This is a genomic window from Aeromonas sp. 602396 (assembly GCF_049173735.1).
Taxonomy (GTDB): Bacteria; Pseudomonadota; Gammaproteobacteria; order Enterobacterales; family Aeromonadaceae; genus Aeromonas; species Aeromonas veronii_A.
In genome coordinates this window covers 115,344-173,014 of the sequence record NZ_JAAKSD010000006.1, presented here as the reverse complement: position 1 = coordinate 173,014, position 57,671 = coordinate 115,344, and the positions used below count along the sequence as shown (strand labels likewise).

52 protein-coding genes (2 of these 52 cut by a window edge) are annotated in these 57,671 nt (G+C 57.2%); 25 read left to right on the top strand and 27 right to left on the bottom strand.

Going from position 1 to position 57,671, the window contains the following annotated elements; translation table 11 throughout:
* On the bottom strand, positions 1 to 1,125 hold the 5' portion of the coding sequence (ccoN, locus tag G5229_RS10055; RefSeq protein WP_005336616.1) for a cytochrome-c oxidase, cbb3-type subunit I. Its footprint begins 300 nt before the window's first position; only the first 1,125 of its 1,425 coding nucleotides appear in the window; the start codon lies at positions 1,123 to 1,125; its stop codon lies off the left edge, out of view.
* A gap of 281 nt (positions 1,126 to 1,406) precedes the next feature.
* Between ccoN and G5229_RS10050 the strand changes: the two genes are divergently transcribed.
* From G5229_RS10050 to G5229_RS10010, 9 genes are all read left to right on the top strand, one after another.
* Positions 1,407 to 1,868, top strand: a complete 462-nt coding sequence (locus tag G5229_RS10050; RefSeq protein ID WP_040065751.1) for a hypothetical protein — start codon at positions 1,407 to 1,409, stop codon at positions 1,866 to 1,868.
* A 93-nt stretch (positions 1,869 to 1,961) separates the two neighbouring features.
* Positions 1,962 to 2,420: a GAF domain-containing protein gene (locus G5229_RS10045; RefSeq protein ID WP_216978778.1), complete on the top strand. Its 459-nt coding sequence runs from the start codon at positions 1,962 to 1,964 to the stop codon at positions 2,418 to 2,420.
* 102 nt (positions 2,421 to 2,522) lie between these two features.
* Entirely contained in the window at positions 2,523 to 3,161 is a 639-nt protein-coding gene (gene proQ, locus G5229_RS10040; protein ID WP_005351923.1) for an RNA chaperone ProQ, read from the top strand.
* An 8-nt stretch (positions 3,162 to 3,169) separates the two neighbouring features.
* Positions 3,170 to 5,185, top strand: coding sequence for a carboxy terminal-processing peptidase (gene prc, locus G5229_RS10035; protein ID WP_216978779.1), 2,016 nt, complete (start codon positions 3,170 to 3,172; stop codon positions 5,183 to 5,185).
* Positions 5,186 to 5,329: 144 nt separating this feature from the next.
* The gene (pepN, locus tag G5229_RS10030) at positions 5,330 to 7,954 is read left to right on the top strand and encodes an aminopeptidase N (RefSeq protein WP_421209048.1); all 2,625 of its coding nucleotides are present in this window, start codon (positions 5,330 to 5,332) and stop codon (positions 7,952 to 7,954) included.
* A gap of 67 nt (positions 7,955 to 8,021) precedes the next feature.
* On the top strand, positions 8,022 to 8,243 hold the full coding sequence (locus G5229_RS10025; protein ID WP_033136823.1) for a DUF2835 domain-containing protein: 222 nt from the start codon (positions 8,022 to 8,024) through the stop codon (positions 8,241 to 8,243).
* Between the two features lie 278 nt (positions 8,244 to 8,521).
* Positions 8,522 to 13,360, top strand: a complete 4,839-nt coding sequence (locus tag G5229_RS10020) for an NAD-glutamate dehydrogenase (protein ID WP_421209047.1) — start codon at positions 8,522 to 8,524, stop codon at positions 13,358 to 13,360.
* A 77-nt stretch (positions 13,361 to 13,437) separates the two neighbouring features.
* Positions 13,438 to 14,448 (top strand): quinone-dependent dihydroorotate dehydrogenase, encoded by a 1,011-nt coding sequence (gene pyrD, locus G5229_RS10015; RefSeq protein WP_005336601.1) that lies wholly within the window; start codon positions 13,438 to 13,440, stop codon positions 14,446 to 14,448.
* A gap of 90 nt (positions 14,449 to 14,538) precedes the next feature.
* The gene (locus tag G5229_RS10010; RefSeq protein WP_270656823.1) at positions 14,539 to 15,075 is read left to right on the top strand and encodes a cell division protein ZapC; all 537 of its coding nucleotides are present in this window, start codon (positions 14,539 to 14,541) and stop codon (positions 15,073 to 15,075) included.
* On the opposite strand, the gene G5229_RS10005 is transcribed toward G5229_RS10010, so the two are convergent.
* Complete coding sequence (locus G5229_RS10005) at positions 15,063 to 15,383, bottom strand: hypothetical protein (RefSeq protein WP_254204265.1); 321 nt, start codon at positions 15,381 to 15,383, stop codon at positions 15,063 to 15,065. The genes G5229_RS10010 and G5229_RS10005 overlap by 13 nt on opposite strands.
* Before the next feature lie 72 nt (positions 15,384 to 15,455).
* Between G5229_RS10005 and G5229_RS10000 the strand changes: the two genes are divergently transcribed.
* The 6 genes from G5229_RS10000 to rmf all read left to right on the top strand — a co-directional run bounded on the left by G5229_RS10000 (position 15,456) and on the right by rmf (position 20,727).
* Complete coding sequence (locus G5229_RS10000; RefSeq protein ID WP_042055007.1) at positions 15,456 to 15,719, top strand: type B 50S ribosomal protein L31; 264 nt, start codon at positions 15,456 to 15,458, stop codon at positions 15,717 to 15,719.
* Positions 15,720 to 15,845, top strand: coding sequence for a type B 50S ribosomal protein L36 (gene ykgO / locus G5229_RS09995; RefSeq protein ID WP_123173069.1), 126 nt, complete (start codon positions 15,720 to 15,722; stop codon positions 15,843 to 15,845).
* 140 nt (positions 15,846 to 15,985) lie between these two features.
* Positions 15,986 to 18,175, top strand: coding sequence for a bifunctional 23S rRNA (guanine(2069)-N(7))-methyltransferase RlmK/23S rRNA (guanine(2445)-N(2))-methyltransferase RlmL (rlmKL, locus tag G5229_RS09990; RefSeq protein WP_421209046.1), 2,190 nt, complete (start codon positions 15,986 to 15,988; stop codon positions 18,173 to 18,175).
* A complete protein-coding gene (locus G5229_RS09985; protein WP_201951089.1) occupies positions 18,175 to 18,405 on the top strand; it encodes a glutaredoxin family protein in 231 nt (76 codons plus the stop codon). Before rlmKL ends, G5229_RS09985 begins: the two co-directional genes overlap by 1 nt.
* Before the next feature lie 73 nt (positions 18,406 to 18,478).
* Positions 18,479 to 20,389, top strand: coding sequence for an ABC transporter ATP-binding protein (locus tag G5229_RS09980; RefSeq protein WP_421209045.1), 1,911 nt, complete (start codon positions 18,479 to 18,481; stop codon positions 20,387 to 20,389).
* 158 nt (positions 20,390 to 20,547) lie between these two features.
* Positions 20,548 to 20,727 carry a ribosome modulation factor gene (gene rmf, locus G5229_RS09975; RefSeq protein ID WP_005315693.1) on the top strand — a complete coding sequence of 60 codons (180 nt, stop codon included), beginning with the start codon at positions 20,548 to 20,550 and terminating at the stop codon, positions 20,725 to 20,727.
* An 87-nt stretch (positions 20,728 to 20,814) separates the two neighbouring features.
* On the opposite strand, the gene fabA is transcribed toward rmf, so the two are convergent.
* From fabA to G5229_RS09945, 6 genes are all read right to left on the bottom strand, one after another.
* Positions 20,815 to 21,375, bottom strand: coding sequence for a 3-hydroxyacyl-[acyl-carrier-protein] dehydratase FabA (fabA, locus tag G5229_RS09970; RefSeq protein ID WP_421209044.1), 561 nt, complete (start codon positions 21,373 to 21,375; stop codon positions 20,815 to 20,817).
* Between the two features lie 76 nt (positions 21,376 to 21,451).
* Positions 21,452 to 23,428 carry a Lon protease family protein gene (locus G5229_RS09965; RefSeq protein WP_421209043.1) on the bottom strand — a complete coding sequence of 659 codons (1,977 nt, stop codon included), beginning with the start codon at positions 23,426 to 23,428 and terminating at the stop codon, positions 21,452 to 21,454.
* Positions 23,429 to 23,939: 511 nt separating this feature from the next.
* Positions 23,940 to 24,089, bottom strand: a complete 150-nt coding sequence (locus tag G5229_RS09960; RefSeq protein WP_216953579.1) for a hypothetical protein — start codon at positions 24,087 to 24,089, stop codon at positions 23,940 to 23,942.
* A 725-nt stretch (positions 24,090 to 24,814) separates the two neighbouring features.
* On the bottom strand, positions 24,815 to 25,150 hold the full coding sequence (locus G5229_RS09955) for a hypothetical protein (protein ID WP_216953580.1): 336 nt from the start codon (positions 25,148 to 25,150) through the stop codon (positions 24,815 to 24,817).
* Positions 25,151 to 25,350: 200 nt separating this feature from the next.
* On the bottom strand, positions 25,351 to 26,631 hold the full coding sequence (locus tag G5229_RS09950; protein WP_421209066.1) for a tyrosine-type recombinase/integrase: 1,281 nt from the start codon (positions 26,629 to 26,631) through the stop codon (positions 25,351 to 25,353).
* A 380-nt stretch (positions 26,632 to 27,011) separates the two neighbouring features.
* Positions 27,012 to 27,314 (bottom strand): YebG family protein, encoded by a 303-nt coding sequence (locus tag G5229_RS09945; protein ID WP_421209042.1) that lies wholly within the window; start codon positions 27,312 to 27,314, stop codon positions 27,012 to 27,014.
* A 170-nt stretch (positions 27,315 to 27,484) separates the two neighbouring features.
* Here G5229_RS09945 and G5229_RS09940 point away from each other — a divergent pair, with 170 nt between their 5' ends.
* Complete coding sequence (locus G5229_RS09940; protein WP_201905388.1) at positions 27,485 to 28,360, top strand: esterase/lipase family protein; 876 nt, start codon at positions 27,485 to 27,487, stop codon at positions 28,358 to 28,360.
* Between the two features lie 90 nt (positions 28,361 to 28,450).
* On the opposite strand, the gene G5229_RS09935 is transcribed toward G5229_RS09940, so the two are convergent.
* Positions 28,451 to 30,424: an SDR family oxidoreductase gene (locus G5229_RS09935; RefSeq protein WP_421209041.1), complete on the bottom strand. Its 1,974-nt coding sequence runs from the start codon at positions 30,422 to 30,424 to the stop codon at positions 28,451 to 28,453.
* Between the two features lie 248 nt (positions 30,425 to 30,672).
* Between G5229_RS09935 and G5229_RS09930 the strand changes: the two genes are divergently transcribed.
* The 4 genes from G5229_RS09930 (at position 30,673) to G5229_RS09915 (ending at position 33,984) form a co-directional block, all read left to right on the top strand.
* Positions 30,673 to 31,245: a phasin family protein gene (locus G5229_RS09930; protein WP_005333118.1), complete on the top strand. Its 573-nt coding sequence runs from the start codon at positions 30,673 to 30,675 to the stop codon at positions 31,243 to 31,245.
* Positions 31,246 to 31,339: 94 nt separating this feature from the next.
* Positions 31,340 to 32,527, top strand: coding sequence for a patatin-like phospholipase family protein (locus G5229_RS09925; protein WP_421209040.1), 1,188 nt, complete (start codon positions 31,340 to 31,342; stop codon positions 32,525 to 32,527).
* 1 nt (position 32,528) lies between these two features.
* Positions 32,529 to 33,170, top strand: a complete 642-nt coding sequence (locus G5229_RS09920; protein ID WP_111901102.1) for a TetR/AcrR family transcriptional regulator — start codon at positions 32,529 to 32,531, stop codon at positions 33,168 to 33,170.
* Positions 33,171 to 33,195: 25 nt separating this feature from the next.
* On the top strand, positions 33,196 to 33,984 hold the full coding sequence (locus tag G5229_RS09915) for a hypothetical protein (RefSeq protein ID WP_058057033.1): 789 nt from the start codon (positions 33,196 to 33,198) through the stop codon (positions 33,982 to 33,984).
* Between the two features lie 115 nt (positions 33,985 to 34,099).
* Here the strand turns inward: G5229_RS09915 and G5229_RS09910 are convergent, their stop codons facing one another.
* Positions 34,100 to 35,530, bottom strand: a complete 1,431-nt coding sequence (locus tag G5229_RS09910) for a wax ester/triacylglycerol synthase family O-acyltransferase (protein WP_421209039.1) — start codon at positions 35,528 to 35,530, stop codon at positions 34,100 to 34,102.
* A 255-nt stretch (positions 35,531 to 35,785) separates the two neighbouring features.
* The gene (locus tag G5229_RS09905; RefSeq protein WP_100645872.1) at positions 35,786 to 36,118 is read right to left on the bottom strand and encodes a polyhydroxyalkanoic acid system family protein; all 333 of its coding nucleotides are present in this window, start codon (positions 36,116 to 36,118) and stop codon (positions 35,786 to 35,788) included.
* A gap of 259 nt (positions 36,119 to 36,377) precedes the next feature.
* Between G5229_RS09905 and G5229_RS09900 the strand changes: the two genes are divergently transcribed.
* Positions 36,378 to 37,106 (top strand): FFLEELY motif protein, encoded by a 729-nt coding sequence (locus G5229_RS09900; RefSeq protein WP_421209038.1) that lies wholly within the window; start codon positions 36,378 to 36,380, stop codon positions 37,104 to 37,106.
* A gap of 99 nt (positions 37,107 to 37,205) precedes the next feature.
* On the opposite strand, the gene G5229_RS09895 is transcribed toward G5229_RS09900, so the two are convergent.
* From G5229_RS09895 to prpB, 3 genes are read right to left on the bottom strand one after another with little or no spacing between them, the layout of a single operon-like run.
* Positions 37,206 to 38,651, bottom strand: a complete 1,446-nt coding sequence (locus G5229_RS09895; protein ID WP_421209037.1) for a bifunctional 2-methylcitrate dehydratase/aconitate hydratase — start codon at positions 38,649 to 38,651, stop codon at positions 37,206 to 37,208.
* A 10-nt stretch (positions 38,652 to 38,661) separates the two neighbouring features.
* Entirely contained in the window at positions 38,662 to 39,789 is a 1,128-nt protein-coding gene (prpC, locus tag G5229_RS09890) for a bifunctional 2-methylcitrate synthase/citrate synthase (protein ID WP_337072238.1), read from the bottom strand.
* 10 nt (positions 39,790 to 39,799) lie between these two features.
* Positions 39,800 to 40,687, bottom strand: a complete 888-nt coding sequence (gene prpB / locus G5229_RS09885) for a methylisocitrate lyase (protein WP_337072239.1) — start codon at positions 40,685 to 40,687, stop codon at positions 39,800 to 39,802.
* Positions 40,688 to 40,834: 147 nt separating this feature from the next.
* On the opposite strand from prpB, the gene G5229_RS09880 reads away from it, so the two are divergent.
* The 4 genes from G5229_RS09880 (at position 40,835) to rsmF (ending at position 46,230) form a co-directional block, all read left to right on the top strand.
* Positions 40,835 to 41,461 carry a paraquat-inducible protein A gene (locus G5229_RS09880; protein ID WP_005345516.1) on the top strand — a complete coding sequence of 209 codons (627 nt, stop codon included), beginning with the start codon at positions 40,835 to 40,837 and terminating at the stop codon, positions 41,459 to 41,461.
* Positions 41,445 to 42,047 carry a paraquat-inducible protein A gene (locus G5229_RS09875; protein ID WP_005333132.1) on the top strand — a complete coding sequence of 201 codons (603 nt, stop codon included), beginning with the start codon at positions 41,445 to 41,447 and terminating at the stop codon, positions 42,045 to 42,047. Before G5229_RS09880 ends, G5229_RS09875 begins: the two co-directional genes overlap by 17 nt.
* Positions 42,048 to 42,102: 55 nt before the next feature.
* Complete coding sequence (locus G5229_RS09870; protein ID WP_421209036.1) at positions 42,103 to 44,655, top strand: MlaD family protein; 2,553 nt, start codon at positions 42,103 to 42,105, stop codon at positions 44,653 to 44,655.
* 144 nt (positions 44,656 to 44,799) lie between these two features.
* Positions 44,800 to 46,230 (top strand): 16S rRNA (cytosine(1407)-C(5))-methyltransferase RsmF, encoded by a 1,431-nt coding sequence (rsmF, locus tag G5229_RS09865; RefSeq protein ID WP_337072242.1) that lies wholly within the window; start codon positions 44,800 to 44,802, stop codon positions 46,228 to 46,230.
* A 226-nt stretch (positions 46,231 to 46,456) separates the two neighbouring features.
* On the opposite strand, the gene G5229_RS09860 is transcribed toward rsmF, so the two are convergent.
* The 13 genes from G5229_RS09860 to plsX all read right to left on the bottom strand — a co-directional run.
* Positions 46,457 to 46,729, bottom strand: coding sequence for a RepB family protein (locus G5229_RS09860; protein ID WP_421209065.1), 273 nt, complete (start codon positions 46,727 to 46,729; stop codon positions 46,457 to 46,459).
* Between the two features lie 172 nt (positions 46,730 to 46,901).
* On the bottom strand, positions 46,902 to 47,930 hold the full coding sequence (locus G5229_RS09855) for a tyrosine-type recombinase/integrase (RefSeq protein ID WP_337072244.1): 1,029 nt from the start codon (positions 47,928 to 47,930) through the stop codon (positions 46,902 to 46,904).
* Positions 47,931 to 48,216: 286 nt separating this feature from the next.
* Positions 48,217 to 48,996: a TatD family hydrolase gene (locus tag G5229_RS09850; RefSeq protein WP_421209035.1), complete on the bottom strand. Its 780-nt coding sequence runs from the start codon at positions 48,994 to 48,996 to the stop codon at positions 48,217 to 48,219.
* A 25-nt stretch (positions 48,997 to 49,021) separates the two neighbouring features.
* On the bottom strand, positions 49,022 to 49,969 hold the full coding sequence (gene holB, locus G5229_RS09845) for a DNA polymerase III subunit delta' (RefSeq protein WP_421209034.1): 948 nt from the start codon (positions 49,967 to 49,969) through the stop codon (positions 49,022 to 49,024).
* The gene (gene tmk / locus G5229_RS09840) at positions 49,954 to 50,595 is read right to left on the bottom strand and encodes a dTMP kinase (RefSeq protein WP_219594256.1); all 642 of its coding nucleotides are present in this window, start codon (positions 50,593 to 50,595) and stop codon (positions 49,954 to 49,956) included. The genes holB and tmk overlap by 16 nt, the downstream gene beginning before the upstream one ends.
* Positions 50,595 to 51,596, bottom strand: a complete 1,002-nt coding sequence (gene mltG, locus G5229_RS09835; protein ID WP_279487180.1) for an endolytic transglycosylase MltG — start codon at positions 51,594 to 51,596, stop codon at positions 50,595 to 50,597. Before mltG ends, tmk begins: the two co-directional genes overlap by 1 nt.
* Positions 51,586 to 52,392 carry an aminodeoxychorismate lyase gene (gene pabC / locus G5229_RS09830; RefSeq protein ID WP_421209033.1) on the bottom strand — a complete coding sequence of 269 codons (807 nt, stop codon included), beginning with the start codon at positions 52,390 to 52,392 and terminating at the stop codon, positions 51,586 to 51,588. Before pabC ends, mltG begins: the two co-directional genes overlap by 11 nt.
* A gap of 68 nt (positions 52,393 to 52,460) precedes the next feature.
* On the bottom strand, positions 52,461 to 53,702 hold the full coding sequence (fabF, locus tag G5229_RS09825; RefSeq protein WP_421209032.1) for a beta-ketoacyl-ACP synthase II: 1,242 nt from the start codon (positions 53,700 to 53,702) through the stop codon (positions 52,461 to 52,463).
* Positions 53,703 to 53,784: 82 nt separating this feature from the next.
* Positions 53,785 to 54,021, bottom strand: a complete 237-nt coding sequence (gene acpP / locus G5229_RS09820; protein WP_005300909.1) for an acyl carrier protein — start codon at positions 54,019 to 54,021, stop codon at positions 53,785 to 53,787.
* 158 nt (positions 54,022 to 54,179) lie between these two features.
* The gene (gene fabG / locus G5229_RS09815; RefSeq protein WP_005333159.1) at positions 54,180 to 54,914 is read right to left on the bottom strand and encodes a 3-oxoacyl-ACP reductase FabG; all 735 of its coding nucleotides are present in this window, start codon (positions 54,912 to 54,914) and stop codon (positions 54,180 to 54,182) included.
* Positions 54,915 to 54,927: 13 nt separating this feature from the next.
* Positions 54,928 to 55,863: an ACP S-malonyltransferase gene (gene fabD, locus G5229_RS09810; RefSeq protein WP_421209064.1), complete on the bottom strand. Its 936-nt coding sequence runs from the start codon at positions 55,861 to 55,863 to the stop codon at positions 54,928 to 54,930.
* 71 nt (positions 55,864 to 55,934) lie between these two features.
* The gene (locus G5229_RS09805; protein WP_040065495.1) at positions 55,935 to 56,894 is read right to left on the bottom strand and encodes a beta-ketoacyl-ACP synthase III; all 960 of its coding nucleotides are present in this window, start codon (positions 56,892 to 56,894) and stop codon (positions 55,935 to 55,937) included.
* Between the two features lie 7 nt (positions 56,895 to 56,901).
* A protein-coding gene (gene plsX, locus G5229_RS09800) for a phosphate acyltransferase PlsX (RefSeq protein ID WP_224970102.1) crosses the window boundary here: on the bottom strand, positions 56,902 to 57,671 show its 3' portion. The gene runs 250 nt beyond the window's last position; 770 of the gene's 1,020 nt are visible here — the last part of the coding sequence; its start codon lies beyond the right edge, outside the window — the gene reads right to left on this strand; it ends in the stop codon at positions 56,902 to 56,904.

The window sequence follows — 57,671 nt, the reverse complement described above, 5'->3', positions numbered from 1 at the left end:
CCTGCCCTGGCCGAACAAGTTCGGGATCAGGTGATAGACAGCACCGATGGAGACCATGGCAACCCAGCCCAGCGCACCGGAGTGAACGTGACCAACGGTCCAGTCGGTGTAGTGGGAGAGGGCGTTGACGGTTTTGATCGCCATCATCGGGCCTTCGAAGGTCGACATGCCGTAGAAAGAGAGGGAGACGATCAGGAAGCGCAGGATGGGGTCATAACGCAGTTTGTGCCAGGCACCGGAGAGGGTCATGATGCCGTTGATCATGCCGCCCCAGGAGGGTACGAACAGGATCAGGGACATCACCATGCCCAGCGACTGAGCCCAGTCAGGCAGTGCGGTGTAGTGCAGGTGGTGCGGACCGGCCCAGATATAGAGGGAGATCAGCGCCCAGAAGTGGACGATGGAGAGGCGATAGGAGTAAACCGGACGACCCGCCTGCTTGGGCACGAAGTAGTACATCATCCCCAGGAAGCCGGCGGTCAGCAGGAAGCCTACCGCGTTGTGGCCATACCACCACTGCACCATGGCGTCCATGGCGCCGGAGTACATGGAGTAGGACTTCATGCCGGAGAGGGGCACTTCCATGTTGTTGACAATGTGCAGCACCGCAACGGTGATGATGAAGGCGCCGAAGAACCAGTTCGCCACATAGATGTGGGAGGTGGTGCGCTTCATCAGTGTGCCGAAGAAGACGATGGCATAGGCGACCCATACCACAGTGATGGCGATATCAATCGGCCACTCCAGCTCGGCATACTCTTTGGCGGAGGTGTAACCCAGCGGCAGAGAGATGGCGGCAGAGAGGATGATTGCTTGCCAGCCCCAGAAGACGAAGGTTGCCAGCGGGCCACCAAACAGTCTGGTTTGACAGGTGCGCTGCACCACGTAAAACGAGGTGGCCATGAGTGCACTGACGCCGAAGGCGAAGATCACTGCGTTGGTATGGAGGGGCCGCAGACGACTGTAAGTCAGCCACGGGGTCTCGAAGTTGAGGGCAGGCCAGATCAACTGGGCTGCGATCAGTACGCCAACCGACATGCCGACAATTCCCCAGACAATCGTCATGACGGTAAACTGGCGAACAACGGTGTAGTTGTACTCAGGATGGTTAGTTGTATGGCTCATCGTTATATTCCGCTTCCGATGCTGCTGTTGTTTGGTTTTGTATCCGGAGAACCGGACTGGCTTCATCAGCCACCGCCGACCAGTTGTTAACATCTGTTAACGAAAGGAAAAGCAAAAGATGGCTAAATGAAAACTGCATGGGAATGATACTGAAGTGACAGGTAAAATAACAGTATAAACAGTGATATATTTGGCTCCGTCCGGTCTCGATATGGCAGTTTTTTACCTTGTTCGAGATCACAAAAAACTATTTTAATTGCATCTTAATCGGGCTGTTTTTGATGAAAGAGAGACTTACCGCACGTAAAGTTTTGCACCTCGTACTGGTATTGGCGCTGTTATTGGCGCTGATGGCCTATCGCACCTGGTTTTCGGTCGATAACAGCGTCTCTGCTGACCAGACAAAAGATCAGATTTGTGATCTTTCCCACACCCCTTGCAGCGCGCTGATTGGTGACAAGTCGCTGACGGTCGCCATCAAGGAATTACCGCTGCGCGCTGAACATGACTTTGTCATCGCTATTAGCGGCGGCGATCCGGCCATCAAACCGGTGAAAGCGACACTCGAAGGCAAAGATATGTTTATGGGCACCATTCCGGTGAACTTTGAACAAATAGACGGACAGTGGCAGGGGGTAACCCAGGTGGGGAGTTGTACATCACCCGTCATGATCTGGTTGTTAAATATCGAGTGGAGTAATGGTCAACGCCAGCAATTGGCGCTTTCCGTTGCCCGGGAATAACGGCGCAAGGAGCGGGGAGTGGAAAAAATATTTGAAATTTCCCGGCCAGGCGTTACCTTCCCCAAACCATCAGGGAGTGAAGTTCATTTAATCATGATTGAAAAACAACCATTTTATCGCACCCTCAACCAGCAGGCCAAGGCGCTGCTGGAGGGGGAAACCGATCTGATTGCCAATCTGGCCAACCTCTCCGCACTGCTGAATCAGGAGCTGGCGGAGATCAACTGGGTCGGTTTTTATCTGTTGCAGGGCGAGACCCTGGTATTGGGGCCATTTCAGGGCAAACCGGCCTGCGTGCGGATCCCGGTCGGCCGCGGGGTGTGTGGTACGGCAGTGGCAGAGGGGAGAACCCAGCTCATTGACGATGTCCACCAGTTCGATGGTCACATCGCTTGCGATGGCGCGAGCAACTCGGAAATCGTGATCCCGGTGCGCCGTGGTGGCGAGATCATCGGGGTACTCGATATCGATAGTCCGATTTTTAACCGTTTCAACCAGGAAGACCGGATTGGCCTCGAAGAAACGGTGCAAATTTTGGAAAGCATGCTCTAAGTCATTGCTAGATGGTTCGCAAAAGGCCCCAAGCTCTCTATAATGGGGCCTTTGTTGTGCTCGGGACGTGCCCGTGCGTTTATATGAAAGCCAAGGTTATACATGGAAAACACTGAGAAGCTGAAGAACAGTAAAGAGATCGTTGCCTACCTGGTCGAGAAATTCCCGGCCTGCTTCGTTGCTGAAGGAGAGGCCAAGCCGCTCAAGATTGGCATCTTCCAGGATTTGGCCGAGCGTCTTGCTGACGATGCCAGAGTCTCCAAGACCATGCTGCGTTCCGCACTGCGTCAATACACCTCCAGCTGGCGCTACCTGCACGGTCTCAAAGCTGGCCAGGCTCGCGTTGATCTGGATGGCAACCCGGGCGAGCTGCTGACCGAAGAGCACATCGAACACGCCAAGCAAGCTCTGAAAGAGAGCAAAGAGCGCGTATTCGCCAGCCGTCGTACCAATACCAAAGAGAAGGATGAGAAGGCCAAGAAGCCCCGTCGTCCTGCTGTGCGCAAAACCGAGAAAGCTGATGTAGCTGCCAAGCCGAAAGCTGCCGCCAAGGCACCGGTCGCTGACGCTCCGCTGGTTAAAGTGGATGCCGCTACGCTGAAAGTGGGCCAGGATGTGCGCGTCGTTATGGGTAAATTCCCGGTTCCGGCAACCATCAAGGAAGTAACCAAGGACGATGTACAGGTCCAACTGCAGACCGGCATGATGGTGCGGGTCAAATCAGAGCACTTGGTTCTCTAAGGAGACAAATGTTGAAGCATGGCGTAATTCGTTTTTCCCTCGTTGCCTGTAGCCTGGCGCTTGCCGGGCTTGCACAGGCCATCGAGCCGGTGCTCAAGGAGAGTGATTTGCCTGTGTTGGCTCAAGAGAGCCAACATGCTACGGCCAGCAAGCGAATTACCAATCTGTTTACCCGCTCGCACTACAAACAGTTCAAGCTGGACGATGCCTTTTCCTCCGTGATTTTCGATAAATATCTGGAGAATCTGGACTACAGCCGCAACCTGTTTTTGGCCTCTGATATCAGCCGTTTTGAAAAGTACCGTAACGGTTTTGACACCGACCTCGAAAGAGGCCGTCTGGCTCCCGCCTACGAGATGTTCAACCTGAGTCAGCAGCGGCGTTATGAGCGGTTCGAATACGCCCTCAAACTGCTTGATACTCCTTTCGATTTTACCCAGACCGACAACTATGTGTTTGATCGGGAAGGGGCGGCTTGGCCCAAAGATGAAGCAGAGCTCAACGAGCTGTGGCGTCAGCGGGTCAAGTTCGATGCCCTGAGCCTAAAGCTCAGCGGCAAGGAGTGGCCCGAGATCAAGGAGCTGCTTGGCAAGCGTTACAACAACGCCATCAAGCGGATGTCCCAGACCGAGAGCGAAGATGTCTTCCAGCTCTTCATGAACTCCTTCGCTCGCGCCATCGAACCACACACTAGTTACCTCTCCCCGCGCAGTGCCGATCGTTTCAACACCGAGATGAACCTCTCGCTGGAAGGGATCGGGGCCGTGTTACAGGCGGAAGATGACTTTACCGTCATCCGTTCTTTGGTGCCCGGTGGCCCGGCTGCCAAATCTAACCACCTCAAGCCCGATGACAAGATCACCGGGGTAGGGCAGGAAGATGGCAAGATTGTTGATGTGATCGGCTGGCGTCTCGATGACGTGGTCGAGCTCATCAAGGGGCCCAAGGGGAGCAAGGTCAAGCTTGAAATTCAGCGCGGCAAGGGCGCAACCGCCAAGACCGAGCAGATCGAGCTGACCCGCGACAAGGTGCGCCTTGAAGACAGAGCCGCCAAGTCCAAGGTGATTAACGCCGAAGGCAAGAAGATTGGTGTCATCGAGATCCCGAGTTTCTACGTCAATCTGCATGACGACGTGATCAAGGAGCTCTCCAGCCTCAACAAGCAGAAGATCGATGGTCTGATCATCGATCTGCGCGGTAACGGCGGCGGCGCCCTGACTGAAGCCTCTGCCCTGAGTGGTCTCTTCTTTGGCAGCGGTCCTGTTGTTCAGATCCGTGATCATATGGGTCGTATCACGGTCAACGGTGACGACGATGGCAACGTCTATTACGGCGGTCCCATGTCGGTGCTGATCGACAGATACAGTGCCTCGGCCTCCGAGATCTTCGCTGCCGCCATGCAGGATTATGGTCGAGCCCTGATCCTGGGTGAAAACTCGTTCGGCAAGGGGACGGTGCAGCAGCATCGCAGCCTCGCCAAGGTCTATGACTTCTACGAGCAGCCGCTGGGTCACGTGCAGTACACCATCGCCAAGTTCTACCGGATCAATGGTGGGAGTACCCAGAACAAGGGCGTTGCGCCGGATATCAGCTTCCCGACACCGGTTGCGCCGGAAGAGACGGGTGAAAGCCGTGAGTTCAATGCGCTGCCGTGGGACAAGATAGCCTCTGCCAACTATCAGACTCTGGGCAATTTCACTACTCTGCTGCCCAAGCTGCAGGCCGCCCACGATGCCCGCATCGCCAAGGATCCCGAGTTTGCCTACGTGATGCAGGATATTGCAGACTACAAGGTGGAGAAGGAGAAGAAGTCGGTCTCCCTCAACGAGGCGGAGCGTGTTGCAGAGCAGGCGAAACAGGATGAGAAAGCGCTCAAACGTACCAACGAGCGTCTGGCACGTCTTGGCAAGCCGGCGGTGAAGAGTCTGGATGAACTGCCCGCTGATTTTGAAGCGCCCGATGAGTATCTCATCGAAGCGGCCAATATCACGGCGGATCTGGCCAAGGTCAGCAAACGCAGCTGACAAGGCGACCTCCAATGTACAAGGGCGACTGCGGTCGCCCTTTCTTTTTGTCTGGCGTATCTGACGTAATGCAAATTGTTTGACCCCGCCAGTTGGTTGTGACAGCCTCTTTCTCGCCTTTAACAAGCGTGGAAGCAGACAATAATGACCGATCACCCCCAGGCCATGACGGCCAAATATCGCCAGGATTATCAGGCGCCGCTCTACTGGATCGACACCATCGACCTCGATTTCCAACTGCAGGAGCCGCTGACCCAGGTCACCGCCATCACCCGCATTCGTCGTAACGGCGAGCACAATGCGCCGCTCGTCCTCGATGGTGAACAGCTGACTCTCAAGAGCGTTGCCATTGATGGCATTCCCTGTGACCACTACGAGCAAGGCGAGAGCAGTCTGACCCTGTTCAACCTGTCTGCCGAATGTGTACTGACCATCGTCACCCTGCTGGATCCGGCCGCCAACACCGCGCTGGAAGGGCTTTACAAATCGGGTGATGCCTACTGTACCCAGTGCGAAGCCGAAGGGTTTCGCCGCATTACCTATTATCTGGACCGCCCCGACATTCTGGCGCGCTACAGCACCCGCATTACTGCCGACAAAGCCCAGTTCCCCTTCCTGCTCTCCAATGGCAACAAGGTCGACAGCGGTGATCTGGATGGCGGCCGTCACTTCGTGCAGTGGCAGGATCCTTTCCCCAAACCCAGCTACCTGTTTGCGCTGGTGGCCGGTGATTTCGATGTGGAGCGCAGCCACTACACCACCAAGAGCGGCCGCAAGGTGGCCCTCGAGATCTTCGTCGACAAGGGCAACCTCGATCGCGCCGGTTTTGCCATGGAGAGCCTCATCAACTCCATGCGCTGGGACGAGCAGCGTTTCGGCCTCGAGTATGATCTCGACATCTACATGATCGTTGCGGTGGACTTCTTCAACATGGGCGCCATGGAGAACAAGGGGCTCAACATCTTCAACTCCAAGTTCGTGCTGGCCAATCCGGCCACCGCTACCGATGGCGACTACCACGGTATCGAACGGGTGATCGGTCACGAATATTTTCACAACTGGACCGGCAACCGCGTCACCTGTCGAGACTGGTTCCAGCTCAGCCTGAAAGAGGGGCTGACGGTATTCCGGGATCAGGAGTTCTCCTCCGATCTGGGCTCCCGTGGCGTCAACCGCATCAACAACGTGCGTACCGTGCGCGGCCCGCAGTTTGCGGAAGATGCCGGCCCCATGGCACACCCGATCCGCCCGGATGTGGTGATCGAGATGAACAACTTCTACACCCTGACCGTCTATGAGAAGGGGTCGGAAGTGATCCGCATGATGCACACCCTGCTGGGGGAAGATGCCTTCCAGGCCGGTATGCGTCTCTACTTCGAGCGTCACGACGGCTCGGCCGCTACTTGCGATGATTTCGTGCAGGCGATGGAGGATGCTTCCGGTGTCGATCTTGGCCGTTTCCGCCGCTGGTACAGCCAGTCAGGCACCCCCGAACTGACCGTGACCGACGAGTACGATGCCGCCAGCGGCATCTATCGCCTTCATGTGAGCCAGCACACCCCGCCGACTCAGGATCAGCCGCAGAAGCTGCCGCTGCATATCCCCCTCGACATCGAGCTTTATGACGAGCAGGGTGCCGTCATCCCGTTGCAGTATCAGGGAAAGGCTATCGGCAACGTGCTCGATGTGCTGGAAGCGGAGCAGACCTTCGAATTTGATCGGGTGCCGGTCAAGCCGGTTCCCTCCCTGCTGCGGGACTTCTCTGCGCCGGTCAAGCTGCACTATGACTACAGCGACGAAGCGCTCGCCTTTCTGATGCGCTTTGCCCGCAACGAGTTTGCCCGCTGGGATGCGGCCCAGATGCTGATCAACAAAGCGGTCTTCGACGGGGTGGCACGGGTGCAGCACGGGCAGGGGGTTGAGCTCTCCCAAACCCTGCTGGCCGCCTTCGTCGCTATTCTGGACGACAGCGATCTCGATTTGGCCCTCAAGGCGGAGATCCTGGCGCTGCCCAGTGAGGCGACCCTGGCCGAGCTGTTCGAGGTGGCCGATATCGATGCCATCCATCAGGTGCGCGACGCGATCCACACCCGTCTTGCCGAGGCCTTTGGCACGCGCTTGGCGGCGACCTATCAGAGCCTGCGTCTGAACGGTTATCAGGTGGTGCACGCCGACATGGCCAAGCGGGCTCTTAAAGGGGTGGTGCTGGGCTATCTGGCTGCGCTGGATGCGGAGCATGCCGATGCGCTGGTGCGCGAGCAGTACGCAACCGCCGACAACATGACCGACACCCTGGCGGCGCTGCAGGTGGCCAACGGCTATCTGTTGCCATGCCGCGCCGCGCTGCTGGCCGATTTCGAGGGCAAGTGGGCCAAGGATGGACTGGTGCTGGACAACTGGCTGCGGCTGATTGGCAGCAAACCGGCTGCCGATGTACTGAGCGAAGTGAAACAGGCGATGAGTCACCCCACTTTCAGCATTCGCAACCCGAACCGGCTGCGGGCGCTGATCGGCAGTTTTGCCATGAGCAATCAGGTGCAGTTCCATGCGGTGGATGGCAGCGGTTACCGCTTCCTGACCGATCTGCTGATCGAGCTCAACGAGGTCAATCCGCAGGTGGCCTCCCGCCTTATCACTCCGCTTATCCAGTTCAAGCGACTGGATGAGGCGCGCAAGGCCCTGATCCGCGCCGAGCTGACCCGTCTTGCCAACCTTGAGGGGCTGGCAAGGGATCTGTTCGAGAAGGTCAGCAAGGCGCTGCAGCAGTAAGTGTCGACGGGGCAGGGGCGATAACGCTCTTGCCCCACATTGATGTGCCGTGTGATCAGGAGCAAGCGTGAAGCAGTTTACTTTTCGGCTCTCATTGAGCAGTGACGAGGTGATGCTGATGTATCAGGGCCATGCCAGACGGCTGGTGGTGCGCAGCGAACAGGGGTTGACCCTGGAGCTTGGCATAGAAAAAATACGCCCCTTTGTCGCCATCAATGGTGTGCATGGCTACTTTCGGCTGAAAACCCAGGACGATTACCGCTTTATCAGTCTCGAACGCATAAATTAACAAAAATCGAACAGATTACCGACTGTTTATCTGCTTTGCGTCACTATCTATCCGGTAAACTGGCACAAAGGTAGTGGGAATTTCTGTATTTTTGGTTATTTGCAAAATTTCTCACAGTTTAAGCCGTGATCTGCACCTTGTTTTTAACATCTCGTTAGCACCTTTCCTCGCCTTCCCTTATCCAAGCCATTACACTTCGCAACAACTCTGCACCAGCGGGTAACCAGGGTGGTTGCCTCTGCGTCGGTGGTTAATGTCGTCCGATAAGGAATATAAAAATGGCATTGAAAGACGCCCCTACCTCAGTTCTGCTCGAAAACGTTCTCAGCCTGATCCATCAAAAGTTGCCCAAAAACAGCGCCTCTCTGGTCGAGCGCTTCGTTGCCAAGTTCTACGGCAACATGGCGAGTTCCGACCTGCACGATCGTAATGACAGCGATCTCTACGGTGCGGCCCTGAGCCTGTGGAATGCCCTCAATCAGCGCAGCGGTACTGATCCCTACATCCGGGTCTACAATCCCGAGCTGACCCGTCACGGCTGGCAATCGCCCCATACCATCGTCGAGGTGATCCTGCAGGACTCCCCCTTCCTGGTCGACTCCATCCGGATGGCGCTCAAGCGACTCAATATCACCGCCCACATGATGCTGCACCAACCGCTGCACCTCATTCGTGGAGCGGATGGCAAGATTGACGCCATTCTGGAGCTCGGCAACACCGACGGGCAGACCTCGGTTGAAACGGCCTTCCTTATCGAGATCGATCACCTCACCAGCGAGGAGCAGATGGCCGCGCTGGCTACCGAGCTCAACTCGGTGGCAGGTGAAGTGGCACTGGCAGTCGGCGACTGGCAGCCCATGCTGGCCAAGCTCAATGAGATCATTGACGAACTGCCCAAGCGCAAGCACCCGGTCAGCAAGGAGGAGGTGGCCTCCTGCGTTGCTTTCCTCAAATGGGTGGCTGCCCACAACTTCACCCTGATGGGTTATCGCCGTTACGACGTCAAGGCGGTGGAGGGGGATCACGAGATCCTGCCGCAGGCGAGCTCCAGCCTGGGGCTGATGAAAAACTCCATCAAGGAGGTGGGTCAGCGCCTTGGCAACATGCCAGCCAGCGCCCGTCACGCCGCTCTGAGTTCTGATCTGCTGATCCTCACCAAATCCAACAGCAAGTCCCGGGTGCACCGTCCGGCTTATGTGGATTACATTGGCATCAAGCGCTTTGACGAGCATGGCAAGGTGATCGGGGAAGATCGCTTCATCGGTCTCTACGCCTCTTCCATCTACAACACCAGCGCGACCCAGATCCCGCTCATCAGCCATCGACTCGAGCGCATCATGGCCGCCTCCGGTCACGAGAAGGGCTCCCACGCCTACAAGGCGCTGCTCAACGTGCTGGAAACCTATCCCCGTGACGAGCTGATCCAGGCCCGTGAAGAGGAACTACTGGCTACCGGCCTTGGCGTACTGGAGATGCAGGAGCGGGACATGCTTCGGCTATTCGTGCGCCGGGATGTCTATGGTCGTTTCTTCTCTTGCATGGTCTATGTCACCAAGGAGCGCTACAACACGGCGCTGCGGATCAAGACCCAGCAAATTTTGCAGAAATATTTTGGCAGCAATGAAGAGGTGGAGTTCAACGTCTACTTCACCGAAGGCGTGCTGGCGCGGACCCACTACATAGTGCGGGTCAACAACAATAACGTGGATGTGGATGTGAACGAAGTACAGAACAACCTGATTGAAGCGGCCCGCAGCTGGGACGACAGACTCGACTCCGTGCTGCTTTCCCACTATGGCGAAGCCCGTGGCAATGAGTTGCGCCGCCGTTTCAGCACTGCCTTCCCTCGCGCTTACAAGGAAGATGTGCTGCCGGGCTCGGCCGTGGCCGACATCATGGCGCTCGATAACCTGAGCGAAGCCGAGCCACTCGGCATGCTGTTCTACCGCGCGCAGGAGGAGGAGAACGATCGTCGGGTACGGCTCAAGTTGTTCCATCGCACCGAGCCCATTCACCTCTCCGATGTACTGCCGATGCTGGAAAACATGGGACTGCGGGTGATCGGTGAGACCCCGTATCAGGTACGCACTCCGGGTGGCGATCTGTTCTGGATCCTCGACTTCTCCATGTTGCTGCACGGCGAGCAGCCCTTTGATCTGGCCCAGAGTCAGCAACGCTTCCAGCAAGCCTTTGCCGCCATCTGGAACAAGCAGCTGGAAGATGACGGCTTCAACCGGCTGGTGCTGGGGGCGGGTCTCACCGGCCGTCAGGTGTCGGTGCTGCGCGCCTATGCCAAATACATGCGCCAGACCGGCGTCTCCTTCAGCCAGTCCTATATCGAAGAGACTCTGACCCGCTACCCGGATATTGCCCAATTGCTGTTCACCCTGTTCGAACAGCGCCTCGATCCGGCCGGCAAGCAGGACGCCAAGGTACAGGCCAAGTTGCACGAGGAGCTGGCCGCCAAGCTGGATCAGGTGGCCAACCTGGATGACGATCGCATCATCCGCCGCTATGTGGAGATGATTGACGCTACCCTGCGCACCAACTACTACCAGCTGGACAAGGCGGGCAACATCAAGCCCTACATCTCCTTCAAACTGGCGCCGTCCAGCATCACCGACATGCCACTGCCGCTGCCGAAATTCGAGATCTTCGTCTACTCGCCGCGGGTGGAAGGGGTACATTTGCGCTGGGGTAAAGTGGCTCGTGGCGGTCTGCGCTGGTCCGATCGCAAAGAGGACTTCCGCACCGAAGTGCTGGGTCTGGTGAAAGCCCAGCAGGTGAAGAACACCGTCATTGTGCCGGTGGGGGCCAAGGGCGGTTTCTACTGCAAACAGATGCCGGTGGGGGCGCCTCGCGCCGTTATCCAGGAGGAGGGCAAGGCCTGTTATCGCCTGTTTATCCGCGGTCTGCTCGATGTGACTGACAACATCATCGGCGGCGAGGTGATCCCGCCCAAATCCGTGGTGCGTCACGATGAGGATGACTACTACCTGGTGGTCGCTGCCGACAAGGGCACAGCCACATTCTCCGACATCGCCAACGAAATAAGCCTCGAATATGGCCACTGGCTCGGCGATGCATTCGCCTCCGGCGGCTCGGTCGGTTACGACCACAAGAAGATGGGTATCACCGCCCGCGGCGCCTGGGAGTCGGTCAAGCGTCACTTCCGTGAAATTGGCGTCAACTGCCAGACCACCGACTTCACTTGCGTGGGGATTGGGGACATGGCGGGCGACGTGTTCGGCAACGGCATGCTGCTCTCCGAGCACACCCGGCTGGTGGGCGCGTTCAACCACATGCACATCTTCGTTGACCCCACTCCGGATGCGGCCAAGAGTTTTGTCGAGCGCCAGCGCCTGTTCGATCTGCCGGGCTCCAGCTGGGATGACTACAACCGCGAGCTGATATCACAAGGGGGCGGTATCTTCCTGCGCTCGGCCAAGTCCATCAAGCTGAGCCCCGAGATGCAGACCCTGCTCGGCACCGACAAGACCAGCATGGCGCCGAACGAGCTGATCAAGGCGCTGATTTGCCTCAATGTAGACCTGCTGTGGAATGGCGGCATCGGCACCTATGTGAAGAGCGCCCGCGAGAGCGATGCCGAGGTGGGCGATCGCAGTAACGATGCTCTGCGGGTCAATGGTCGCGATCTGCGGGCCCGCATCGTGGGTGAGGGGGGCAACCTCGGCTTTACCCAGCTCGGTCGGGTGGAGTACGCCAGTCAGGGCGGTCGCATCAATACCGATTTTACCGACAACGTGGGCGGGGTGGACTGCTCTGACAACGAGGTGAACATCAAGATCCTGCTCAACCAATTGGTGGCGGCAGGGGATCTGACGCTCAAGCAGCGTAACCAGATGCTGTATGAGATGACCGACGACGTGGCGCAGATCGTGATCACCAACGCCTATCGCCAGTCCCAGTCCATCTCGGTCACCAGCTTCCGCGGCTCTGAACAACTGAAAGAGCAGCAGCGCTTTATTCAGGGGCTGGAGCGGGAAGGCAAGCTCGATCGTGCGCTGGAGTTCCTGCCATCCGATGAGGAGCTTTCCGAGCGGATGGCGGCAGGGCAGGGACTGACCCGCCCCGAACTGGCAGTGCTGGTGGCCTACGGCAAGATGGTGCTGAAAGAGCAGCTCAACTGCCCGGAAGTGACCGACGAGCCCTTCCTCGCTAACATGCTGGTCACCAGCTTCCCGGCCAAGGTGCAGCAGCAGTTTGGTGCACAGCTGGCCGATCACCCGCTACGCGGCGAGATCATCGCTACCCGGGTGGCCAACATGTTGGTCAATGACATGGGGCTCAACTTCGCCAGCCGGATGAAGGACGAGACCGGAGCCTCGGTGGCGGAAGTGGCCTGCTGCTTTGCCATGGCCCGCGAAGTGTTTGGCATGAACCAGCTGTGGCGCGATATCGAAGGGTGCGACAACCTGGTGGATGCCCAGACTCAGCTCGAACTGATGTTCTACAGCCGCCGCATTGTGCGCCGAGCCACCCGCTGGTTCCTGCGTGCTCGCAATCGCAGCTGGAGTATCAGCGAGAACATCGCCTTCTTCCGCCCGGCGTTCGAAACCTTAGGGAAGCACCTCTACGAGGTCATGGATGAGAGCGAAGTGGCCGAGCATCGTCAGGCTGTCGCCAAGTGGATGGAGAAACAGGTGCCGGAGGCCATTGCCCGTCAGGTCGCCCATATGAGCAGCCTCTTCTCCAGCCTGGATCTGGCGCAAATTGCCGCGGAGCACAAGACCGATATCCTGCGCGCCGCAAATGTTTACTATCGCCTCGGGGCCAAGCTTGATCTGCACTGGTTCCTCGACCAGATCAACCATCAGCCGGTCGGCAACCACTGGCAGGCGATGGCGCGTGCCTCCTTCCGCGAAGATCTTGACTGGCAGCAACGCAGTCTCACTTCTGTGGTACTGGAAGGGTGCAAAGATCAGGGAGAATGCGCTACCATACTGGCCGACTGGATTTCGGAGCATGAGCAACTCTTGTCCCGTTGGACCCACATGTTGGCCGACTTCAAGACCACCAGTACCCACGAGTTCGCCAAGTTCTCGGTGGCCTTGCGAGAGTTGAACCTGCTCCAGTTGAATTGTCGGGCACTTTAATTGCCAGATTAAGGCATGACACCGACATTACACCTAAAGCCCCGGCCAGTTGCCGGGGCTTTCTTTAAGGAGCAAAGATGTTGTACCCCATCGCCAGGCATTTCCTGTTCAAACTCAATCCGGAACAGGCTCACGATCTCTCCATGAAATATTTGCCCCGCCTTCTCGGTACGCCACTCGATTGTTTCTTCCGCCAGAATTTGCCGAAACGCCCCGTCACTGTCATGGGGCTTTCTTTTGCCAATCCGGTGGGATTGGCGGCCGGTCTGGATAAAGATGGTGAGTGCATTGACGCGCTGGGCGCCATGGGATTTGGTTTTATCGAAGTCGGTACCGTCACCCCCAGACCCCAAAGCGGTAATGACAAGCCGCGCCTGTTCCGGGTTATTCCGGCAGAGGGGATCATCAACCGGATGGGATTCAACAACAAGGGGGTGGATCATCTGGTGGCCAAGGTAAAAGAGGCCAAATATCAGGGAGTCATCGGCATTAATATCGGCAAAAACAAAGACACTCCCATCGAACAGGGCAAGGATGATTACCTGATCTGCATGGACAAGGTTTATGATCATGCCGGTTATATTGCCGTCAATATCTCTTCCCCCAACACCCCGGGTTTGCGTTCACTGCAATATGGCGAGGCGCTGGATGAATTGCTGGCCGCCCTCAAGGTGCGTCAGCAAGAGCTGGCCGCCCAATATAAAAAGTATGTGCCGCTGGCGGTTAAAATTGCCCCGGATTTAAGCCTTGAAGAAATAGATCAGGTGGCCGCGTCGCTGGTACGGAATGGTATTGATGGGGTTATCGCCACCAATACCACCCTCGAGCGCGAGATGATTTATGACATGCCCCACGCCGGTGAAGCGGGTGGCTTGAGCGGTCGTCCGCTGCAGCACAAGAGTACCGAGGTGATCCGTCATCTGGCCAAGGCGCTCAATGGTGCTCTGCCAATTATCGGTGTGGGTGGTATTGATAGTGCCATGGCCGCCCGTGAAAAATTGGCCGCCGGTGCCAGTCTGGTACAAATTTATAGCGGCTTTATTTATAAAGGGCCGGGGTTGGTCAAAGAGATTGTGACCAATATTTAAGAAATAGATGGCGGAGCCCTTTATTTGACGTTGCTGATTTCCTGCATATGGAATAAAGTCAACTGGTAATTATCAAGTAAGGGCTCCAACATGTTTATCCAACCGACCGATAGCTGGCAATGGCACTATGATGCCCAGAGTGACCGTCTGATGTTGGACCTGTCTGATAACATGTTATTTGCGACCGAGTATAAAGGGCGACAATTGGTGCCCAGTTCGTTTGCAGCCCAGCCTTTTTGTGTCGATGATGCCGCCCTCTATTATCAGTTGATGGATAAAGCAGCCGAACTTGAGTGGAGTATTCCCCATCAGGTTCAGTTGGTGCTTAATGCCATCGCGGTCAGTCGCTTTTATAAACCCCTGATGCCGCAAAGCTGGTTTTTTAGTGAACAACATCCGCAAGTGATCCCGCAAAACGGTGATCTGGTCCTGATGAATACACCCCATGGTAACGGCGAATTTATGGTCATTGAGGCAGGGGAGCAGGCCAGCGTCTGTTTGAACCTCACAGCCGATCTGGTATTGACCACCAGTAAAACTCTGCCGCGTTTCGGGGTGATCAAGGTGATGAATAACCGGATGAAGCCGCGTATTACCGTGACCGAGCAATATCGTCAGGTCAGTTGATATCTTTTCACCAATCTTTTTATCTCTGTGATTACACCGCTGCCTCTTTTTACTGTTGTCACCTCAATCGCGCCTCGTTTCTGATACTTCATTGATCCGCGTACATATTGCCCATTCTCATTGATCTTCATGGTTGTGATCCAGCCTCTCTTGAGGCTTGTTACATCCACTTGCACCTTGTGTTCTAACCCACGCAGTATCTTGGTCTTCCGTGCTGCAAGCATGGTGTCTTCCTCTTGTTTCGTTCTGCTTGCGTAGTGTCTCCCCCTAACTATCAACACATCACTCACTGCAGCGATGTTCTTCATACGACATTTTTTGCTTGAAACGAGAGCTATTCTCACTTACATTTTGTTATAACATAACAAAATGGAGTTGCCATGAAGTCTCATATTCACCCGGATTATCGTTTGGTGCTGTTCCATGACACGGCGGCAGATGCCTTTTTCCTGGTCGGTTCAACCATCAAGAGCGATCGCCGCTATACGTGGCAAGACGGGAAGGAGTATCCCTATGTATCGCTCGATGTTTCCAGCCAGTCGCACTCGTTTTATACCGGCAAGCAGAAGCAGGTTTCTAGTGAGGGAAGTGTTGCCCGTTTCAACAAGCGTTTTGGCGCATTTTCAAGCAAGAAGGAGTCCTGAATGCAGGTCGTCTGTTCACTCAAATCCGCACGGGCGCGTCATCCCGATTGTCAGTTGGTGCGCCGCCGCGGCAAATTGTTCGTGATTTGCAGAAGCAATCCCCGTTTCAAGGCTCGCATGAAGTGAGCCGCTAAATGATGTCTGGCCCCATGATCTCGCCATCGGGTAGTCATGGGGCCTTTTACCTTTATCGCCCCATATCAATCTGTTTCCATCCTGCTGTTTGCGCCGACTTTTGCATGCTCCAGTCCGCCTGATGAGGTATAATGCGGCACTATTTTTATGGGTTCCCCGTGAGCGTGATGAAAGAATTTTTTGCAACCTGCCCCAAGGGGCTGGAAAACCTGTTGGCCGATGAGCTGACCAATCTTGGCGCAGAGCAGGTCCGTGAGACCGTGGCTGGCGTCCATTTCAAAGGCGAATTGGCGATTGGCTACAAGGCCTGCCTGTGGAGCCGTTTTGCCTCCCGCATCGTGCTGGTGCTGTCTGAATTCCAGATGAACGATGATCTGGATCTCTATCTGGGCGCCCACACAATCCCCTGGGAAGAGCACTTCTCCGGTACCGCTACCATCGCGGTGGACTTTACCGGTACCAACCCTGCCATTCGCAATACCCAATATGGCGCGCTGAAAATCAAGGATGCCATCGTCGACCGCTTCACCAAGCGCGGTCACGTGCGTCCGGACGTGGACAAGAAGTCGCCGGATATTCGCATCATGGCGCACCTGGGCAAAGGCAAGGCCAATATCACGCTGGACTTGTCAGGCCCGGCGTTGCATCAGCGTTTCTATCGTCAGGGCACCGGTGAAGCTCCGCTCAAAGAAAACCTAGCCTGCGCCATGATTGCCCGTAGTGGCTGGGCCGGTGAGCCCATGATGGACCCGATGTGCGGTTCCGGTACGCTGCTGATCGAAGCGGCCTTTATCGCCGCCGACATGGCGCCGGCGCTGCGTCGCGAGCGCTTCGGTTTCGATCGCTGGCTGCAGCATGATAGCGAGCTGTGGCAGAGCCTGATGATGGAAGCACAAGTACGTGCCAAACGCGGCATGCAGCGTTGCGAAGTAAAACTGTTTGGTTGTGATGCCGACCAGCGCGTGCTCCTCAAAGCCCGTGATAACGCCAAAGCGGCAGGTGTGGCGCACCTCATCACCTTCAAGCAAGCCGATGTCACCAAGCTGGAAAACCCGCTGCCGATGCCTGCCCCTGTTGAAGGGGAAGAAGGTCAAGGGGAGGCCCGCAAGGTCGGTATGCTCATTTCCAACCCGCCTTATGGCGAGCGTCTTGGCGAATTTCCGGCGCTGCTGGAAGTGCACCAGGCGCTGGGCGATGCTCTGCGTCGTAGCTTCCAGGGTTGGAAAGTCTCCATTCTGTCCGCATCGCCCGAGCTGCTGAGCTGTCTGCGCCTGCGCGCCGACAAGCAGTATCGCCTGTTCAACGGTGCTCTCGAGTGTCAGCTGCGCAATTATCAAATCGCACTGGACTCCGTGGCCTCGCAAAAAGAGGTGGCACAGGACTTTGCCAACCGTCTGCGCAAGAATCTGAAGGCGCTCGAGAAGTGGGCCAAGAAAGAGAATCTCGACTGCTACCGTCTCTACGACGCCGACCTGCCTGAGTACAACGCCGCCATCGACCGTTATCAGGACTATCTGGTGGTGCAGGAGTACGCGGCGCCCAAGGATATTCCTGCCCAGAAGACCCGTCAGCGTCTGCTCGACATGGTGCAAGCCGCCATCAAGGTGACCGGGATGGACGGCGAGAAGGTGATCCTGAAAGTACGCGAGCGTCAGGAGGGCAAGCAGCAGTACCAGAAGCTATCCGAAGAGCAGCACCGGATGGAAGTGCAGGAGTATGGTGCCCGTCTGTGGGTCAACCTCTACGACTACCTCGATACCGGTCTGTTCCTCGACCATCGTCAGACCCGCCGCATGCTGGGTCAGATGGCCAAGGGCAAGCGCTTCCTGAACCTCTTTGCCTACACCGGCAGTGCCACCGTGCACGCGGGTCTTGGCGGTGCCAGCGAGACCACCACAGTGGATATGTCGCGCACTTACCTCAACTGGGCACAGGACAACATGCGCCTCAACTCGCTGGTGGGCCGTCAGCACAAGTTCGTGCAGGCTGACTGCCTGAAGTGGCTGTCTGAAGCGGACGAGCAGTACGACCTCATCTTCATCGATCCGCCCACCTTCTCCAACTCCAAGCGGATGGATGAGAGCTTCGATGTGCAGCGCGATCACCTGCTGCTCATGCAGCACCTGAAGCGGTTGCTGGCTGCTGGTGGCACCTTGGTGTTCTCCAACAACAAGCGCCACTTCAAGATGGATCTGGCCGGTCTCGAGGCCATCGGTCTCAAAGCGCAGAACATCACCGGCAAGACCCGGCCCAAGGATTTCGAGCGCAACCAGCACATCCACAACTGCTGGATCATCACCCATGCGGAGGCTGAGGCTTGATGCTGACCCTGTTTCACACCGACGGTTGCCACCTGTGTGAGCAAGCTTGGGCGCTGGTGGAGGAGGCGGGGGCAAGCGATGTGACCCGCCGCTGCGACATCATGGACGATGCCAGCTGGCTTGAGGCCTATCGGGTGCGTATTCCGGTGCTGCGGGACGAGGCTGGCCGCGAGCTGGGCTGGCCCTTCACGCTGGTGGAGCTCAAAGGCTGGCTCGCTCGTCAGGGTTGATTTGTGATTTGACGATGAAACGGGATCAGACCCAGTCTGTTGCCCGTTTTTTCATATGAGATAAGGAACGAACATGGCTCTTTTAACATTGCACGGCGCGTGTCTGTCGTTCAGTGATTTTCCGTTGCTCGACAAGGCCGAGCTGACCATAGAGCGAGGCGAGCGCCTCTGTCTGGTGGGCCGCAACGGGGCGGGCAAGTCCACCCTGATGAAGGTAATTGCCGGTGAATTGCCCCTCGATGATGGCCGTCTGGTGTTGCAGCAGGACTTGAAAGTGACTCGTCTTGAGCAGGATCCGCCCACCTCGAGCGAGCTCACCGTGTTTGATTACGCCGCCGAAGGGCTGGCCGGAGTCGGTGAGCTGCTCAAGCAGTATCACCACGTCTCCATGGCGCTGGCGAGTGACCCGTCCGATGCCAACATTCGCAAGATGAGCCAGCTGCAGGAGCAGCTCGATTATCAGAATGGCTGGCAGTACGAGACCCGCATCAATCAGGTGCTGACCCTGCTTGGTCTTGATCCTGACGTGACCCTCGACAGTCTCTCCGGTGGCTGGCTGCGCAAGGTAGCGCTGGCCCGTGCACTGGCATGCGATCCCGATCTGCTGCTGCTCGATGAGCCGACCAACCACCTGGATATCGAGGCCATCAACTGGCTGGAAGAGTTCCTCAAGGATTTCCGTGGCGCCATCGTTTTCATCTCCCACGACCGTGAGTTCATCCACAAGCTGGCGACCCGGATCATCGATCTCGATCGCGGCGTGATCACCTCCTGGCCCGGCAACTATGACGAGTACCAGCAGGGCAAAGAGGAGTGGCTGCGGGTCGAAGAGCTGAAAAATGCTGAGTTCGATCGCAAGCTGGCGCAGGAGGAGGTGTGGGTACGCCAGGGGATCAAGGCGCGCCGTACCCGTAACGAGGGGCGAGTGCGCGCCCTCAAGGCGATGCGCATGGAGCGTACCCAGCGTCGCGAACTGCAGGGCAAAGCCAAGCTGCAACTCGACGAGGCGAGCCGCTCCGGCAAGCTGGTATTTGAAGCTGAAGGGTTGGGACTCGACTTTGGTGATCGCACCCTGTTCGAGGGGCTGGATCTGCAGGTGCTGCGTGGGGACAAGATTGCGCTGGTCGGCCCCAACGGTTGCGGCAAGTCGACCCTGATCAAGCTGCTGCTGGGTCAGCTAGATGCCACTCGTGGTTCGGTGCGTCAGGGTACCAATCTGGAAGTGGCCTACTTCGATCAGTACCGCGAACAGCTCGATCCCGAGCAGACGGTGGTGGACAACGTCGGGGAGGGCAAGCAGGAAGTGATGGTGCGCGGTCGCTCCCGCCATATCCTCGGCTATCTGCAGGACTTCCTGTTTGAACCCAAGAGGGCCAGAACGCCGGTCAAGGCGCTTTCTGGCGGTGAGAAAAACCGTTTGCTGCTGGCCAAGCTGTTCCTTAAACCCAGCAACCTGCTGATCCTCGACGAACCGACCAACGACCTCGACGTCGAGACTCTGGAGCTGCTGGAAGAGCTGCTGGCGGACTATCCAGGCACTCTGCTGCTGGTCAGTCACGATCGTCGCTTCATCGACAATACGGTAACCGGTTGCTGGCTGTTTGAGGGGGATGGCCGCATCAGCGACTACGTGGGCGGCTATGCCGACATGATGGCGACCCGCGAGCAGCAGCGTGCTCAGCAACAGGCCAAGAGCACGCCTGTGAAGGCTCCCGAGCCGGTAGCCACAGTGAGCGAAGCGCCGAAGAAAGGCAAAAAACTCTCCTACAAGCTACAGCTTGAACTGGATGGTCTGCCGGCGCGTCTTGAGCAGCTGGAAGCCGAGCTGGATGCGCTGCAAAGCGAGATCAACCAGCACGGTTTCTTCTCCCTGCCAAGCGAGCAGACCCAGCCCAAACTGGCCGCATTGAGTGCCGCCGAGACGGCGCTGGAGGAGGCATTTGCTCGTTGGGAAGAGCTGGAAGGACTCAAAAATCAGGAGTGAGTTCCCTGTAATTAAAACTTAATCCAGTTCAGTGCCTTGTGTCACATAGCCCGGTTAGGGTGGAAGTTTTTGTTTGACCGAGTGCGCTCGCAGGAGTAAAGATGAAAGCGACCGATGAGAATTTGGTCGCTTTTTTTGTTCCACGAAGAGGGTCGTAGATGATGAAGAGACAGAAGCGGGACCGTCTGGAAAGAGCTCGTGCTCGTGGTTATCAGGCTGGCGTGGTCGGCAAACAGAAAGAAGCGTGTCCGTATCAATGCCTGGATGCCCGTGGGCATTGGCTTGGTGGTTGGCGTGACGCCATGGAAGGGCGGGGCTCAGGCCTCTTCATGAAGTAGCAGGTACTTCATCACTCATTACAAAAGGAAAGGGGCCGTTGTGGCCCCTTTGCGTTGTGGCTTTCGCCACATTCAGGTTCGCATCAATCAGAATGCGGTAGTGTCCTGGAACAGGCCCACTTTCAGGTCGGTTGCGCTATAGATGGGGCGGCCGTCAACTTCAACGACACCATCGGCAATGCCCATCACCAGTTTGCGATTGATGACTCGCTTGAAGGTGATCTTGTAGGTCACTTTCTTGGCGGTCGGCAGGATCTGGCCGGTAAATTTCACTTCACCGACACCCAGCGCACGGCCTTTGCCCGGGCCGCCTTTCCAGCCGAGGAAGAAGCCAACCAGCTGCCACATGGCATCCAGACCGAGACAGCCCGGCATCACGGGATCACCCGGGAAGTGGCAATCGAAGAACCAGAGATCGGGGGTAATGTCGAGCTCTGCCAGGATCTCGCCCTTACCGTGCTCGCCACCGTTGTCATTGATCTTGACGATGCGATCCATCATCAACATGTTAGGGGCGGGCAGCTGACTGTTACCCTCACCAAAGAGTTCGCCATGGCTGCAAGCCAGCAGCTCTTCACGGGTAAAAGAGTTCTTGCCCTGTTCACACAGAGAAAGGCGGGCTTCCAGGGTCGAATTGTCTACGGTCACGCTGAGTTTCCTTCAAATGAGTAAAGCTGCGCCAATTTAGCGTACAGATGTGCGCTAAACAACTCCGATCACTTCATTAGCGGCCAAACAGCCGATCAAGAAGGGCGCGCAGCAGCCCGACTTTCGCCGTGCTGCCGTTCAGCTCATCCAGTCGCTCCTGAATGCGGCCGAACAGGGTATCGGGCATGTCAGGCTCACCCGCCACACAGCCAGTCAAGAGCTCGATAGCCTCTTCCACATGATCTACAGGGTGGATATGGAACTGTCCCGCTTCAACTGCGGCGATCACCTCATCAGAGAGGTTGAGTTGCTGGGCGTTGGTGCCGGGCAGCAGGATGCCTTGTTTGCCAGTCAGACCGTGGATCTTGCACACCCGGAAGAAGCCTTCGATCTTCTCGTTGACGCCGCCAACGGCCTGCACATTGCCAAACTGGTCGACCGCACCCGTTACCGCAAAGTGCTGGTAAATAGGCTGGCGGGCGAGGGCAGAGAGCAGGGCACACAGGCCGGTCAGGGAGGCACTGTCACCATCGATTTCGTGGTAAGACTGCTCGAATACCAGATTGGCCGACAGAGGGGAGGGGTTCTCGGCACCGAACTTGTTGGAGAGGTAGCCGTGAATGATCATCATCGCCTTGGCATGAATATGGCCAGCCAGTTCAGCCTTGCGCTCGATATCCGCCACGTCGCCATCACCCAAGTGAACAGTGGCGGTCAGGCGTACCGGTTCGCCAAAGTCATATGGGTGACCGGAGACCTGAATGACGGAGAGACCATTAATTTGGCCAATCTCTTCACCATCAGTCTGCAGCAGGATCTGGCCGTCGATAACCCCCTGATCGGACTGCTCAACCAGATAGTTGAGGCGATAATCCTGCTCCTCCAGCGCACCACGAATGTGCTCGTCGGTGACCTCTTCCGCTTCCAGCTCCCGTGCCAGACTGTCAGCCATCCTCATGATGGCGGAGAGTTGTACCGCGGAGAGAGAGAGCCACTCCTGGTGATCACAGAGTCTGCTGGCATGGCGACAGAGTGCGACAAGGGCTGCCGGTGTGAAATCCAGCAAGTTCCAGCGTTCACGTAACCAGGCCAGATACTGCAGAAACTCCTGCAGGTCTTCCTCTATGTTTACTTCGGATACTAGGTCGGCGCGCAGGAATATACGCTCTGACATGTCACGATCCAGCATCTGGAACTCAGCCACGTCCAGTCGGTCACCCACCAAGATCAGCTTGAGCTTGATGGGGGTCGCTTCAGGTGCAAAGAAGGGGGTTAGTGTCTTGCCTTCCTGATAGGCGTTCCAGTCCAGCTCGCCTTTTTGCATAGCATTTTTGAGCTTAAACCAAAGATGAGGCTGGTCGAGCAGCTCATCCAGTTGAAGAATAAGGTAGCCACCATTGGCCTGACGTAGCAAACCTGGTTCCAGCAAGTGCTGATTCGCGTAGACAGAACCCTGTTCTGTCTGATAGTTGATGGAACCAAACAGGGTATCCCAGTTGAGATCACGACCGTAAATTACCGGTGCTTCCTGCTCTTCGTGATGAATAAGCAGGTTGATCAGCACCGGATGCTGAAACTCCAGTCCCAATGCCACATGGGCCGCCAGATCCGAGAGAAAGTCATCGATCTTTGGATCGTTGTTTTGCTTGCGCATGATGCGGGTTACGATTCGCTCGGCATCGAGATGGTGGCTAAGCAACTTGAGTAGCTCGCCAACCATTTCGCAAAACTCAACGCCAGTACCGGGTTGCAGTCGCAGCCAGATAGGTTTGAACGGGTTGTTGAGATTCTCGGTATAGCAGAGGTCGAACAGATCGCCATCCTTACCATTGGAGTCGGCAATCAGAGTGCGGCACACATCTTCATAATCGGCACCGGGGAAACCGTTGAGCAGCATAACCGGGCAATCACCATCAAAACTGGCCAGACGTTTGATACCGGAGATTGCTCTGGGTTGCAGAGCGGCAAAGGGGATGGGCTCAAGCTCACAAAGCCTGGGGAACTGTTCAATCGCAAAAGCGGGTTTTAATTGTTCTGATGTTAATTCAGCCACTTAAGACATCCGGTCGAAGATAGGATCAATTGTTGCCATTATACACAGTTCAATAAGCGGTGACAGGAAACAAGATACTATATTTAACATAATATGCATTATGCGCAGTGATGGGGTTCTACGTTTTGGAGTTATTTCCGATGAAACACAGCCGTCGCCCACAGGATCGACTCTTGCTGGATGCATTAACCGCCGGTGTCGATCTGTTGACACCACTGCGGCGCCATCGGTTTCGGCAGCTAGATATCAGTGTGCCCGATGACCACCAGTTGCTGTGGTTCGACGTGTTCCCGTTGGCCGGTGCGTTGGTGTTGATTCATAAGGACACCCCGTTGTGGATCTGCCGCTGGAGGCGATTTGTTGGCTATCCAGTCGTTACCAGGTTAAATGGGATTCGCCCAGTGGCAGGTACTTTTGGCAGCGCTGCCTGCGGGAGGCCCGCGCCCGTGGCCTGTCGGTGAACGCTAGTGCTATAGGCCAGCCCTAAACATTGCTCACCGGGTTGAATGGCTCAGGCATGATCGATTGGTGCGACCTCGCGGCGTGCAGCATGGAGCTCGTCGGACATTTCCCCTGGGCTGATGCGCCGCACCACATCCACAGGCCAGGCGCTGCCGGTTTGCAGGACGCTGATGATCTCGGTCATTTCTGGGTGAGACATGTTGAAGGTCAAAAATAACAGAGTCTTTACAAATTATGCCGATAACCCCATTTATCGGCATCTCTGTGAGAGATAACATTGAGTGAATTTAACCACTACGGCGACACAACTCCGGTCAATGCGATCCTTGATGAAGAACCATCTTGATACCTTGCAGCCAAATGCAGAAGAACCTCACCTAAAGCAGGCAATGCATCGTGCTTGGTGCCATAGCGTTGGCAATAGAATTGGCTAGTTCACCAACTGCTCATTTAGCTGTACCCGAACATGTCTTGGGACCATGTCCCCTCCCCTTAGTCGATATTCTGAAACCACAAATGTCCCATCTTGAGACAAGAGTCCACTATTAGAGGCTGTCTTGACCTAGTTAAAGTAGTCGCCTTAATGGGTGGACAGATCCCCTGCCCTTACTCAAAATGCTAAAAATGCAAATTTCCCGTATTGAATAGTTCACACTTACAACAGTGCCGGATCATCAATGCCCTTGATGCAATAAGCGCTCCCTTCCCTCTTGGTTTCCGTGACTTTTATAATGGTGAATTTAACGTAACCATTCATATATTTACGTTAGGTGGCGTCTGGCTCCTGAGAGTTTTCGGTAGCCCACGACGATGACCATTCGTATAAGTCATCAAATCACCTTTTTAGACCTCAATGCACTCCACAGAGAGAATGAAAAAGACCCGCCTTTTGCGAGACGGGTCTTGTTCTTTCATTCCGGCTGATCAGGCTATTAGCCAATGTTTGCGTTTGGGTATGGGCGTTCGCGGATGGGATATGTGGACATTGCTGCACATATCCATGATTAACCTCTTCAGTTCATTCATATCGACAGAGTGAAGTGTTAACGACCAGAATGCTCTCGCCTGGCTGTAGTGCATGCCGTTGGTATAGAGCAGGGTGTCATTTTCAAAACGAAGTTGGCTACAGGGTGCCTCCATCTGCAATCCTGTTTCGGGAAACCAGATATTCAACGTGCCTGAGGGGATAAGGGTAAATTGCGCCATCAGATCGCCTTGTCCGACAATCTTGTAGGTCTTCTTGATAATGTCTATCGGCATAGGGGGTTGTCTCGATGTTTGAGCAAGCGATTTGGTTATTTTTCTCTCTGATACGGAATAAATATTGATCCCGCGGATGGCTACCTGCTCGTTCTTAACAGCCCTGCTGTTCCCTGAACCGGTTGCTATCCAGAGAAGTACAAAATAACGGCACCAGCTTGAATGAGACCTTAATGAATCACTTTTTTAGGTCACGATGCTCACCCGCCCTTTGAACGATTATCTCTCGTTTGTTGGCTCAATCTGTCTAGCGGTTTTTGTTGCGCGCTCTCATGTCGTTCACTGTTGCTGGTGTGCAGGTACTTCGAAGTGGTGTCGATGCTGTCATGTCCTGCATCGGCCTGTACGTGGGAGAGCGGCCGCCCGTGCAGATTGATGTCATGGGTGATCCCGGTATGGCGGATCGCATGGGGAGATAGTTGCCGCATTTCGGCTGCATCCTGGGCAAATCCATCCTGCTCTGCCAATTCTGCCCCTTTACCGATGATCACCATGATCAAATCCCGTAACTGGCGAATGCCGAGGTTGGCGTTGATCTCCCCCTGCTCGCGGCCGTGGGCTGCCGCTTTATGACGAACGAACAGTGGCGTCTGTTCATCCGGTGTCGGCAAGGGAGAGAGACCGAGGAAACGGCGGTAGCGCTCGAGTGCCGCCAGCAGCGCTTGGGATACCGCTACGGTACGCCGTTTGCCCCCTTTGCTTTGCGGAATAAAGTAGCCCCAGACGCCGGTTTTGCGATCCCGCCTGAACTGCCCCATCACAGGGGTAAAGCCCGGCCGGGCCGCCACCTCAGAGATCCGCAGATAGCAGGCATACATCAGAATGATGAGAAAACGGCTGCGCTCGTGCTGCTCCGGATGGTCGTTGGCAAGGGTATCGGCGGCCTGCATCACGTATGACCACTGCAACTCGCTGAAGACCTGCACCTGATCATTGGCCTCCAACTGTTGCGGCCGTTTGACCCGCTGCAGTAGCAGAGCGGGATTCCTGTCCATGTACTCCTCCTGGATCAGGAACTGGAAGAAGGCCGACAAGATGGCGAGCTTGGTCTTCATCGCCTGCTCGCTCAGGCGATAGGGCAAGGTGCGGCCCAGCTCCCGCTTGCCGAGAAACGGTCGCCATTGCGGGTTGGGCAACCGCTCTCCCCACTCCTTGTCGAGGACAAACTGCGCCACGTTGCGATAGGCGATCAACTCGTCAGGGGGCGACTGACAGTAGTCGAGATAGCGGATCATGATGCGGCGAGTGAGATCTTTCGGGCTGATGGCCGCCTCGTGAAAGCACCAGTGCAAAAAAGTGGTCAGTTCGCTGCGATAGGTTTTGTAGTTGTTTTCGCTGTTGCGCTGTTCCAGCAGCCAATCGACCGCCAGTTCGTAAACCAGACCGGCATCGGGTACATCGTTGAGGCTGAGGTTGGCAAGGTACTGATTGACCTGTGGGTTACCGGCTTCCAGATAGATAAGGCTGTCAAACAGCGGCATGGCTGGCGGCAAGGATAATGGTTGTTGAGTCATGGTGTTGCTTGTTGATGCTGAGATGAGTCGATATGAGCCTGTGAGCCGAGTTGCTAGAAAAAGGCTCGTGATAGATGAATGCGGCTTCTATTGGGATTGGTACTGCCTCTTGTTGTTGCTGATTAATGTCTCCGGGAGCGATCTGGATAACGTTCTCTTCACTGTTTGCTCATTATTTTCTCATAGATCTGGCTGATGTCACTCAGTGGTGCACGCTATTTAGTTATGCATTGGATATGCGCCGTTGTTAAAAAATTCTCGGGGTAAATAGCCGTAAAAATGGTTTTAAATGCAAATAAAGTGAATGCCGCGAGCTGTTTATCCCGAGAAATAGCAGGTCTGTGCAATCAGGCCACCTGCTTTAGTGGCTTCTCCTTGCGCTTGGCTGCTGAAGCCTCTTCCTCTTTCGCGCCTGCCTGAACCTTGCCGCCGCGCAGCAGGGTTTGCAGCACATCGCGTTGCTCTGCCAGGTAGAATGCCAGACTCTCTTGCTGCTCTGGGGCCAGCTCGATCGGGGCGCCAGCCAACAGGGTCATCAACTCATCGGCTGTATCCAGCAGCTTGTCATAGGCATCGGCCTCTTTTTTGCTGGCAAAGGTCATTTTTTCCACTCCCCCACGAACAACCACATATTTGATCTCGACAGCCATGATGGCCTCCTCTTGGTGATGATGGATAGAGTATATGTATGGATATACAGTATTGCAAATAACCTCACCGGAAAAGAGTTCGCCGGGGTTTAGCGACAAAAGCCGCGCTGGATCAAGCTGTCTCAAAGCGCCATTTGACTTCCACGCCTGACTGGTCGGATCATGGCCTTATGACGATCGTACGACACCTGTTTATCCTGCTGATGGTAGAGGTGCTGCTCCTCGGGAGCATCGCCCATTTGGTCGTGGGACTCCCCTGGTTGCTGACCCTGCTGTTTGTCGTGTTTGCCCTGCTTGGGTTGCGTTGTCTGGTGGTGCTCGGCAGCTGGCTGTTTACCCGCTTCTACCCCTCCCCGGCTATCGGCCCCTGGCGCAGGGTGAAGATGATGGCGCAGGAGATGTTGGCCTACCTTTACACCTTCACCTTGTTGCTGCCGTTCGAACCTTTGCTGATGGCACCCGATCGGCTGCGGCCATGCCAGCGCCCCGTATTGTTGGTGCATGGTTACGGTTGCAGTCGCGGGATCTGGCACACCCAGCGCGCCCGACTGGAGGCTGCAGGCCATGTGGTCGCCACCATTACCCTGATGCCACCATTTGGTCATATCGATGAGATGGTGCCGCTACTGGCCAAGCGAATTGACGATGTGCTCGCGCAAACCGGGGCTGACAAGCTGGTGCTGGTCGGTCACAGCATGGGGGGGCTGGTCTGCCGCGACTATCTGGCTATCCATGGTGGTGACAAGGTCGTGCGCCTGATCACCCTGGCTACGCCTCATCAGGGCAGTCAGCTGGCCGCCCTAGGGCTTGGGGCCAATGCCCGCGAGATGGAGCCCGGTTCCGGCTGGTTGCAGCGTTTTGCCTCTGTGCCGCTTTGCGTGCCCGGCATCTCGGTGCGCACCAGTCACGACAATGTGGTGATGCCGCAAGAGCGGCAACGATTGGCGGGAATGGAAGATATCGAGTTGCCTGCCATTGGCCATCTCTCTCTGCTCTACTCCCGTCGCACGACTGATCTGCTGCTTGATCTGTTGTCCCGGGTCTGACCCTCCTTATTCGTCCTTCAACTGTTATTCCAAATAAAACAGGGGCCTGATTGCTCAGGCCCCTGTTGATCTCTTTATCCCATCATCCGGTTAGAAGTGTATCCCCTTGATCAGGGTCGAGACGGCAACCTGATCGGCGGTGGCTTTGGATTTGTCGCCATCCTTGGGATCGGCAAAGGTGCGGAAGCTGGTGTTCATGATCACCTGGGCGACACGTGGTGCCAGGGCATGCACCACCTGACCAAACACCCCGAGGCGAGTGGCCAGTCGCACATGCTTGTTGATGATGGTATCGCACACCAGATCGGCCGCCTCTTCCGGCGTCATCATAGGTACCTGCTCATAGACCTTGGTCGGCGCTACCATCGGCGTTTTCACCAGCGGCATATTGATGATGGAGAAGCTGACCCCTTTATCGGCAAACTCGGAGGCGGCGGTACGCACCCAGGCATCGAGGGCCGACTTGGAGGCAACATAGGCGGAGAAGCGCGGCGCATTGGTCAACACCCCGATGGAGGAGATGTTGATGATGTGCCCTTTTTTCTTCTCAATCATGGTGGGCAGCACCCCCATGATCACCTTGAGTGCGCCAAAGTAGTTGAGCTGCATGGTGCGCTCCAGATCGTGGAAGCGATCGAAGGAGTCCTCGATGGAGCGGCGGATGGAGCGGCCGGCATTGTTGACCAGAATATCGACGCCGCCGTGATCGGCCACGATGCGAGCGGTGATCTCCTCGGCCTGCGCCAGATTGGAGAGATCCCCCTGATAGATCTCGATGGTCAGCCCCAGCTCGGCAAACTCCGCTTTAGTCTCGGCAATCTTCTGCTCGTCGCGGGCGATGGTAACGACGTTGGCCCCCGCCCCCGCCAGCTTGCGCGCGGTTGCACGGCCGATACCGGAGGTGGCCCCGGTCACCAGCACCACCTTGCCCTCGACCCGACCACGCAGGGAGCGATCGATGAAGAGCTCCGGGTCGAGGTGGCGCTCCCAGTAATCCCACAGACGCCAGGCGTAGCTGTGCAGCGGCGGCACTTCGATACCGGTCCCTTTCAGTACTCGCTGGGTTTCGCGACTGTCGAAACGGGTGGGATAACTGATAAGGCGGAACACATCCTTGGGCAGACCCAGATCGGCGATGGCGGCATCGCGGATGCGGCGCACCGGCGCCATGGTCATCAGCATGGTGGTCAGGTGGCGGGGAATGAAATTAAAGAGAGAGGCATTGATGCGGATCGCAGGCTCCGGCGCATGGGCGGCGCGGGAGAAGGTGCTCAGCATGTCGCCGACCCGCATCGGGTTGGGGTCGGTCAGGTGGAAGGTCTTGTTCTCCTCGCCCTCTTGATGGGCGATATGCACCATGGCATCGACCACGAAGTTGACCGGCACGATATTGATGCGCCCGCCCTCAACCCCGATGGCTGGCATCCAGGGCGGCAGCAGACGGCGCAGCTTCTGAATGGTCTTGAAGAAGTAGTAAGGGCCGTCGATCTTGTCCATCTCGCCGGTATTGGAGTCACCGACAACGATCCCCGGTCGATAGACTCGCCACGGAACTGTGCACTCGTTTCGCACAATCCCTTCCGCTTCGTGCTTGGTCTGGAAGTAAGGCATGTCGAGGTGTTCGGCCTCATCGAACATGTCCTCGCGAAACAGACCGTCAAACAGGCCCGCTGCAGCGATGGAGCTGCAGTGGTGGAACTGCCCCGCCCCCAGCCGCTCGGCAAGTTGAACAGCCTGACGGGTCCCTTCGGTGTTGACCTGCTGCTGGATCCCCGCCTTGGCGTTGAGATCATAGATGGCAGCCAGATGGAAGAAGTGGTCGATCTTGCCGATCAACTGCTCCTGCATCTCGACCGATACCCCCAGCAGCGGTTGTGTCATGTCGCCAAAAACCGGGACTGCGCGCGATTCATCCACATTCCAGAATGAGAACAGCTCTGGCAATTTCTCCTGATGAGAGGCGCGCATCAGAAAATAGACGGTACAGTCGGGATGCTGTTGGAATAACTTTTTGATCAATCGACGCCCGATAAAACCACTACCGCCAGTAATGAAATAGTTCATAAAGAGAATCCTGCTACTGATTAGGGTGTTACTAGGTTGTTAGATATATCACGATTCATATGGGAATCTGCAATTTGATTGTCGGTTCGTGAGCAAACCCTAATTTCGGTGGTGTGCCTGTTCCGTTATTAGGTAGAACCCTCTATTTTTTGTCCCTAGACTGAAGTCGAAAAATCAGTAATGCCACAACCCGATTGCAGTTTCGTTGTCGCCATTACATTTAACTGTCGTTATTCAAGGAGAAGATCATGGCTAAGAAATTGAAAGCGCTGGCAGGGTCAGTGACCGACAACCAACTCACCTCCACCATCAAGGAGTCCACCCAGCAGATCTGGTTGGCGGGTCTGGGTGCCTATGCCAAAGCGCAGGAAGAGGGTGGCAAGATTTTTGAAGCCCTGGTGCAAGAAGGGGAAGCGCTGCAAGCAAAAACCCGTCAAAGTGCAGATGAGAAGATTGCCGCTGTGACCGACAAGACCGCCAATACCTGGGGCCGTCTGGAGCAGGTGTTTGAAGATCGTGTGGCCCGCGCTGTGGCCAGCCTCGGCATTCCGACCCGCAAGGATATCGACAAGCTCTCCAAGCGCATGGCCGAGCTGACCGACGTGGTCCAGCAACTGCTGGATGCGCAGGAAGAAGAAGCCCCTGCCGCTGAAGCCAAACCGGCTGCCGCCAAAAAGCCCGCTGCCCGCAAGCCTCCGGTAAAGAAGGCACCGGTAGCCAAGGCTAAAGAGGCCGTAGTTGAGCAGGCCGCCGATCTCCTCTCCGCTGCGGAAGATGCGGTGAAAGAGGTGAAGGCCAAAGCAGAGAGCGTTCTGCCCTGATCCCTCGTGGTGACGGAAGGTGATTGATACCGGCCCATGCCCTGCGCTGGGCCGGTCTTGTCATGGTGAATGTCATGGATAGGGAGGCAACGCTATGAGTACCATCGCAATTGCCCTTGCTGGCGGCGGGCCGCTCGGCGGCATCTACGAGATCGGTGCCTGCGCTGCCCTTTCTGACAGCATCAGTGGCTTGCGCCTTGACCATGCCGATATCTATGTCGGCGTCAGTTCGGGGGCCGTGGTGGCATCGGCGCTGGCCAACGGCATCTCGCCGGCTAAGCTGGTGCGGATCCTGCTTAGCGATGATTCGGGGGAGATGTTTGACCCGGCCACCTTGCTGCGCCCCGCCTTTCGTGAATATGCCGACCGCCTGACCTCGATCCCGCCACTGGCGTGGCAGAGCCTGACCTACTATCTGGCGGCGCCCTGGAAGCGGAGCCTGTTTGAGTCGCTGCAAGGGCTCTCCAAGGCCATTCCGACCGGACTGTTCGACAACCGCGGGGTGGATCGTACCCTGACCCAGTTTTTCTCTCGTCCCGGCCGCAGCAACGATTTTCGCCAGCTGCGCAGCCGACTGTTTGTGGTCGCAACCGAACTCGACACCGGTCATCCGGTTGCCTTTGGTAGCCCGGGGCTCGATGAAGTGCCCATCTCGGCGGCGGTACAGGCGTCAGCCGCTCTGCCCGGCCTCTTTCCCCCTTCATTGATCAACGGGCGTTACTATGTGGACGGGGCGCTGATCAAGACCCTGCACGCTTCGGTAGCGCTGGAAGAGGGGGCGGATCTGGTGTTCTGCATCAATCCGCTGGTGCCCTATGATGCGGACATGGCCGCCGGCGCGCCGACCAATCTGGTGGACAGCGGTCTGCCGGTGGTACTGGCCCAAACCTTTCGCGCCATCATCCACTCCCGCATGCATGTGGGGATGGATCGCTACAAGCACCAATATCCCGACGCCGACGCCCTGCTGTTTGAGCCCTCTTCTGCCGATGGCGAGATGTTCTTCACCAATGTGTTCAGTTACCGGGATCGTCGCCGCCTCTGCGAGCACGCTTACCAGCATACCCGCCGCGATCTCTGGCTGCGTCGTGACGAGCTGGCGCCGGTGCTTGCCAAGCATGGCCTCGAGCTCAATCTGGCCGCGCTGGCCGATGAAGATCGCACCCTGCTGGCCCCCGGCATTGGCTCGGTCGCCGCCCTCGACAAGTCGCTGGAGCAGTTGCAGCACTGGCTTGCCAAGCGCTATCGCCACGGCGTGCGCCGTTCATCACCAAAGGAGTAGCATGGATCGCAAACCCAAACGTCGTACCCGGGAGCGGATCCTGACCACTGCCCTCGCCTGCTTCAATCGACAAGGGGAACCCAGCGTCACCACCTCGGCCATTGCGGCCGAAATGGAGATCAGCCAGGGCAATCTCTACTACCACTTCCACAACAAGGAGGAGATCGTCAACGCCCTGTTCTGCGAATTTGAACAGCAGATGGATCGCCTGCTGGAGGCGGTCAGCACCCCGTCCGATGAGCCCGAAGATATCTGGCTCTTTCTCCACCTGATGTTTGAAGCCATCTGGCAGTACCGTTTCCTCTACTACGATATCGCGACCCTGATGAGTGGTTATCATCAGGTGGAACAGCGCTTTTCCGCCCTGCTGCGCCGCCAGGAGCAGACCGCCATCGCCATTTGCAACCATCTGCAAACGGCCGGGCTGATGGAGGGCACGGCGCAACAGATGCGCACGCTGGCGGCCAATGTGGCGCTGGTGGGCACATTCTGGATCTCTTACCAGCGGGCACTGCATCCCAAGGCGGACGCCGATATCGCCCTCGGCGTCTTTCAGGTGATGCAGCTGGTCGCACCCTACTTGCGGGCCGATGCCCGCGCTCATCTGGGCGCCCTCGCCCACCACTACACCGACAAGGTTTGATTCACATGCTACAGGGAGAACAAGCATGACCACTTCACAACTCGAATTTGTCCCCTTCCCCTACGCGGATGCTGCCTATGAGTATGCTGGCCAGAAGCTGGCGGACAACTGGGATCGTCTCCATCAGGGGGATGCCGAACCCTGGCCCGAAGATGAACAGGTACAGGATGCCTGGCGGGCCTATCATGCCGGGGATTTTGCCCGAGCAGTTGCCCTTGGCGAAGCGGCCGGTGAGGCGGGCCTCAATGTGGCGAACAAGGCGCTGGTGATCCATGCCAGCTATCTGCTGGAAGACAAATATGCCAAGCGCGCCGCCTTCGAGCGGGCGGCCAGCCATGCCGAGAAGCTGCAAAAGCGTCAGCCCAAGAACGCCAACGCCTGGTATTTCCACGCGCTGGCGCTCGGTCGCTACAGTCAGGTCATTTCCATCTCCAAGGCTCTCTCGCAAGGAATTGGCGACAAGATCAAGGCAAGCCTTGAGAAGGCGCTGGAGCTGGCGCCCGATCACGCCGAGGCCCATATTGCCTTTGGCGCCTGGCATGCGGAGATCGTCGACAAGCTGGGTGCCATGATCGGCGGCCTCACCTATGGCGCCAAGAAGGAAGAGTCCGAACGTCACTTCAAGGAGGCGCTGGCGCTGATCCCCGAATCGGCTATCGCCCGCATGGAGTACGCCAACGCTCAGGTGATGCTGCACGGCAAGAGCCGCCTGAAAGCGGCCGAAGCCCTCTATGCCGAAGCGGCCGAGTGCGAACCGATGGATGCGATGGAGCGCCTCGATGTGGAGGCGGCGCGGGAAGAGTTGGAGGATTAACCGCCACTCCTGCCACTAAGAGGTAGTAAAACAAGAGGCCAACCCGCGGGTTGGCCTCTTTTATGATGGGGGCAGACCGGTTGGCTACGCCGCTATCGGTCTTTCAAATGCTCGCTCAACCGAGCAGCGCATCCAGTCCGTTGGGGTCAAACAGCAGCTCCGGCTCCATCAGTACCAGCAACAGCAGTTGCTCGAACTCCACCGCAAACCGCTCGACCACCCGATCCGGATCAGGTACCAGCTTCTTGTCGGTGATTAGGCCCAGTTGCACCTTGTGATCGTAAGAGAGGATGGAGACGCCGACGCCGATATCCCCCGATTGCGGCACCCAGAACAGCGGCTGACGCAATTTTGCTCCAGCCAGATAGAGGGTCTGCTGCGGGCCGGGCACATTGGTGATCACTGCACTGGCTTTGGCCGTGAGCAGCTCGACTGCCTGCTGCTGCACCGCATTGGGTGCCATGCCAAGGGCATGCAACAGGTTGAGCACCACCACGGGTTGCAGCGAGGTGCGCAGCGCCTGCATCCGGTCACGTACGGTATAGAGCCGCTGCAACGGGTGTTCAACATCCAGTGGCAAGTCCAGGGCCACCAGCCCGAAGCGGTTGCCAAGTGCCCCCTCATCGTCCGGTGCACGCATATTGACTGGCACCAGGGCGCGGATCTTGACCTTGTTGGCATCATCCCCCTTCTCCTGCAGGTAGTGGCGAAACGCCCCTGCAGTGGCGGCGATCAGCAGATCGTTGACCGAGCAGCCCAGTACCTTGCCCACCGCCTTGATATCCGGCAGATCAATTTGCTCCGACCAGGCCACCCGCTTGGTGCTGGTAGTCTTGCCACGCAGGCGGCAGGGTGAATCATCACCGAGGGTGGCGATATTGCACAGCTCGCTCGCCACATCCCGCCCGGTCTTGAGGTAATCCACCGCCTTGGTGGGATGGGTGACCACTTCGACATATTTGGACCAGAGGCTACCGGTCAGCTTGAGACCGGCCCGCACCAGACGGCTGCCCTGGTGGCAATCCTCATCATCCTCGTCATCGCTGTCATCCAGTGGTTCCGGTGACGGTGGTCGCGGCGCCCCTTCCGGGGTGTTATCCATCATGGTCAGCATGGCCCGCACCAGCGAGAAGCCGTCGCCCATGGCGTGGTGAATGCGCACCACCAGCGCTTGCCCACCCAGCGACGTGTCGGTCAGGTGCATATCCCACAGGGGGCGCTGGTGGTTGAGCGGCGTCGAGGCGAGATCGGCCACCAGCTTCTCCAGCTCCAGCTTGCCCGCTTCACCCGGCAGGATCACTCGCTTGAGGTGCTGATCGAGATCGAAATCGGGATCATGGCGCCAGTAGTAGGAGCCCCCCTCCAGCACGGCCCGCTGGTGGAAACGGGGTTGCACCGAAATGGTATGGTGCAATCCGGCCCGCAAACGCGCTTCATCAAGCTCTCCTTCAAACATCAGGACACCGATGATCTGCATCAGGTTGTTGGGTCTGTCCATGCGTAACCAGGCGGTATCGACGCAGGAGATAAATTCACTCAGTGGCATGGTTGTTTCCCTACAAAATGAATTTATCGAGGCGGCAAATTGCTCCTGCCCTCATATCCGGATGAAGACTTGATACAATCAGAATGACATTAATGAGTGCCGACTCGAAATATGAAATAAAGATGAAAAATTACTTATAAAATAGAATCAAGACCTCGCAGAAGAATAAATCTGACAAACCATATGGCTTGCCAACTTATTTCAAACAGCCATCGTTTACAGCTGGTTTATTTAAAACCAGTGCAACGAAGAGTTTCAAACACGTTTGGGGCAAGGTAAGCGATTGTCGACATAATCGAGGATCTCTTGCTCCAGTACGCTGCGTACCGGCAACAGCATCAAACCAAGATGCACTTCCAGTTCTAGGGTATCTTCGTCTAGGGTGAGAGTGCCATGTACCCCTGAGCCGCGAAAGCGTAGCTCGGTCTCCTCTTCATCCGCCCATTCGCAATCGAGTTGATAGCTCTCGCTCATGTCCGCAGCGATGGCTTCGGCCGCGATCCGGGCGGCAGCCAATCCCAGCGGATGCTGACGGCTGATCTGGATGGTAGAGAGTGCGCTGCTGCCAGCGAGCGAGTTGAAGAACATGGTCGTTACTCTGGGTCATAAGTTAGTTATTGATATTAAACACATGTTCACAACAAATGAAAGGATGGTTCACATAAATGGGACTCACTTAACAGAGTCGAGAGGGATGCAGGCCATCAGCGGGGCATGGCATTTATTCCCTCCCCCGTGCGCGCTACACTTGTCACTGAACGGTCAGCAAAAGCTGCTTGTTTTTCATTCACTTGTATCTTCGTATCACCGAATCCCCATCAATGGGCCCAAGGCCAGAGAGCTGTAGATGACGCATCAAGAACATGCCCACGACGACGATAGCACCCTGGGTCGGCTCTACCGCCAGCTCAAGCGGGTTGCAGCCTTGCGCGAGCAGATGCGTGCCCACCCGGAAGATCAGCAGGATCGGGATCGGCTACGCCAGTGGCAGGCCGACCGGTTGGGGCGAACCCATCGTGATCTGCTGGAGAGTGACCGCTATGGCCCTGCCGCCGAGTTTTTCCTGACCGATCTCTATGGCCCGGGGGATTGCGCCCGCCGCGATGCGGACGTGATGCGGGTGATGCCAACCGCCGAGCGACTGTTGCCGGAGTCCGGCCTCAAGGTGCTGGCGCAGGCGATCGAGCTCGATGCCCTCTCCGAAGAGCTCGATTACCTGATGGTGGTGGCGCTGCGGCGCATTGATGGCATTGATCCCATCACGCCGGACCACTACACCATCGCCTATCGTGCCGTGGGTGAACAGGCGCGCCGTGAATATCAGATTGCATTGGTGAGCGAGCTTGGCATGACGCTGGACAGGCTGGCGAGAAAACCGCTGCTGGGGGCAACCCTCAAGCTGGTGTCAGGGCCCGCCCATCTGGCGGGGCTTGGCGAGCTCTTCTCCTTTGTCGAGCGCGGCTATCAGGTGTGTCATCAGATGGGGCGTGCCAACGAGTTCCTCGAGACCATCGCCAGTCGCGAGACGGCCATCATGACGGCACTCTTTAACGGCGACGACAGTGCGCTGGGGTAAGGCTTATCGAGGGATCAGCCGCCGGAATAACAAAGCGGGCCTATGAGCCCGCTTTTCGTTTATCACTGTTTGCCGATATGTTGGCCAATGCAAGACCGGTCAGATCACCAACAGATCCATAAAGGCGTGTACCGGGGTGGCTGCAAGGCGCGGCCCATCCTGACAAAGGGCCAGAATGTCGTTGACCCGTTTGGCCGGGAAACGGGTGGCCAGATTGTGCTGGAATTTCTCCACCAGCAGCGGGATCCCCTCCTCCCGGCGACGGCGATGGCCGACCGGATACTCCACCTCCACCTTGGCGGTGTGAGTGCCGTCCTTGAAGAAGATCTGGATGGCGTTGGCGATGGAGCGCTTGTCTGCCTCCAGATATTCGCGGCTGTAGCGTTTATCCTCCTGCACCACCATCTTGCCGCGCAGCCCATCGATGCGGGGATCGGCGGCAACATCGTCCTCGTAATCTTCGGCGATCAGGCGACCAAAGATGAGCGGCACCGCCACCATGTACTGCAGGCAGTGATCCCGATCGGCCGGGTTGTTGAGGGCGCCGACCTTGCTGATGATGCGAATGGCCGACTCATGGGTGGTGAGCTCGATACGGTCTATCTCGTCGAGCCGCCCCTTCACCTGCCCATGCAACTTCATGGCACACTCCACCGCGGTCTGGGCATGGAACTCGGCGGGATAGGAGATCTTGAACAGCACGTTCTCCATCACATAGCTGCCGTAACCTTGGTGCAGGGCGAACTGATTGCCCTTGAACAGCACGTCGTAGAAGCCCCACTTGGGGGCGCTCAGCACGCCGGGATAACCCATCTCGCCGCTCATGGTGATAAGGGCGAGGCGCACAGCGCGAGAGGTGGCATCCCCCGCCGCCCAGCTCTTGCGCGACCCCGCATTGGGTGCATGGCGGTAGGTCCGCAGGCTCTGGCCATCGACCCAGGCCTGGGAGACCGCATCGATCACCTGATCGCGGGTGCCCCCCAGCATATGAGTCACCACGGCGGTGCTGGCAACCTTGACCAGTACCACGTGATCGAGGCCGACCCGATTGAAGGAGTTCTCCAGCGCCAGCACCCCCTGAATTTCGTGGGCTTTGACCATGGCCACCAGCACATCGTTCATGGTAAGCGGCGCTTTGCCCTCGGCGACGCGAGTACGGGAGAGCCAGTCGGCAGTGGCCAGAATACCGCCCAGATTGTCGGATGGGTGACCCCACTCGGCGGCCAGCCAGGTGTCGTTGTAATCGAGCCAGCGGATGATGGCACCGATGTCCCAGGCCGCCTTGACCGGGTCGAGGCAGAGCTGGGTACCGGGCACCCGGGCACCATGGGGCACGACAGTACCGGGTACGATGGGGCCAAGGTGCTTGGTGCACTCGGGGAAGCGCAGGGCCAAGAGGCCACAGCCTAGCGTATCCATCAGGCAGTAACGGGCGGTGTCGAGAGCCGCCTTGCTGGTAATAGGGTGGTTGCAGACATAATCGGCAATATCGACCAGCACCTGATCGGGGTCTGGTCTGTGGTTGACGTCGACGTTGGCGGACATCGTGACTTCCTTATCGTTGTTGTAGAGAGACAAAGTGACGGGGGGCCGGGCCGACATAATCGGCGCTCGGGCGGATGATCCGGTTGTGCTCGCGCTGCTCCATCACGTGGGCGCACCAGCCGGTGACCCGCGAGCAGACGAAGATGGGGGTGAACAGCTTGGTCGGGATCCCCATGTAGTGATAGGCGCTGGCGTGGAAGAAGTCGGCGTTGGGAAAGAGCTCTTTCTCCTCCCACATCACCTTCTCCGCCTCGCAGGAGACGCGATAGAGACGATCATCCCCCACCGCCTCGGCAAGTTTGGCCGACCACTCCTTGATGATGACGTTGCGCGGATCCGAGGTGCGATAGATGGCGTGGCCAAAGCCCATGATCTTCTCCTTGGCCGCCAGCTTGGCCAGCAGTTCCCGCCTTGCCTGCGCTTCATCCTGCCAGTGTTCGATCATCGCCATGGCCGCCTCGTTGGCGCCGCCGTGGAGCGGGCCACGCAGGGTGCCGATGGCGGCGGTGATGCAGGAGAACATGTCGGAAAGGGTCGATGCGCAGACTCGCGCCGCAAAGGTGGAGGCGTTGAACTCATGCTCGGCGTAGAGGATAAGGGAGACATGCATCACCCGGCGCTCCAGCTCGCTCGGCGCTTTCTGGTGCAGCAGCGCCAGAAAGTGGCCACCGATACACTCCTCGTCGCTGTCGAGGGCGATGCGAACGCCCTCGTGACTGAACTTGTACCAGTAGATCAGAATGCCCGGAAAGGCGGCCAGCAGCCGATCCGCCACTTCGTGTTCATGCTCGAAACCATCTTCCGGCTCCAGATCGCCGAGCATGGAGCAGCCGGTGCGCAGCACATCCATGGGGTGAGCATCGGCGGGAATGCGCTCCAGTACCTCCAGCAGCGCCGCCGGCAACATGCGCAAGCGGCGCAGCTCGCGTTTGTAGTCGGCCAGTTGCTGGTTACTCGGCAATTCACCCTTGAGCAGCAGATAGGCAACCTCCTCGAACTGGGCGCTATCGGCCAGCTCCTTGATGTCGTAACCGCGATAGGTAAGACCGGTGCCACTCTTGCCCACGGTGCAGATACTGGTCTCCCCTGCGCTTTGGCCGCGCAGCCCTGCCCCGCCCAACGGTTTCTGTTGTCCCATAAGCTGCCTCCTATTCCTTGGCTGAAAACAGACGATCCAGTGTCTGCTCGTAGTGGTGATATCCGAGAAAGTCGTAGAGCGACTCCCGGGTTTGCATGGTCTCCACGACGGCCCGTTGATGGCCATCCTGGCGAATATGGTGATAGACGTTGAGGGCGGCCTGATTGGCAGCGCGGTTGGCACTCAATGGATAGAGCACCATGTCGACGCCGTGGGCGGCGAGCAGCTCCTTGTCAAACAACTCGGTTTTGCCGAACTCGGTCATGTTGGCAAGGATCGGCACTTGGGCCGCCTGCTTGAACTGGTCGTACTGGGCCAGTTCGGTCACCGCCTCGGCGAAGATCATGTCGGCCCCGGCGGCCACATAGGCAGCGGTGCGCTCAAGAGCAGATTCCATCCCCTCTACCGCCAGCGCATCGGTGCGCGCCATGATGACGAACTCGCTATTCTCGCGGGCATCCACTGCCGCCTTGATGCGATCGCACATCTCCTCAAGCGTGACAACCGCCTTGTTGGGACGGTGGCCGCAGCGCTTTTGGGCCACCTGATCTTCCATATGGACGGCGGCAACCCCGGCTCGTTCGAACGCGCGAATGGTGCGGGCGATATTGAATGCCCCGCCCCAGCCGGTGTCTATATCGACCAGCAGCGGCACACGGGTTGCGGCGGTGATCCGCTCGGCATCGATCAGCACGTCGTTGAGTGAGGTCATGCCGAGATCCGGCAAGCCATAGGAGGCATTGGCCACTCCGGCGCCGGAGAGATAAAGAGCTTGAAAACCGCTGCGTTCGGCCATCAGCGCCATATAGGCATTGATGGTGCCGACGATCTGCAGGGGATGTTCATTGGCAAGGGCGGTGCGAAAGCGCAGGCCTGCCGAGGGGGGCAAACTGGACATCATGACTCCTTTCACCTGTCTAGTCTGGCTATCTAATATCACGTTTACGTTAACGTCAATTATACTTTCGTAACATTCCGGCCGCAGGCAAGACAGGAAACCGGTTTTAGGGTAAATTTCACCAATTCCTTCAACAGGTTGAATTGTATGATGGAGCCCGGTTCCGTGATTGTCTGTCCGGCGTGCGACTTGCTGATCCAGCGCAAAGCACTGCCGCTGCGTCGCCATGCCCACTGCCCGCGATGTCATCAACATCTCTATGGCCGTTATGCCTTTCGTCCCTCCCAGTTGATGGCCCTGACCATCACCGGATTTCTGCTGCTGCCCTCCGCATTTTTTGAGCCGTTGATCTATCTGCGGCTGGCTGGGGTCAACACCGACGCCGACCTGCTGCGCGGTATTCTGGTGCTGTTTGGCGAGGGCGAATGGTGGGTGGCCAGCCTGGTGCTCTGGTGCGCCGTGTTGGCGCCGGTGGGATTATTGGCGGGGATCTTTGTGCTGGCTTCGGGTCTGGCCAAACGTTGGCACATTCTTCCCGTCACCTTGAAGCTGGTCGAGGTGTTTCGCCACTGGGCCATGCTGGAGGTCTATATCGTCAGCCTGCTGGTTGCCCTGTTCAAACTGATCGACATCGCCGATGTGCGCCTCGGTGGCGGGTTGCTCAGCCTCGGTATTCTGATGCTGCTCAACATGACCCTGCTGATCCTGTTTGACCCCGCCCCCTACTGGGCGCGGATCCCGTTAAAGGAGCCGGAACATGACCAGCGCCCGTGAGATGGGGCTCTGCCGCTGCCATACCTGCGGTCTGCTGGTGCGTTATCAAGCCGGGGCAGTCTGCCCCCGTTGCAGCAGCAAATTACAGGTGCGCATTCCCCGTTCCCTCGCCTGGTCGTGGGGCTTGCTGGCACTTGCCACCTTCATGTTATTGCCTGCCAATCTGTTGCCCATAACCCATTTCTATAACAAGGGGTTACTGCAGTCAGATACCATCTTCAGCGGTATCATGATGCTCTATCGCAGCAAAATGAGCGGGATTGCCACCATAGTTCTCACCGCCAGCATACTGGTGCCTGTGGGCAAAATATTGGGGCTGGGCTGGATCTGCTGGCAGTTGCAGCGGGCCAAACCGGTGCGGCGCAAGCGCCAACTGGTGATGTATCGGGTGATCGATTTTATCGGTCGCTGGTCGATGCTGGACTTGTTCGTGATTTCGCTGATGGTGGCACTGGTCGATCGTGGTGTACTGCTGAGTGTCCGCGCAGGCCCCGGAGCCACCGCCTTTGCCGGTGTGGTAGTGCTGACCATGATGTCGGCCCGCATGCTCGATACCCGTTTACTGTGGGACAAGGCGGCCCGTTGATGATTTCTCTGTTTTTGTCTGATGTGCTGTTTAATCCAGCCAATAAGGAGTCACTATGATCGGGGCTGAACCCGTCATCGAAAAGCGCCGCTGGTTATCGCCGGTCTGGCTGTTACCCCTGATAGCCCTGCTGCTGGCGGGTGGCTTTCTCTATCAGCAGGTATTGAGCCGTGGCCAGCTTATCCAGATCAACTTCGCCCAGGGCAACGGCATCTTGCCGGGTAAAACCCAGGTTCGTTATCAGGGGGTGGCCATCGGTGTGGTGCAGGAGCTGGAGCTGGCTGAAGATGGCCGTAAGATTGCGGTGATGGCCAAGATTGACAGCCGTGCCAGACCGCTGATCCGCAAGGGATCCGACTTCTGGCTGGTGAGCCCCAAGGCGTCGCTCACCGAGATCTCCGGCCTCGATACCCTGGTCTCCGGCAACTACATCAACCTGCAACCGGGGCGTGAAAGCAATCCGCTGGAGGAGACCTTTGATGCACTGGAGGGCCCTCCTCCCGGCTATCAGGCTCAGGGGCGCATGCTGCACCTGACTGCCGATTCGCTGGGTTCTGTGGGGATTGGCGCCAAGCTCTATTTCCGCGGTATCGAGGTTGGCAGCGTCATCAATACGCGCCTGGGTCAAGACAACCAGAACGTCATTCTGGATTTGGTGATCGAGCCGCGTTTTGAACATCTGGTCAAAGCTGATACCCGCTTCTGGAACATCAGTGGCATCAAGGGCTCCTTCAGTCTGGCTGGCGTCAGCGTGGAGGCCGGCAGCCTCACCTCCATTCTGAGCGGCGGCATTGCCTTTGACTCGCCCAAAGATTCACCGGAACCGGAGAAGGGACAGACTTTCGTCCTCTACAAAGGGCTGGCGGAAGCAGCGCGCGGTGCGCGTATCGACATTGCGGCTGGCGATCTTCCGGTCAAGGAGGGGATGCCCATCCTCTATGAGGGGATCGAGATCGGTCGTATCGACCCCATTCGCCTCACCGACAAAGGCCGGATGGTCACAGCGCTGATCAACCCGGAGCAGGCTTATCGCATTACCGACAAGAGTCAACTGGTGTGGGAGAGCGTCTCTCTCTCCGCGACCGGCGTGCAGCATGCAGATCGCCTGCTCTCCGGCCCGGCCATTCGCCTCGACTATGTAGCGGGCAAACCGGTACAGAAGATGACCCTGACCGATCGCGCCCCCCAGAGCGGCACCAAGGTGACGCTGCAGGCTGACGATCTGGCGGGGCTCAATCAGGATGCACCTGTCTGGTACAAGGGATTGCAGGTGGGCCGTATCAGCCAGCTCACCCTGGATGCGCGCGGCAATGCCAGCGTCGAGCTGGTGATGGCGCCGAACTATGGTCACCTGCTCAACCGTGCCCGCTTCTATCGCGCCGCCCCGTTGCAGATCGATGCCGATCTGAGCGGCATCAAGGTAGAAACCAGTCCGGCCAGTGCCTGGTTGGGGGGCGGGATCAAGCTGGTACAAGCCAGCAGTGGCGAGCGGCTTAACCGTCTCTACCCGAGTCAGGAGCTGGCACTGCTCGGTACCCGTGATGCCAAGCCCCGGCGCTGGTTGCTCAAGGCAGATCAGGCCGATGGCATTGGCATTGGCTCGCCAGTGCTTTATCTGGGGCTGGAAGCGGGCAAGGTCAAACAGCTGCTCGCCGCCAAAGAGGGGGTCGAGATCGAACTCGAGATTGATGGGGTCTATGCTCCCCTCCTCGCCCAGCAACCCCAATTCTGGAAAAAACCGGCCATCGACACCAAGGTGCGGGTCGATGGGGTGCAGGTCAAGGTGGGCAACCTCGGTACCCTGCTGCGCGGCGCCATCGAGTTCGATCGGCTGGCCAATGGCCGCAGCAGCCATCAACTTTTTGATAGCAAGGAGCAAGCCAAGGCCAAGGTGCGCCAGCTGTCACTTGTGGCAGAGAGCAATCCGGGGCTCGGGATTGGCAGCCCGATCCGCTATCGCGGTGTCGATATCGGCAAAATTGAAGAGATCGAGCTGGAGCCGTCACTGGGTCAGGTGATCTTCAAGGCAGAGCTCGATGGCCACTACGCCGAGCGTTTCCTGCAGTCCGGCGCCCGCTTTACTCTGGTGCAAGCCAAGCTGGGATTAGGCGGGGTTGCTCACCTCGATACCCTGATCAAGGGGGCGTTTGTAGAGGCACAACCCGGTAAAGGCGCTGGCAAAGATCGCTTCCCCTTGAGTCAGGTCGGCCCGGTGGGTCTGGCCCTGACCCTCAAGAGCCCCTCCGTCAATGGCCTGAGCGTCGGCAGCCCGCTGCTGTTTCGCAAGATGGTGGTCGGCAGTGTCACCAAAGTGGCGCTGGCTCGGGATGGTAGCGAGGTGGTGATCGATGTCAACGTGGATCAGGAGTATGCCCATTTGGTGCGGACCAACTCCCGTTTCTGGAATGTCTCCGGGGTCAAGGCGGATATTGGCCTGACTGGCGGCACCATCGAAGTGGAGACGGTGCAGAGCCTGCTGGCCGGCGGCATCGCCTTCAATACCCCGGAGAAAGAGATGGGGCCAACCGTCAAGGCTGGTCACAGCTATCCGCTCTACGGCAAGGCCGAGAAAGAGTGGCTGGAGTGGAGTCCGCGTATCCAGCCCTGATCTCTTCCCTTTGTATCTCATCCAAGCCCGGCACAGTGCCGGGCTTTTTTATATTCCAGTGCCTGTTGATAGGGTTCAGATTCAGAATATTCTTAGCCTTGTGATAGGATATCGCCCCTCTTTTTCGGTCAACGAGATGGCACAGTGCACGACAACACCTTCCTTCCCGATTACTTTTTACGCCACATTGCAACCATCATGCCGGCCCATCTCTCGATGGATGACTTTGTGGCCAGTTGTCGACGTCCGCTGCGCCGCAGCATTCGGGTCAACACCTTGAAGATCGCAGTCTCGGATTTCGTCGCCCTGATGGAGCCACTGGGTTGGCAGCTCGACCCTGTGCCCTGGTGTGATACCGGCTTCTGGCTGACCCGCAGCGATGAAACTGTCCCCCTTGGCAACACCGCCGAGCATTTGAGCGGGCTCTTCTACATTCAGGAAGCGAGCTCCATGCTGCCGGTGACGGCACTCTTTGCCAGCGACAAGATCAAAGCGGATGGCATGTTGCTGGATGCGGCGGCGGCCCCCGGCTCCAAGACCACCCAGATAGCCGCCCTGATGAACAATCAGGGGATGCTGGTTGCCAACGAGTTTTCCAGCAGCCGGTTGAAAGTGCTTAGCGCCAATATCCAGCGCTGCGGGGTGACCAATGTGGGCATGACCCATTTTGATGCCAAAGTATTTGGCCAGTGGTTGCCTGAGACCTTCGACGCCATCCTGCTAGACGCCCCCTGCTCCGGTGAAGGGACGGTGCGAAAAGATGAAGATGCATTGCGCAACTGGAGTATCGAGAGCATCGACGAGATTGCTGCGGTGCAACAAGGGTTGCTGGAGAGCGCCTTCCATGCCCTGAAACCGGGTGGTGTGCTGGTCTACTCCACCTGTACCTTGAGTGAGCAGGAGAATCAGGCGGTCTGCCAATCCCTGCTGGACAAGTTTGGCGATGCCTTGAGTTTTGACTCGCTGGCCGACCTGTTCCCCCATGCAGAGCAGGCCTGCACATCCGAAGGATACCTGCACGTTTGGCCCCAGATCTTCGACAGTGAAGGTTTTTTCGTCGCCAGATTGCGCAAGCATCACTCGGTGCCCAACACCATGTTCAAGCCGGGCAAGCTGGGTAAATTCCCCTTTGCGCCGCTTCCTGCCAAAGAGGCTGAACCCATATTGCGCGAGATTGAAGCCAACTTCGGGGTGGCACCGCAGGGTCAGCTGTTTGGCCGCAATGACGAGATCTGGCTCTTCCCCCAGAGCTTTGATCAGGTGCAGGGCAAGTTGCGTTTCGATCGCATCGGCATCAAGTTGGCCGAGACCTTCAAGAAAGGTTATCGCCTCACTCATGAGTGGGCACTGGCCTATGGCGATAAAGCGAGCAAGGGCGTGGTCGAGCTGGATAGCGCCAATGCGCGGGAATTCATGATGGGACGGGACGTCTGGCCAGAACAGGATGCGGGCGCTGGCGAGGTGATCGTCCGCTATCAGGGGTATACCCTGGGCATGGGGAAATGGGTGGGGAGTCGGGTCAAGAATGCCCTTCCCCGCGAGCTGGTGCGTGACAACAATCTGTTCAATGCGTAGTGAGTCGTTCGGTGCATCAGCACTTGAACGAGTCTGAAATACCCACACTCTGGTTGAACTTTTCTTCGGATCTTGAAAAGCCTTGAGCCTTGTCTAAGCTTAAGACAATCCGAACACCAGTTAGCGCACGGCTCTGCAAGGAGCCAATTCCCCTATGCCAGGTACAAGGAATTCGTACCTGGCTTTTTTTATCTCTTCACGTATCGCTGTTACTTCACTCTTGTGTCTATTCGACGGTCTCTTCGACCGGTGTGGCGACTCTGTTTTCAAAAAGAGGTTCTCGACCCAGCTCATGTTGGTAGAGCAGGTCGATCGCCTGCTCGATAAGTGACGCCTGACTGTCTTCGAGATGAAGACCCAGAGCGGCTAATCGCTCGGCGTGGCGATTGCTGATCCAGCATTGCAGCCGGGTATGGGTCTCCTGCTTGCGTTTTACATGTTGGCGCTGCCGCTCGGCATTGTTTTGGGGCCCCGCCTCTTGCACTTCACGCACTGTCATTTCTTGGCTCATATGTCCTTGCGATATTACATTTCTGAGTTTGTTATCTCTCATCACATGCCATTATCCATTGGAAGATGCCCTTCCCCTTTGGGCTGTTGGCTGCGCGACAAATATATCATCAGATCAACAAGATATCATTTAACATAAAAAACTAAGTGACGCAGTTGTGTCAAAGCAAGCCATCAAGGGCATGATCGGAGAATTTATGGGCGTCATCGAAGTACTCCTGCAGGGTTCGCATATCCTTGTGGCGCGTTACCTCGATGATCTTGTTCATTGGCTTGCCGGCAGTCACCGCCGAGGTGATAAATCCGCGCCGCAGGCTATGGCCACTGACGTAAAGATCGTCGATGGTTTGGCCGGTTCGGCGTTTGATCATCAAATTGATGCCCTGGGGGCCGAGTGGCTCGGCCATCAGTTGACCCCAGCGGTTCATGCGCCGAAACAGCGGCCCCTCGCTGATCCGACTTTTGTGTAGCCAGTTTTGCAGTGCCGATACGGGGCAATAGTGCTTGCCCGGGATCAGGGCTATCTCGGTTTCATGCAGTTGATGTTTGCTCGGTTTGAGGCGAAGGCGGATCCCCTGCCCCACAAAATCGAGATCGCTCACCTCAATCCGGGCTGCTTCCGAGCGGCGCAAAGCACCACTGAACATCAGGAGCAGCAGGGTGTGATCACGCAAACCCGCGAGCTCCCTGGTGTCGATGCCATCCAGCACCTGGGTCAAAGGCTGCAGCGTCAGGGCACCGGTTTTGTGCTTGCGGTTATCCCCCAACCTGACAATACCGCGCATCATCTCCTTTATTTCGGGATGTTCGGTCGGCATCGGGTGAATGCCTTTCTGCTTGAAGGCATAACGGATCCCCGCCAGCCGTCTCACCAGGGTTGCTGGTTTTCGAGGCTCGCCATTACGCAGTTCTCCCTTCCCCTCCTCTTTATCCAGCCATACCCAGTCGGCCAATACGCCGTCGGCTTGATCAGCGAGAAAATTCATGATGTCGTGATGGGTCGTTTGCAGCGGATCCAGCCCGTGTAATTGACACCAGAAGACAAAAATACGGGTATCCGCCTGATAGGCATTGAGGGTGGAATCCGCTTTTGCACTGCGCAAAAAGCGGCGTGCCCGACTATTTAGCTGTGCATCGAAAATAGTCTGCAGTGACTGATGAGCCGGATTGGATAAGGATGGATATGCCACGGAACACTATGATTCATATGAAGTTTGATAGGATCTTACAGGATCCTCCACACACATCAAGTATCGATAATGAATATTATCGATACTTAGAGCATCCTATTTTAATACCCATTGACCACGCTGAATAAAGGAAACATAGGAATATCATTCGACCCGGTTTAGCAAAAACGAAAAAGTAACATTTGAAGGAAGAAGTGAGAGATAACGCAGCTCGGTGTTGATATTCAGGTGGGTAATCAGCTTGGTATTTGAAAATTAAAAAGCCCCGAATAACGGGGCTTGGGGATTATTTTTTCGCCAGGTTGAACAGTTCAAAGAAATTCCGGCTGGTGGCTTCTGCCAATTCATTGAGCGGAATATGACGCAGGTCAGCAATAAACTGCGCAACGTCTCGCACAAAGGCGGGTTCGTTCTCCCTCCCCCGATGCGGTACGGGGGCAAGATAGGGCGAGTCGGTCTCGACCAGCAATCTGTCGAGGGGCAGAGCCTTGACCACCTCTTGCAGGGCGGACGCATTTTTGAAGGTGGCGATCCCGGAGATTGAGATATAGAACCCCATCGCCATCGCCGCTTGCGCCATCTCGAGGGATTCGGTGAAGCAGTGCAGCACACCGCCGACCTGATCCGCGCCCTCTTCACGCATGATCTGCAAGGTATCTTGCTGGGCATCACGAGTGTGGATGATCAGCGGCTTGTTCAGCGCGCGAGCAACCCGGATATGTTCGCGGAAAGAGGCTTGCTGAACTTCCTTGTTCTCGGGCGAGTAAAAGTAATCGAGACCGGTCTCACCGATGGCCACCACACGTGGATCGGCAGCTTGCTTGAGCAGCAACTCGGCATCGACACCGCGTTCCTGATTGAGCGGGTGTACCCCGCAAGAGGCAAACACCTGGGGATAGGGCGCGATCGCCTCGAGCATGGTCGGGAACTGTACCTGAGTCACACTGACACAGAGAAAATATCCCACGTCCAGTTTCGCGGCCTTGGCCAGTACATCAGCCATGCTGGTCTGCTTGCTGCCATAGCTGAGGCGATCGAGATGACAGTGGGAATCAACGAGTAACATATAAAACCTTTCTGCTTGTCGGTACTTATAACCAGCGACTGAGCCAGTTCATCAGATGGATGGTGGGATTGGAGAGCTGACCCGGCTGGCATGCCGCTTTCAGGGCAACCAGATCTTGTTCTGCCTCCAGCAGTTTTTCGCTGGAGTGCTGCTCCGCCAGCCGTTGGCTCAAAATTGCCAGATCCGGCATTGCCAGTTGATGGTGACCACATCCGGCCTGGGTTTTCAGGGCATCGCACAAGAAGAGCTGCAACCAGTGCAACCTGACCTGCGTCTCCTGACCCAGCTGGCTGCACAGTGCCGTCGCCTTGATCGGGCTTTGATTCAGAGCGACAAACTGTTCCAGCAATTCGCGGCGAGTGCCGTCCTGTTGCTGCTCGATATAGTCGAGTACCCGCAGCGGGGCCCCCTGACAGATCCGCACCTGAGCCAACGTGGCCTGATGACCCTGCTCGGCCAACCAGCGTACCGTCTCCCCTTCCGCAGGCAACTGACAAACATGTTTGTGACAGCGACTGAGAATGGTGGGAAGCAACCGCGAAACCTGGGAGGCGATCAACAACAACAAGCTGTCGCCGGCCGGCTCTTCCAGGGTTTTCAGCAGGGCGTTGGCCGCCGATTCGGTCATCCGCTCCGCATCAGGAATGATCACCACCTTGCCGCGGCCGAGCTGGGCAGAGCCCTGTAGCCGGGTGCAGATCTCGCGAATAGCTTCCACCCCAATGGTCTTGCTGTCGCGAGCGATGGTGCCGAGATCCGGGTGGTTACCCTTGTCAAACAGCTGGCAGGAGTGGCAATGACCGCAGGGTTCTCCGCGATCGGGGTGCTGGCAAAGGTGCAAACGCGCCAACCGCTCGGCCAGTTGCTCCTTGCCAAGACCGGGATCGCCGAGCAACAACCAGGCGTGACCGAGACGACCGGACTGGGCTGTCTGGCTCAGGGCATGCCAGTCGGGGATCAGCCAGGGATACATAGCGGCTCGTTCGACAGATAGTGATCCAATGCACACTCGATGGCCATTTTGACCTGATCCGGCGTTTGCGACGCATCGATCACCACAATGGAATCATCCTTGGCGGCCAGTTCGAGATAACGAGTTCGGGTACGCTCGAAGAAGCTCAGTTGCTCCAGTTCGATGCGATCCAGCTCGCCGCGATGGCGCGCGCGCTGCAAGCCAAGGGCGGGATCGATATCGAGATAGAGGGTGAGATCCGGCTTGAAGTTGCCGAGCACTGCCTGCTTGATGGCGCCGATAAGCTGTGCATCGATACCACGGCCGCCACCCTGATAGGCCTGGGAGGAGAGATCGTGGCGATCTCCCACCACCCAGACACCATCGGCCAGCGCGGGTTTGATCCGGGTCTCCACCAGTTGTACCCGGGAGGCATACATCAGCAGCAATTCCGCCTCGATGGTGAGGCGCTCGTCGTGCACCTCTTTGACGATGGCCCGCATCCGCTCGGCCAGTGGCGTACCACCCGGCTCGCGGGTGCACTCGATCCGGTCGATGCCGTGACGCTGCAGATAGTCGGTCACATAACGCACAGCCGAGCTCTTCCCTGCCCCTTCCAATCCTTCGATCACAATAAATTTAGACATTAGGGTTTCTTCAATATGTATTCGCGAACCGCCCGATTATGTTCATCGAGGGTCTTGGAGAAATAGTGGGCACCGCCCCCCTTGGCGACAAAGTAGAGATAGTCGGTCGACTTGGGGTTAAGCGCAGCTTCGATGGAGGCCTTGCCCGGCATGGCAATAGGCGTGGGCGGCAGACCATCGATCACATAGGTGTTGTAGGGATTCTTGTCGGTCAGATCGCTGCGGCGAATGTTGCCATCGTAGCGATCTTTCACCCCGTAAATGACGGTGGGATCGGTTTGCAACTTCATGCCCAGACGCAGACGATTGACAAACACCGAGGCGATCTGCGCCCGCTCATCCGGCTGGCCGGTCTCTTTTTCAATAATTGAGGCCATGATCAACGCCTCGTAGGGGGTCTTGTAAGGCAGGTTGGCCTGACGTTTCTCCCAACTCTGCTGCAGGAAAGTCTCCATATCCTGATGGGCACGACGCAGGATCGAGAGATCGCTGGCATGGGTGGTATAGGCGTAGGTTTCCGGCAGGAACCACCCCTCCAGCTTGCCATTCTCGATGCCGAGCTCCTGCGCCAGGTCGGCTTCGGATTGCTCGACGGTCAATCGCTCAAGGTATGGGGCACTGTAGAGCTGCTTCTGCCAATCCTCGAAACGGGAACCTTCGACGAAGGTGAGGCTGAAGTGAAACTCCTTACCCGATGCGAACAGAGAAAGGGTCTCCTTGAGAGGGGCCCCTTCCTTGATTTCATAGGTGCCCGATTTGATGGCCACCAGTTCGGGATGGCTGCGCAGCCAGAGCCGCACCGCCCAGGGGCTGGTTTCCCCCTCACCCAGTTCGGCAATGAGGCGCGCCGCATGGGCGCCCTTCTCCACCGTAAAGAGCCGGGTCGGCCCCTTGTTGGTGAGCGTCTCTACCTGTTGCCATTTGTAATGTACATAGCCCCCGGCAGCGGCTACCGTCAGTGCCGCCCCCGCGAGCAGGGTGTAAAGCCGATTAAACTTCAATGACCAAACGCTCCTGTAAACGGCGACTCAATACCGCTGGGGGATAGTGAATATCCTCGATGCCATTGACCGGCACGACCCCCATAAGGGTATTGGTGAGCCACACCTCTTCCGCCTGCCATAGTGACTCCAGCGGAGCCTCTACCACACGCAACTCAATACTCATCTGTTTCAACATCGCCATCACCTGGCGACGCATGATGCCATCGACACCACCGCGGGCGAGATCGGGCGTAAACACCGTCTTGCCCCGACGCCAAAACAGATTGGCACTGACCCCTTCAATGAGAAAACCACGACTGTTAAGCACTATCCCTTCGACTGCATTTCGGCTGACAAGTTCGCTTTTCAGCAATACCTGCTCCAGACGATTCAAGGTTTTAAGCCCGGCCAGCATAGGCGCATCACCGATCCGCTGGCGGCACACCACTATCTCGATCCCCTCCTGTTGCCACTGGCCATAGTGAGTGGGAAATGGCGCCAGAGTGACAATCCGGGTTGTGTGCTGACATCCGCTGCCATCATAGCCCCGCCCCCCTTCGCCGCGGGTCAGGATCACCTTGGCCACGCATTGTGGCTGCTCGGCCACCATCTCTTCAACCTCCCGGGTCAAGAGACCCCAGTCCGGTTCAACCAATCCCAACCGGTTGTTCGCCTGCTGCAACCGTGCCAGATGGGCAGGCCACTGCAACACGCGACCCTCCCTGACCGCCATGGTGGTGAAATGACCGTCACCATAAGCCAGCCCCCGATCATAGGCCGAGATGGTATCAAGCTTCATGCCATTGATAAGCAAAGGGATCCCTCCGATAAAAAAGGCCCGATACCGGCAGTATCGGGCCTGTGTCTTTGCCCTGCGGCAAATTATACGCGTTTGAAGATCAGTGAGCCATTGGTGCCGCCAAAACCAAACGAGTTGGAAAGGGCGTACTCGAAGCTGCCTGGCTTGGCCACATGGGGTACCAGATCCAAGTCGCACTCTTCATCCGGGTTGTCCAGGTTGATGGTGGGCGGAGCCACCTGATCACGCAGGGCCAACACTGTGATGATCGCCTCGATGGCACCGGCGGCGCCCAACAGGTGACCGGTCATGGACTTGGTAGAGCTCACCATCAGGGATTTGGCGTGCTCACCAAACACCGACTTCATGCCACGCAGCTCGGCCACATCACCCAGCGGGGTGGAGGTACCGTGCGCGTTGATGTAACCAATATGCTCGGGAGCAATGCCGGCATCCTTGATAGCATTTTTCATGGCGCGAGCACCACCGTTGCCATCTGCAGGAGGCGCAGTCATGTGGTACGCGTCACCGCTCATGCCAAAACCGACCAGCTCGGCGTAGATCTTGGCGCCACGGGCCTTGGCGTGTTCGTACTCTTCCAGTACCAGTACACCGGCACCGTCACCCAGCACGAAACCATCGCGATCTTTATCCCACGGACGGCTCGCTTTTTGCGGCTCGTCGTTGCGGTTGGAGAGTGCCTTGGCAGCAGCAAAACCACCCATCCCCATCGCGGTGGAGGCTTTCTCGGCACCGCCGGCGACCATCACATCGGCATCACCGTAAGCGATCATCCGGCCAGCCATACCGATGGCATGGGTACCTGTGGTACAGGCGGTAGTCACGGCGATGTTCGGCCCTTGCAGACCTTTCATGATGGAAAGATGACCGGACACCATATTGATGATGGTGGACGGAACGAAGAAGGGACTGATCTTGCGCGGGCCGCCGTTGACCAAGCTTTCGTGGTTCTGTTCAATCAGACCCAGACCGCCGATACCGGAGCCAATCGCCACGCCGACACGTTCGGCATTCTCTTCATTGATGGTCAGGCCGGAATCATCCAGCGCCTGCATACCGGCCGCGATGCCGTATTGAATGAAGAGATCCATCTTGCGAGCGTCTTTACGGTTGATACCGTACTGCTCGGGATCGAAATCCTTGACCAGACCTGCGAAGCGGGTTGCAAACTCGCTGGCATCAAAGTGTTCGATAAGGGAAATGCCGCTCTGCCCGTTGAGCAGTGCTTGCCAGCTGGATTCGGCAGTGTTACCCACCGGGGAAAGCATCCCCAAGCCGGTCACCACGACTCTGCGTTTTGACACTGAGGTAGTCTCCGAGAGGTGTTTTGAAAAGGAACAAATACAAAAGAAGCGGCCCTTGGGCCGCTTCTCTTAGAACAGGAACTTATTCCTGATTAGCGGTGATGTAGTCGATAGCCGCTTGAACAGTGGTGATCTTCTCGGCTTCTTCATCAGGAATTTCGGTATCGAATTCTTCTTCCAGCGCCATTACCAGTTCAACGGTATCCAAAGAGTCAGCGCCCAGGTCGTCGACGAAGGAGGCAGCGTTCTTAACGTCTTCCTCTTTAACACCCAGTTGTTCGATGATGATTTTCTTTACGCGTTCTTCGATGTTGCTCATGACCTGAATTTTCCTTTAAAAATACGCTATTTGCGTCTGGTTGGGGTAGTTTATTCAATTGACGTGAGTTTGCAAGTAGCTTGCCGCTGGTCAAACCACGAAATGTGCCAAACTTCGGCGTACTATCGCAAATTTGAACAGATCTTACGACAAATTGATTACACCATGTACATCCCGCCATTAACATGCAGGGTTTCGCCGGTGATATAGGCTGCTTCATCAGAAGCCAAGAATACCACAGCTGCGGCAATTTCTTTTGGATCACCCAAACGGGCGGCAGGCACCTGACTCATGATGCCGGCACGTTGATCGTCATTCAGGGCACGGGTCATGTCGGTTTCGATGAAACCGGGAGCAACCGCGTTCACTGTGATACCACGGGATGCCACTTCCCGCGCCAACGATTTGGTAAAACCAACCAGACCTGCCTTGGCGGCAGCATAGTTGACCTGACCGGCATTGCCCATGGTTCCCACCACGGAGCCGATGCTGATGATGCGACCATGACGTTTCTTCATCATGGCACGCAACACCGGTTTGCTCAGACGGTAAAGCGAGGTCAGATTGGTATCGATGATCTCGTTCCACTCGTCATCCTTCATCCGCATCAACAGGTTGTCACGGGTGATACCCGCGTTGTTGATCAGGATGTCGATGTCGCCAAAGCGCGCCTTGATGGCGGCGAAGACGGCTTCGATGGATTCCTGGCTGGTCACGTTCAGTGCCATGCCGCAACCATTCTCGCCCAGATAGGCGCTGATCGCCTCGGCACCGCTCTCGCTGGTCGCCGTACCGACCACTTTCGCGCCACGGGCCACGAATGTTTCGGCAATCGCACGGCCGATGCCACGACTGGCACCGGTCACCAACACAACCTTATCGGTAAAGCTCATCACTTGCTCCTGTTTACTTGATCTGGGCCAGCGCCTGCTCGAAAGAGGCGGCATCGTTGGCGTGAATACCTTCCACGCGCTTGTCGATACGCTTGGCGAGCCCGGTCAACACTTTGCCCGGTCCCATCTCGATCTCGAGGGTAACGCCCTCATTGGCCATCCGCTCGACAGTCTCGGTCCAACGAACCGGGCTGAACAGCTGACGTACCAGCGCTTGCTTGATGGCAGCCGGATCCTGTTCACAGGATACGTCGACATTATTGATGACAGCGATGGTTGGAACCTTGATCTCGATCCCGTCCAGCGCAGCTGCCAGTTTTTCTGCGGCAGGTTTCATCAGCGCGCAGTGAGACGGCACGGAGACCGGCAGCGGCAGCGCACGCTTGGCGCCCGACTCTTTCATCAGCACGTTGGCGCGCTCAACGGCCTCTTTGTGACCGGCGATAACCACCTGGCCCGGGGAGTTGAAGTTGACCGGAGAGACCACCAGCCCTTGTGCCGCTTTTTCGCAGTTGGCGGCGATGGATTCGTTATCCAGACCGATGATGGCCGCCATGGCGCCGGTGCCTTCCGGTACCGCTTCCTGCATAGCCAGACCACGCAACTCGACCAGTTTGACCGCATCGGCAAAATCGAGTGCGCCGCTGCAAACCAGCGCAGAGTACTCACCCAGGCTGTGACCCGCCATCATGGCAGGCGTTGCCCCACCCTGCTGTTGCCACAGGCGCCACAGGGCGACAGAGGCAGTCAGCAGCGCAGGCTGGGTGCGCCAGGTTTTGTTCAGATCTTCAACCGGACCATCCATCACCAGGGCAAACAGGTCATAACCCAGCACCTGACTCGCCTCGGCGAAGGTCTCCTTGATCACGGCATGTTGTTCGGCCAGCTCGGCCAGCATGCCAACGGACTGGGAACCTTGTCCCGGGAAGGCAATGGCAAATTGGGTCATCATTGATTCCTTTTAGATAAGACAAAAATGAAATCGGTGACGGGATGATGGAGACACCATCCCGCCGAAGATCAGAGGCGAACCAGCGCCGAGCCCCAGGCGAAACCGCCACCAAAGGCTTCCAGCAGTACCAGCTGACCCGGTTTGATCCGGCCATCCCGCACCCCTTCATCGAAGGCGACAGGGACGGACGCAGCAGAAGTGTTGCCGTGCTTGTCGAGGGTCAGCACCACTTTATCGAGGCTCATACCCAACTTCTTGGCTGTGGCGCTGATGATGCGGAAGTTGGCTTGATGCGGCACCAGCCAGTCCAGCTCGCTCGGCTCGATGCCAGCAGCGGCCAAGGTTTCGGTTACGATCTCGCTCAAACGGGTGACCGCGACCTTGAAGACATCGTTGCCCTTCATATACATATAGGCTTCGAGCTCGGCACCCGGCATGCCGCGACGAGGGTGCGGCAGCTTGAGCAGCTCGCCATAACGGCCATCGGCATGAAGATGGGTAGAGAGGATACCCGGCGTCTCGCTGGCACCGACAATCACAGCCCCTGCCCCATCACCAAACAGGATGATGGTGCCGCGATCTTGTGGATCGCACATGCGGGAGAGTACATCGGCCCCGACGACCAGCACATGGCGGGCGGCGCCGGATTTGACGAACTGATCGGCAATGGAAAGTGCGTAGGTGAAGCCTGCGCAGGCTGCAGCCACGTCAAAGGCAGGAATGCCCGGAACGCCGAGCAGCCCCTGCAGCTCGCAGGCGGCAGCCGGGAAGGCATTTTCAGCACTGGTAGTGGCCAGCACTATCATATCGAGATCGGCAGCGGTCAAGCCGGCTGCATCCAGGGCGCGCAGGGCGGCCTGGTAAGAGAGGGTGGCAACGGTTTCGTCAGCCCCGGCAATACGGCGCTCACGGATACCGGTGCGTTCCACGATCCACTCATCACTGGTCTCAACCATCTGCTCGAGATCGGCGTTGGTACGCACTGAACTCGGCAGGTAGCTGCCAGTACCCAGAATTTTGCTATGCATAGAGTTCTTATAGATCCCTGTCAGAGAAGACAGCTTCAAGGCGATCTGCTATTTGCAGTGGAAGTTGATGTTTGGCCTCTTGTGCGGCCAGCAGGATCGCATTACACAGAGCGCGCCGTTCGGCCCGCCCATGACTTTTTACCACAATGCCGCGCAATCCTAACAGACTTGCCCCGTTATACTGGTCGGGGTTCAGGTAAGAAAAACGCCGTTTGAACATAAATCCGGCGATCTGGCCAAGAAAAGTGCGTTTCTTGCGGGGATATCCGGCCAGGTGGGCCATCATCCGCACCACCCCTTCTGCCGTCTTGAGGGCGACATTACCGACAAAACCGTCGCAGACGATCACGTCGCTGTCGCCGCTGAAGATGCGATCCCCTTCGACGAACCCGACATAATTGAGCGCGTGGCACTGACGCAACAATTCGGCGCTGTGGCGCACCAGATCGTTGCCCTTGATCTCCTCCTCGCCGATGTTGAGCAAGGCAACACGAGGTAATGCTATGCCTTCTACCTTTTCAGCCACGACGGAGCCCATCACCGCAAACTGCAGCAAGGTATCCGCATCGCAACTGACGTTAGCGCCAAGATCCAGCATCACGGTGCGTTTCCCGCTCAATGTCGGCAACGCCTTGATAAGGGCGGGTCTGTCTACCCCGGGTAGGGATTTGAGCACGCACTTGGCCATCGCCATCAACGCACCGGTATTGCCGGCACTGACGCAGGCATCGGCCTCACCGGCTTTCACCAGATTGAGTACCACCCGCATGGAGGAGT

Coding starts and splice junctions, on each gene's coding strand:
- pyrD (WP_005336601.1), top strand. CDS start 13,438: ATGTTGTACCCCATCGCCAGGCATTTCCTGTTCAAACTCAATCCGGAA.
- prpB (WP_337072239.1), bottom strand. CDS start 40,687: ATGTCCAGTTTGCCCCCCTCGGCAGGCCTGCGCTTTCGCACCGCCCTT.
- G5229_RS09900 (WP_421209038.1), top strand. CDS start 36,378: ATGACGCATCAAGAACATGCCCACGACGACGATAGCACCCTGGGTCGG.
- G5229_RS10050 (WP_040065751.1), top strand. CDS start 1,407: ATGAAAGAGAGACTTACCGCACGTAAAGTTTTGCACCTCGTACTGGTA.
- G5229_RS09910 (WP_421209039.1), bottom strand. CDS start 35,530: ATGCCACTGAGTGAATTTATCTCCTGCGTCGATACCGCCTGGTTACGC.
- rmf (WP_005315693.1), top strand. CDS start 20,548: ATGATGAAGAGACAGAAGCGGGACCGTCTGGAAAGAGCTCGTGCTCGT.
- G5229_RS09960 (WP_216953579.1), bottom strand. CDS start 24,089: ATGTCTCACCCAGAAATGACCGAGATCATCAGCGTCCTGCAAACCGGC.
- G5229_RS10005 (WP_254204265.1), bottom strand. CDS start 15,383: ATGAAGAACATCGCTGCAGTGAGTGATGTGTTGATAGTTAGGGGGAGA.
- G5229_RS09935 (WP_421209041.1), bottom strand. CDS start 30,424: ATGAACTATTTCATTACTGGCGGTAGTGGTTTTATCGGGCGTCGATTG.
- G5229_RS09955 (WP_216953580.1), bottom strand. CDS start 25,150: ATGCCGATAGACATTATCAAGAAGACCTACAAGATTGTCGGACAAGGC.
- G5229_RS09880 (WP_005345516.1), top strand. CDS start 40,835: ATGATGGAGCCCGGTTCCGTGATTGTCTGTCCGGCGTGCGACTTGCTG.
- G5229_RS09950 (WP_421209066.1), bottom strand. CDS start 26,631: ATGCCGCTGTTTGACAGCCTTATCTATCTGGAAGCCGGTAACCCACAG.
- G5229_RS10020 (WP_421209047.1), top strand. CDS start 8,522: ATGGCATTGAAAGACGCCCCTACCTCAGTTCTGCTCGAAAACGTTCTC.
- G5229_RS09915 (WP_058057033.1), top strand. CDS start 33,196: ATGACCACTTCACAACTCGAATTTGTCCCCTTCCCCTACGCGGATGCT.
- proQ (WP_005351923.1), top strand. CDS start 2,523: ATGGAAAACACTGAGAAGCTGAAGAACAGTAAAGAGATCGTTGCCTAC.
- G5229_RS09850 (WP_421209035.1), bottom strand. CDS start 48,996: ATGTTACTCGTTGATTCCCACTGTCATCTCGATCGCCTCAGCTATGGC.
- G5229_RS09870 (WP_421209036.1), top strand. CDS start 42,103: ATGATCGGGGCTGAACCCGTCATCGAAAAGCGCCGCTGGTTATCGCCG.
- pepN (WP_421209048.1), top strand. CDS start 5,330: ATGACCGATCACCCCCAGGCCATGACGGCCAAATATCGCCAGGATTAT.
- G5229_RS09905 (WP_100645872.1), bottom strand. CDS start 36,118: ATGTTCTTCAACTCGCTCGCTGGCAGCAGCGCACTCTCTACCATCCAG.
- G5229_RS09980 (WP_421209045.1), top strand. CDS start 18,479: ATGGCTCTTTTAACATTGCACGGCGCGTGTCTGTCGTTCAGTGATTTT.
- prc (WP_216978779.1), top strand. CDS start 3,170: ATGTTGAAGCATGGCGTAATTCGTTTTTCCCTCGTTGCCTGTAGCCTG.
- G5229_RS09860 (WP_421209065.1), bottom strand. CDS start 46,729: ATGACAGTGCGTGAAGTGCAAGAGGCGGGGCCCCAAAACAATGCCGAG.
- G5229_RS09945 (WP_421209042.1), bottom strand. CDS start 27,314: ATGGCTGTCGAGATCAAATATGTGGTTGTTCGTGGGGGAGTGGAAAAA.
- G5229_RS10000 (WP_042055007.1), top strand. CDS start 15,456: ATGAAGTCTCATATTCACCCGGATTATCGTTTGGTGCTGTTCCATGAC.
- G5229_RS09925 (WP_421209040.1), top strand. CDS start 31,340: ATGAGTACCATCGCAATTGCCCTTGCTGGCGGCGGGCCGCTCGGCGGC.
- G5229_RS09805 (WP_040065495.1), bottom strand. CDS start 56,894: ATGCATAGCAAAATTCTGGGTACTGGCAGCTACCTGCCGAGTTCAGTG.
- G5229_RS09875 (WP_005333132.1), top strand. CDS start 41,445: ATGACCAGCGCCCGTGAGATGGGGCTCTGCCGCTGCCATACCTGCGGT.
- G5229_RS09920 (WP_111901102.1), top strand. CDS start 32,529: ATGGATCGCAAACCCAAACGTCGTACCCGGGAGCGGATCCTGACCACT.
- holB (WP_421209034.1), bottom strand. CDS start 49,969: ATGTATCCCTGGCTGATCCCCGACTGGCATGCCCTGAGCCAGACAGCC.
- rlmKL (WP_421209046.1), top strand. CDS start 15,986: ATGCGGCACTATTTTTATGGGTTCCCCGTGAGCGTGATGAAAGAATTT.
- G5229_RS10010 (WP_270656823.1), top strand. CDS start 14,539: ATGTTTATCCAACCGACCGATAGCTGGCAATGGCACTATGATGCCCAG.
- G5229_RS09930 (WP_005333118.1), top strand. CDS start 30,673: ATGGCTAAGAAATTGAAAGCGCTGGCAGGGTCAGTGACCGACAACCAA.
- fabD (WP_421209064.1), bottom strand. CDS start 55,863: ATGACCCAATTTGCCATTGCCTTCCCGGGACAAGGTTCCCAGTCCGTT.
- G5229_RS09985 (WP_201951089.1), top strand. CDS start 18,175: ATGCTGACCCTGTTTCACACCGACGGTTGCCACCTGTGTGAGCAAGCT.
- G5229_RS09895 (WP_421209037.1), bottom strand. CDS start 38,651: ATGTCCGCCAACGTCGACGTCAACCACAGACCAGACCCCGATCAGGTG.
- acpP (WP_005300909.1), bottom strand. CDS start 54,021: ATGAGCAACATCGAAGAACGCGTAAAGAAAATCATCATCGAACAACTG.
- G5229_RS09940 (WP_201905388.1), top strand. CDS start 27,485: ATGACGATCGTACGACACCTGTTTATCCTGCTGATGGTAGAGGTGCTG.
- ykgO (WP_123173069.1), top strand. CDS start 15,720: ATGCAGGTCGTCTGTTCACTCAAATCCGCACGGGCGCGTCATCCCGAT.
- fabG (WP_005333159.1), bottom strand. CDS start 54,914: ATGAGCTTTACCGATAAGGTTGTGTTGGTGACCGGTGCCAGTCGTGGC.
- G5229_RS10045 (WP_216978778.1), top strand. CDS start 1,962: ATGATTGAAAAACAACCATTTTATCGCACCCTCAACCAGCAGGCCAAG.
- prpC (WP_337072238.1), bottom strand. CDS start 39,789: ATGGGACAACAGAAACCGTTGGGCGGGGCAGGGCTGCGCGGCCAAAGC.
- tmk (WP_219594256.1), bottom strand. CDS start 50,595: ATGTCTAAATTTATTGTGATCGAAGGATTGGAAGGGGCAGGGAAGAGC.